This window comes from Desertivirga arenae (genome assembly GCF_017355785.1).
In the GTDB taxonomy this organism is placed as follows: Bacteria; Bacteroidota; Bacteroidia; order Sphingobacteriales; family Sphingobacteriaceae; genus Desertivirga; species Desertivirga arenae.
Map to the genome: position 1 here is coordinate 1 of NZ_JAFEWE010000003.1, position 57,671 is coordinate 57,671.

Sequence of the window (57,671 nt, forward strand, 5' to 3'; positions counted from 1 at the left end):
TTTCGCAATGGTTGTTTTATCGCATGAAAAAGCTACGGCAATTATTGCACGATTATAATGGTTTAATTTTCATAGTAGATGATCACTAATTACTTTAATACAGTAGACAGTAGTCTCAAAAAAGGATAAGATATAAATAACCATAGCCGGACTTGGAACAAGATGAAATCGCAGCTGCTAGTACTAACTGCCCTCCTTTTTATAATAGCTTCCTGCCAGAATGAACATAAGATTACAGCAGGGGGGAGTCAGTCTTTTAAGGAAATCAAGCGCGTTGTTTCTCCCGACAAAAAGGTGGAGGCTGTTGTGGCGGAAACCAACCGAGGAGCTACAGTAGCTACGGGAAATCTTGTGTTTATAGTGCTTCCAGGTAGAAGCATCTCTGATGAAGACAGAAAGTTCGCCATGTTTAACGCGGACTATTGTTCCGGCCTAAATATTAGGTGGAAGCAAGACCGTGTCCTTTCTATCGAGTATGAGAAGGCAAGAATATTCAACTTTACGAATTTTTGGCAATCGGACTCTTTAGAAAATTGGAACTATGTGGTAGAGATTGGGTTGAATTGCACTTCGCAAACAGGCCAGTTGAATTCAACAACCAGAACGCCTATGAGTAACTAGGATATAAACTCTGGAGCGACCCTTATATCAAAAAACGATTATTTATCTTTACAAAACAAACCCACCGAACAATTGAAATGGGCAATTTCCACGAAGAAAGAGTAAAATATTTCTATGATCATCCTGAATTGCTGGTAGACATAGAGTTTGCGAATCGAACTAACCACAAAAAGAAAGTATGGGTTGAGCCAAATTGTATTGAGTTTGAAATAGATGCACAAACCGAGTATAAGATATTGACGCATGACAAATTCTTTCGAATCGAATTTGATGAGGATCAATTAACATTCTATCTACAATATAGCTTTGGTTTCAAACTGTATAAAAGACCCGCCTCAAAAGAAATAAAAAATACTTTGGAATGGGAACTTGAATTTGATTCTTCTGACGTAAATTAGGAAAGTCTACGGGTAATTACCTAAAATGTAGGGCTGTTTGCGAGCATGCTCAAAGTTTTCTGCTTTTTAGCGGAATTGGTATTTTCAGCACACTCTTATCCTTACCCGTTAGCGAACATTCTGCTTTTTAATTACATTAGTGCAGCTCCACACACAGAAGTGCCCTTAAGGGGGCACGGCATATGATACATTCCACGTTACTGCAAGTAAAATAAAAATTAATGACCGATCTCATCCAAGAATACATAAGACTAGCATGTGAACATGGTGAATGCATTTTGAATGGTGATTCAAGAAAAGGGAACAAAATTCACAAAGGTTTGATGAAGTCAATTGACCAGATTAAAAAAGGTAACAGTGAAACCCGCGAAGCATTTTATCAACTACTTAATCATAACAATGACTCTGTCAAAATTTGGACTTCAGTGGCCTTATTAGGAACGTTAGAACGAGAAGCAGTTTTGACTTTAGAAACTATCGCTCAAAACAAAAAAGATATTTTTTCACTAACAGCAAGTACAACATTAGATTGTTGGAATAAGGGAATGCTGACAAATGTTCTCGATTGGCGAGAATCTTAAACAGCGGACTAAAGTGCCTGCCCTAGACCCCAAGTTTAAATTATGTACGTGTGATCTGGTTCTCGAAGAATCTGATCTCAAAAAACGATGGAAACTGCGAAGCGATATGTAGATATAAGGAGTAAGCAAAAATTGTATAGTAGATAGGTCCGTAATATGGCTTATATTGTAAATGCCATAAACAAAATCAACTTAGTTAGGACAACATGAAGGTAACCTTTTTATTAGCCCTTTTTATTGGTTTGACATCTTCCTTATTTTCTCAAAATAAGAGATTTTCCCTTAGCACAAACCTTCTTAACCTGGCTGTTTCTGGCCCATCGGCATCCTTAAGTTATCAGTATACACCTAAACTAGCCTTCCAGGTGTATGGCTCCACCGGCAATTTTAATAAGTACTTACCCAGCAGTGACTATCAATTTAAGACGGCTATTCTTGATGTAAAATACTCTCCGTTGGATCGGCTTTATGTCGGCCCCTATCTCCGATATATTGATAAGCGAGTGCAAAGGGAGGGCTACGTAGACCATACTGGTTTTATTTCTGTAAGTGAACGAGATTTTCATGGAAAGGGTATTTCTTCTGGTTTGTTGCTGGGCTTTAAAATTCCTGACACCCGCTTTGTAAATGTCGAGATATTCGGAGGAGGTGGGATTGGAACGTTCGTTAGGCAAAGGGACTACAGCGGACAAGAAAAGCAATCTGCATTTTTAGACGGTAGGGTGGGGATACTTGCAGGTCTGAAGTTTTAGTTTCAAAAAAGGATAACGTGAAGCGAGACATTTTCAATGAAAAGAGGCATAAAGATAAAACTAATAGTTTACTATGAATAGCTTATCCAAGTTATGAGAGATAAGGGCATCTGGGTAATATTTTTATCATACTTCTTAGCCTCCTGCAATGATAATTCCGTTAGGGTTAATGATCAATTTTCAATTGGATATTTGGAGATGTATAATTCAATATCCCTAAGCAACGATGATCAAGGCTTCGTTAGCAATGTGAGTGAAGCATACTGGAATAGTGATTCGCTAGTTTTACCTGGAGACGGTGGATGTTATTTATTAAAACTGAAAACCATAAAATATAATGACGAAATGATCAGGATTGAGTGTGGGAATTTATCTCTATTATTAAAAAAAGGTGAGATTAAACGCTTCATTAGACAATAGCGATCTTTTAAGCTCCACTCAGCAAGGAAACTTTTTAACGTCTCAAAAAACGATTACATCCTCGAACAGTAAGCCCTCGGACATCTGCTTCTTGGTTTACCAAAACAAGCTTTGATTTTATACTGACTTAGAACTTCGTTATATATAATTCGTATACCCAAATCTTATGCTAAATACAGCACTCATGAACCATGTACTATTTCTTATCTTTGCATTATTTGTCGTCTCATGCAGAAGTTTTGAAAAAATTAAAGAAGTGCGCGAGGAAAGTGCAAATCCTCCAACTGACACAGTACCTATTTTAAAACCTAGTATGAATGCTACAGACTTTATTTCAGCACTTACAGATTTAGGATACTTCGCATACGCCGAACCGGACAGGGTATTGCAGGTTAAGGATTCATTGGCTCATCAATTCAACACCAACGGTGATTTCATAACCGAATTCAGCAAAAAGCCTCCGTACGTTTCTTACGACCTTAGGTTTTATAGTTGTGGTGACGGAGAAGAATTGTTCGAAGAGGAGGGTGTGGTTTCCTTATTAAAGGAAATGAAGCCAATTTTTGAAAAACTAAAAGTTTCCATGCATTATAGTGATGACAATTATGCCGGAGGTTTACACTCTTTGAATATGAATGGCCGATATTACACTTTATTTTCAGGAGGAATCTTAATGCAAGGGGAGACTATTGCGAAGACCGCTGAAATGATTAACGCGGAACTAAGCCTGCAAAAAGCGAAAGAACGAATTTACCTATTATCTCTCGAGGGTGGTTATTACATGATTTTTCTCACAGAAGAACAGAATAGGTTAGTGTCAACATATTTTACAGGAACTAGAGGACCTGTAACTGTGGATCAATGGGTAATAAATACTACCGCCGAAATAAAAACTCTTTTTAATAGATAAACGGTGCGTAATTGAGTAGATAGCTCTGCCAGTTATAAATGACACCGCGGGCCTAATCTCAAAAAACGATGATATCCTCAACACTTGAACGTTAGAGAAAACTTAGTATATATGGGAAATAAACCCAATTGCGTAAAGCCAAATGTTAGGGCACATTTTAAAAGACCCGACAGATTGTAGTGACTGACTTAACGAGCATGAATAAATTGTCCAAGGAGAACTTGTTTGTCTGGAATAGGTTATTTCCAGGGTTCATTTGCTTTTGCCATTTATGGGTATTTGTAATAATCACAATAATGTCTGTTCAAAGTGGCTTTTATCCTTTAATGTTAATTTACTTGGCATTTTTCACAGCTCATTTTTATTCGGCGAAAGTTCACAAATTCTTTTTAGCCAAAGACATTTACTTAATCCCAGAACAAAATCGCATTAGGACCGTGGATGATGACAATAAAGAGGAATTTTTCGAACTTAAGGAGATAATAAAGGCTACGTATAAGTTTGGATTAGTCCAGGTCAAGCTGTCCGACCAACGAATGCTCTACTTTTTTATTAAGGAAAAAAGCAATTTGACTATTTTGACCGACCATTTACAAAGGACTCGATGATTGAATTTTATTTAGATCCAGCAGCGTGGAATGGAGAAGGAAAAGAACTGCTTTGGGACGGGATAAAAACTATATTAGAAAAATATTATAGAACTATTGGCGCATTAGTTTCAAAGTCCATTAATATTCTTATACCGTTTCATCAGCAGATCTTTGGCAATGAGTTTCGCGAGAAAAAAGGATATTTTACCTTCGAGAGCATCCAAGTATTAAGCCTGAAAGTTGGAATTCAGAAGGAAATCTATCAGTATCAAATTGAACTAGGATTTTCATTAAATTCAGAGATCGGATTTGTAATGGACGAGCTCTTATATTATACCACCTTTGATGAAAGAAACACACTTGTAGCTGTGCAGAGGTTTTAATCTCATAAACTTTCATCAGCTATCATCTGTCTCAAAAAAGGATGGAACTGAACTCATTAGTAAAGCAAACTGGAAAAATGAAAAGAAATTTACCCATCTTAATCCGGGGTGTATTACTAATAGCCGCAATTTGGTGGTTATTTAAATTGATGATCGGTGAGTACTGGGAAGCATTTGCATCGAAATACTTTGGGAAGTAATTTTAATTGCGCAATGAATAGAATATATTCAATTTCAATTATTATCCTTATTGGCCTTGCATCTTGCAATGGACTTGGTGCTGTTGACATAAATATTCAAACCAGGAACGTAGAAGTATCGACTAAAGACATCGTGGGAACTTGGAAAATGGATAAGTTTTCATATAAATATTTATCTAACTTTAAAAAAGATAGTATTAGAATCTGTTTTAAAGACGATTATACTTTCGAAATGAATAACTCAAACAAGCTGTTTAACAGAGAAATCGACAATGAACGAACGATGGGAACTTGGCAAATCGTTGGCCAAAATGATACCAAAACTGTTAGATTAAATTTCGGTAAAACAAACGGTCAAAAGACCTTAGATATCTATAGAAAAAAAAATGATTACCAACTATGGAACTTTTTATCTGACCCTGATACAGGTGAAAGAATTCGATTTTTAAAGTAACTACTACATTAAAACCCTTAAATAGCGCTATCAAAACTTTGAGACGGCTTCTCCTAATATTTGCAATATTTAATTTCTCTGGTTGCGGACTTGTTAGTACGTCAAAGAATGAAACAAAGGCAGTTCAAGCTGTAGCAAACTTCTACGGAGGATTTTGTGAGCCGACTATTGGGGTTTCCGCATCGACAGAGACTGGTAATAAAAAGTTTTTTGAGCTGAAAGTAACTGAAAGCAATGCATTAGAGCAGTTCAAAAACTCGCCCGAAATTGCGGCTTCAAATGTTGCCTATCTTTTTTACACTCACTTGAAAGAGGAGAAAAATCAATATTCAGAGATTAGAAGTCAGTTAGTTTTTAAAGACGCCGATGCGTACATAGCTTCCTATCCGTCCGCTGACCTAGCTTTGATTGAAAGCAAATTAAAATTAGTAGAGCAGCTTACCTATCTATTAAAATCAAATATGTTTCATGCTATAAGCCTGATGCTTAGTGATCAGTCCTTCGCTGAGGAGGAAAAAGCAAAGCTAATAAATAGCATTGCTGCTCTTGAACCACAGCTGGGAGTTTTGAAGGATTATACAATTCTTGGTTTTAAGAAAAGCTCGTACAACGACTTTAACGTTCTGGATGTCTTTGTAGTTGTTGATCGGGCTAAGGAGAAAACCCAATTGAATGTGAAGATAGACTTAAAGCCAAATGAGGATAAAATACACTTTTTAGACTACAAATTTGAACTTTAGAAATAACACTGGGATCAGCAATGATCACACTACAACCTATCTATGAAAAAAGCACTACTTATCACCTTGATATTATTCTCGATTTTAGAGATTAAGGCTCAGCAAAGAATTAATACTGTTTTGAAACAGGAGCTTGACAGTATTTATGTACTTGACCAAAAGTATCGGTACCTATTATCCCTGAGCAATGATAGTAAAAGAGCAGACTCTATTGCTAAAATATATAAGATTTCTAAAGAGGACCTGCAATCCCATCTTTGGAGCAAGCAAGAAAAGATAGACTCCACGAATTTGATCAGAATAGAAGAAATAATAAAGCAATACGGATATCCTGGGAAAACATTGGTGGGAGCTCCCACCAATGAAGCAGCATTTTTTGTAGTACAGCATTCGCCTAAAATTAGTCAATATATATCCTTTGTTAAACAAGCTGCCAAAGAAGGAGAACTGCCCTTCACAAAATATGCTACCATGCTGGATAGATTGTTGATGGAGGAGGAGAAAGAGCAACTGTATGGCACGCAAGTATATGGTATGCGCTACACCAATCCTCAGACAGAAAAAGAGGAGTGGAAGATGTTTGTATGGCCTATTAAAAATCCAGAGGTCGTTAATGACAAACGTAAGCAAGCAGGTTTTGAGCAAACAGTTGAAGAAAATGCAAGAAAGTTTAACTTAGAATATAAAGTAGTGACACTTGAAGAAGTTAAAAAAATGAGGAATAAATAATTCAAATGGCCACAAATGTGTCCGTATCACCAAGAGTTTTTCTGCGCCCATCTCGCATAAAACACTTCTAAATTCGCAAAGATTTCCTTCACGCATGGTACCTTTCAGCATATTTTGACGTCTTAGACCATAAACGAAATGAGAAAATTTACTTTTTTGACTATTCTTATTTTAACACTTTTCTTTCACCTGTTTGTACAGGCTCAGCAGACATTGAATATTAATAGACAGTACCAGGACATTAGGCTGATAAAGTCGGATACTCTTATTTACAAGCTGCCTTTAATAAAAGGTAACATCTATCAATTCTCTATACTGCAACAAGGCATTGCTGTGTATTACGAACTTGTTTCATCTACGGGTGAGAAGGTGCGTGAAAACATGGATATATATGATATAAATGGTTATGAAAAGTTTGAATATACTGCCACAAACACAGGAAACTTCTTACTTTCAATAAATCGTTTTAAACATGACCGAAACCCAGACTCCGGAAAAATAAGCATATCGGTAAAAAGCCTTTCAAAAAAAGAAATTGAAGTAAGAAAACAAATCAAAAAAGATTTAGAGCCAGAAAACGCAAAAAATGTAACCACCATTGATATTGACCATTTTTGGAATGCTTTTGATCACCTAAAAACTTGTAAAACTTATGCCGATAGTGTCTATATTTTCCAAAAGGATTATTTGGACAAAGCAACAAATGGAATGCATGACTTTATCCAGGCCAGAGATTGGACAGCTGAAAGATTTGTGGATGCTATTCTGAAGAATCCAGACTTGTATCAATCAGTTAGGCAAAACACGCTTGAAGCAAAAAAAGCAGTGCCGGTCATCGAAGAAGTATTTACAAAGTTTAAAGAAATTTACGCAGATTTTAAACCTTTCAAAGTTTGTTTCGCTATCGGAATAAATAATACGGGGGGGACAGTATCAGACCGATATGTTTTAATCGGAACTGAAGTTACTGTTTCAGGTTCTGTATCTAGTCAGGATATTATCCAAAAAATTAAGGGAATAGTGGCTCATGAATGTGTTCATACACAGCAACACTTGAATTCCGACAGTACTACAATACAATGCCCTCTTCTGTGGCAAAGTTTAAGAGAGGGTTCTTGTGATTTTATTGCCGAATTAATTACAGGACAGCCGAGAAATAATGAGTACGGCGAAAAAAACGAAAGCAAATTGTGGACTGCTTTTAAAAATGAATTATGCAATGAAAGTACTGATAATTGGTTATACAATGGGTACGCTGCAAAAGATAAACCGGGTGACCTGGGCTACTTTATTGGTTATCAGATAGTAAAAGAGTATTACAAGAACACATCGGACAAAAAGAAAGCCATCATCGACATTATCAATATGTCAGACCCCATTCACTTTTTGGAACTGAGCAAATATGATCAAAAACCAAAGAATTAATATAACAAGGCGACAGTGAAGAACTCTCGCCTTGTTACTTTTTATTAGTCCTTGTAATTAAGTGTCCTAGCCACTACTTGATCTGACAATAGTTTGAGGGCTGCATTCCCACAAGTGCTATATTTAATCGCTTGCTGCTGTCGTTAATTAAATGAATGCCTGAACTGCAGGGGCGAAACGTTTGTCTTTGTTTTAAAGAGTTTACTAAACGATTGGGAATGTTCGAAGCCCAATCTATAAGCAATTTCCGAAACAGAAAGATTTGTAGTTGAAAGTTTTTCTTTAGCTTTTTCTATGATAGCATTCTGAATGTATTGTTGTGTGTTTAGTCCTGTCAATGAACTTAACATATCACTTAAATAGCGTGGAGAAAGCTTTAATTCTGTACTGATATATTTTACCGATGGCAAGCCTTTTTCCAGACTTTTGTCTTCCTCGAAGTAGTTATTCAAAAGAGTATCCAGAGAAGTTACGATATCGTGATTGATGGCTTTCCGCGTAATAAACTGCCTGTTGTAAAAACGATTGCTGTAATTTAATAGCAGTTCTATTTGCGACACCAGAACATGCTGACTAAACTGGTCAATATTGTTATCTAATTCCTGAGCTATTGTGGCAAATAAGTTGGCTATAATTTCTTTCTCCTTTGCTGATAAAAACAAGGCTTCTGAAACATCATACGAGAAAAAGCCATAGTGATTTATTGTTTTTCCTAATGGATGATTTCGTATAAAGTCGGGATGAAAATATAGCGCGATACCTTCATAGCTTTCAATATTTTCTGGTGGAAAAACAATTTGTTTGGGCTTCAAAAATGCTAATCCGCCTTCTTCAAAATCATAATATCCTTGTCCGTACTTAATTTGTCCTTTAAAGCTAGTCTTGAAGGAGATCTTGTAAAAATCAAGACTTACTTTTTGCCCTTGGGGAAACATTTCGACCGGAACATTTTTGTAATCCACCAGTGCGATCAAGGGATGCGATGGTGCAGGAAATCCCAGGATACGCACTAGTTGCGATATACTTTGTATTTGTTTGATGTTAGACTGTTGCGGCATTTTGCGTATACAATTGTAATCAATTTTGTTTTGAAGGGCGAATTACAATATCGCCAATTTCAACATCCGCCGGCTGGCTTACTGCATAAATTACAGCATTTGCAATGGCCAGGGGATGGATGGCATATTGATCCATTCCTTGCTGAATGGCGGTTTTCATTTCCTCGTTTTTAATGTTGGTGGCAAAATCTGTTTTTACAACTCCTGGCGAAACCCCTGTTATCCGTACGGATCCGTCTGACTCCTGACGAAATGCTTCCGCAATAGTGCGAATGGCATTTTTAGTTCCTGCATAAATGCCTTGCATAGGCACAATCTTTATTCCTGAAGTTGAAATGATATTGACGATATGTCCGGACCGCTGGCGTTTAAAAACAGGAATTGCAGCTGCCATCCCGTACAAAACACCTTTAAGGTTAATGTCAATCATTTCTTCCCAACCGTCAATATCCAGGTCGTCAACCCGGCTTAGCTGACAGACACCTGCGTTGTTTACGATAACGTCTAATTTCCCGTACTGCTCAACTGCTGTATTTACCAGACCGACCAGATCTGCCTTGTTTTTTACGTCAACTTGAGCAAAGGTGGCTTCACCACCTTCGCTTTTAATTTCTTCAACAATTTGTTGTAATTGTTCTGTTCGCCGGGCACCCAAAACAACCTTTGCACCGTTCTTTGCTAATTCAATAGCAATGGCTTTACCTATACCACTGCTTGCTCCTGTAATGGCAACTACTTTTTCCTGAATATTCTGCATGGCTCTTAGTTCTTATCTATCGAGACTGCTCGGATCGTTTCGGGTCTACTATCTAAACCTGTTGTCGGTTTAGCGTCCTTACAACCAAATTTTGTTGCAATTACCACATCCTTACGCAACGGCTGTAATCCCTCGCCCACAAGTTCTTCATTAGTGTAAGGTCCATAGGCTTCTGCAGTATCAAAAAATGTAATACCCCTTTCAACTGCGTCGCGAAGTAGCTTTACAGCTTCTTTTTTCTCAAGTCCTTTGCCATCCAAAAAGTTTAAACTCATACAACCAAAACCTAATGCGGAGACTTCTAATCCGCTATTTCCTAATTTTCTTTTTTGCATAATCTTTTTTATTATTTCTTATACCTGAGGAATTCCGAATGCGAAATTCTTCATTGTCAGATTATAAAAAGTAGCCGGATTGGTAATTCTTGTAGTCCAATTTCAAAAGGTTTTGTAAACGCTATAAACAAGAAACCAAAACACAAAGAAATTTTCATAGCCCCATCTCATACAGGGTAATACCCGAATAACGACAAGTTCCTTTTGGATTTTTTAAGTGAAAATTGTGGCTAAATAACAGCGCAGATCATTCTAATAATCGTGAGTACGAAAGGAGGGATGCCCTAAAAGATTATTAGTTGAGTAACAGCAGATTTAAGGGTTAAATTAACCGTAATTAAAGCCTTTCTAAATCATTAATTTTCCTTATATTTAACGTAAATTAGAAAACCTTAAATAATTAAAATACAATCTATTATGAGTTTATAATATTCCGCAATTGTATAGTGATGTTTCCCTTCTTTTGCGATCTCCCGATCGGTTAAATTCAATTCATTTAAACCTGTTAAAACCCCATAAACTTTATGAAAAGAAAGAAGTTAAGACAGAGTCCTGCAATTAGCATCCGGACTAAAAAACGTATTGTCAAAGTTTGCAAAGCCTTAGAAGTCCTGGAAACCAATTCTACAGATCTGGTAGAAGGGCTGATGGCCATATTCAAAACCCTTAAAGTACAGAAAGAACAGTCTGAGCAGCTGGAAGGAGACGTACAAAGTGTTATGTTAAATAAGAAGAAGCAACAGGTCTTTCGGGAGAGCTGGCTGGATAGGCAGGAGGTAATGCAGCTGATGCCTATTAGTGATCGTAGTTTGTACGAGCTCACCAGGAATGGTGATCTGCCCTCGTATACCTTCAAGGGCAAGTTATTTTTCAAACTCTCCGATGTCGAGGCGCTGATGAAAAGGAGAGGTGGGGATGATGCGGGGGAAAGTAGAATTGCGGTTTGATTTAGAAATTTAAAGAAGCAACAAAAGGTCTGGGCGCTATGTCCGGACCTTCTGTTTTTTGTGCCCTTATCCAGGAGCATCTCCTTTTAGCTCCAGAGCTTCTTCTTTTTCTACGGCTGTGCTTGATACTGCTGTTGCTACCAGACCTGCCGTTACCAGGTACCCTGCTACAGTTGTAATAGCAGCCGGTAAGGCAATAGGTGCTGACAGGACTGCAGTGCCGATAGCTCCGAGAAGAATACCAAGGCTACGTACCTTTCGAAAGAAGGGTGGGGTCGGCGCTTTTATTCGGGTTTTGAGATTTCTTAAATGCTTCATACTACTGAGGGGTTAAGTGATCTGCAATGAATTAACTGTTTTCTGAACCACAACTCTATTTTTGGAGCGGACTCTCAGTTAAGTTCCTTCTCAACCCGATTCTGCTTCTACGCTCAAACTTGCCTTTTTCTTCCTCTTAATGCCTCCAGTGGACTGTTCTTCAAAATGCTTGAGTAGATAGACTTCCAATTGCTCCAGGCGCTTTTCGTGGAAGTTGATCCGTTCGAAGATCCTCACGCTTTCGGCGTTCATGTTGGCCTTGATCACCTCGGTGCTGGTAATGATCTCCGAAAGGTTTTGTTCAACCCTGCGAAAATCGCTATGCAGCTGCCGTACGAAGAAGGCGATGACCGAAAATAGCAGCGATAGTATCGCTCCCAAGATCAGGTTGCTGTTAAATATGCTTTCCATTTTTTTAGAATGAGTGAATGATAGAATGAGTGAATGATAGAATGAGTGAATGAGTGAATGAGTGAATGATCTTATACTCTGTTTTCTACCAATACTTCGTTTCTTCCTGCTTTGACCTCTTTTGCCAGTACCTCATACACCTGTTGATACGCGAAGCTGGACTGCATCACCTGATAATCTCCTTTCACCTGGTTCCAGTAATGCCCTGTTAACGGACAACCGGAGGTGTCTGAAGTATAATTACCGATATGAAGGAACACCAGCGAGAAATTGGGTATTCCCTGGATCTCCAGCATCCCTTTATGCATTGCGGGGTAGGAGAGTTTGTATCGGGAGTTCATTCCTGCTTTCTGGTTTAAACCGAGCTTATACTTACCTTCAGGGATACAGGTACTGCCGGCGATCTTCACTTCGCGGATGCTGTCTTCCAGCAAATAACAAAGAAAGAGGTCGTTTAAATAGAGGTGACTCAAGGTACTGTTCTTCCCCTTAGCCACGCGGATGATCTTAATTGCCATCAGCTATATTCATTAAACGAGATAAAGGAATGGGCTGCCTGCTTCCAGACAGCCCGGTTCCTTAGGCAATTATGGTTACTCTACCTCCGTAATAAGTACGGGTCACTTCTTTTCCGGTTACTGAAACCAGAAACAGATAGGTCTCCACGTCCTTGCCTTCCCACTCGGCAGGAAGCACCATACTCAGGGCACCAGCCTCACGACTAGCATCACCAAGAGTATATTCCGCCTCGTCTAACTCCGGACAGAAAGCCAGGGTAAACACCTTATCGGTCTTCAACGATTTTCCCTTGCCTGAGTTGTCGGTCCAGCTGAAATCTACTTTCAACCCAGCTGCTGCAGCCACTGCCAGATTAGTGGGCAGGGGCAATACGCCACTGCTCAAGATCACCTCCGGGAAGTCGACTACAAATTCAGGGTAAGCGCCGGCGATGGCGTTCTTGATGTTTTCAGACAACGCCACATTGTAAGCAGTTGCCCTGATGGCCTGGTTCTTATAACCCGCACTAAGTAGCGGGCGAAGAAGGTTCATAAACGCAGTCATCAAGGAGAAGCGTTGTTGCTGCTCTATCTGTAACTGACTCGGTATCCTGTTCTTGTTGATCTTTGGCAAGCTCTTCAGGTAATCAATACCGCGCCAGCTGCTTCCTACTACATTACCGATCTTTCCGTAAAAGTTTCCAAAAATTCCATTGCTAAATTTTCCCATGATGTTAAAAAATTAAAAGTTAAACAATCTGTTAATTGGCCTCAATTACCGGTAATCTTCGAAAGCCTGAGACAAAAGTAAGGCGGTTTTTTGGGCTTTTTAGCATGTTCAACGGCCATTGCGGCGTTTTGCGGCTATTTGCGGGCTTTTGCGGAGAATTGCGGAAGGAGGGGTACTTTCTTCGGAGATTGTTCGAGAAAAGGGGGTACCTTCTTCGGAAATTCTCGAAGCCTTCTCGAACCTGTCACGGCCCTGTCTCAGTCTTGGGTATACTTTGGTAGGTTCGGAACGGTCAGAAATAAATTCATTTTCTTAGGCATTTCAGCAGTGGGAAAATGAAGAAATTTATGGGTAAACCTTGATAACACCGCTCGATGCGCGGTTTCAAAACTAACAAATAATGATCAACTGCACCATGATCTTCCACAGCCGCAAATCGGTACTAGAGCAACAAGGTCCGTAACGAGGATCATTCTTCCATTTATCTTCAGAAGATATATTTGCCTTTGAATTAATAGTATTTATTAACTTAAACTAAATTACAATGCATCTTCTTTTTGCATCTTTAGAGACTAAGGTGAAGTCTTTTTGCGAACACTTCCCAAACTATCATGAAACCACAAATGCTGCATCTACACTCCTAAACGAGATTGATTATCAGAGAAACGAGCTTGAAAATGTACTGCATGGTGCTCTGTCGGAGGAAGACTTAAAAGAATTCACCAGAATTTATCATCTGGGCATACTAGAACTGATTGCCGAGCTACTAAAAAGAACTGGTAAGGAACCTTCCCGCAATAGGCGCCGGTTTGATCTTAAAAGTGCGCTAAAAACTGAAAACACAGGGAAGGTTTTAGATGGACTCCATCAACTTTTCACATTTATTCACTGTCACTTTGAAGGCTTTATTCCAAAGGAAAAGCCAATTCCTTCATCCTGCCATAGTCCTCTGATAATGGAGATCAAAGAGGGGCAAAGGTACATTGCCAGGCGGTTAAAAAACGTTGAAGCAGAACTCTCTGAAATGGTTATAAAGCCTTTTATCCAATTTGTGAAATTCCCCAAAAAACAAACCTGGCACAACTTCTATTATTGCAGCACTTTCGCCAATGAGTTCAGAATACTGGCAGCACATAGTAAGGAGATCACCGACACCGACCTTATTAAATTCTTGTTCTTTATCAATTTCAATTCAATGGATTTCTACACCTATTATCTTGAACAGCTTACGGAGAAGGGGCTCGTTCTGGCTGAACTGTATTTCTTAAAGAAGGAGCTTGCGCTGATGCCAGTGAAACCAAAGGTGGCCTTAAATCCCGAAATAAATGGAGTTGTAGATCAATTAAAAACATATGTTCAAGAAGAGATCTATTACCTCGAACACACTGGAAAAAGTGTGATGGACGATCCTGCAAAGAATAGGAATAATGCAGATGACGTACCTACTAGATTTGTATATAATATTTCCGTAGAAAGATTAGGTCTTAGGTATAGGGTAGATGTAGAGCTTAATGTGATAGATAGGGGGCAGCCAGAAAAGTTCTACATATTGATCGCTAACACCTCCAGCACCCCCGGCTCGACCTACCCATCAGTTAAAAATATTAAGAACGACTATTTCAAACCCACCGTTCCAACCATCCAAGCCGAGCTTAATTATCACCAAAAAGCTATAGAATTTTTAAAAAAAGAAAAAATAAAAGCCTGTAGATCAACGGGTGGCGGAGGTGGCAGCTAGTCTGCCATCTTTACAGGAATCAGAATTTTTCTTGTATTTGGGAATTCTAATCAACAGCATTATGAAAAAATACAAAACAGATCGTTTGATGAGAGTTTTCCCAGAACTGCAGCGTAAACCTCACAACCAAGGAAAGAAACAATTATCACTTAAACGGAACCTGTTCCTTATGGCACAAAGACTTAAAACCCTACGGCATTTATGAATTACATCTTACACCTGAACGGCTTTTACAGAAAAGCTAATGATGATGAAAATATGGGCCCCTGTCATCTCAGTTTATACTGGGCCATTTTTCAGATCTGGAATGCTTTCTACTTCCAGAACCCCTTCCCGGTGATTAGAAGCGAGTTGATGCGAAAGGCAAAGATCGGTTCTAAAAACACCTATTATCGTTGCTTGCATGAGCTTCATGAATGGGGGTACATCGACTACGCACCGTCCCATAACCGGGCTGTTCCTTGTCACATCACTTGTGTGCTTTTTGATAGTTCTGGTACCGGAAATGGTACTGGTTCTAGGCGCACTTATGATACCACAACTGGTCCCACTTTTTGCACTCCGCTCGTACCAGAATTGAACCCATTTATAAAACTTAATAAAACTTTTATAAACACACTCTCCCTAAAAAATATCAAAAAGTTTTTCGAGGAGAATTCTTCCAATGCCAAAGAAGCCACTAACTTCTACAATCACTACCAGGCCAACGGTTGGATGATGGGCCAGGTTCAAATGGTAGATTGGGAGGCAGCAGCACGCAAATGGATTGCCGGAGCAGGGCGTTTTGCAAAAAACAACACTCACAAAACTAACCGTTCCGCAAAGATCATTTCCATCCACAATTCAACCCCTAAAACCCTGAAAAGATATGACGAACCTTTGTAAATCAAACACCCCGGCAACTTACCTTGATTTTGATCAATTGATCGAATGGCTCAATAAGAAAGGTTCTGAGCTTTTTGGGAAAACTTATAAGATCGATGCAAAAGACTACGATACGGTCTACCAGATACTTGTATACGTTTACCGGGATAAGGAGCATGCTGCCAAACATGGAATTGATCTAGGCAAGGGTTTAATTGTAGCTGGACCAGTAGGATGTGGAAAAACCTCACTGATGCAATTATTGCTGCATCTGGATTTAGCGATCAAGCCCTATCAAATGGTTTCTGTTCGCAGCATCAGTTTACAATTTGCTGATCGGGGCATCCCATTAATAAAAGAATATGGGGGGCTTGGCCAAAAGCAACCATCCATTTTTTGCTTTGATGAACTAGGTGGCGAGCCAACCACCAGATTTTATGGCATAAAGGCAAATGTGATGCGTGAAATCTTGCTGTTAAGGTATGAGCTTTTTATGCAGAAGAGAGTTCCTACTTATGTTACAACAAACCTTTCGCCTGCTGAGATCGAATCAACGTATGGAACTCCTCTCAGATCACGGTTAAGAGAAATGTTCAACCTGGTAGCCTTTCCTGAAGATTCTTATGATAAAAGAAGGTAAAGGGCTGACAGGCCGAAGGCAGAGAGAGTACAAGATCATATTAACAACACATTTCCCAAATTAACACGATGACTACTACAATATCAAATTACCGTAAACAGCTGATAAAAATATACTTCTGTTTGGATTGCGCCATCTGCAATCTATTTTCCATGGGTTTTAGTATAGGCCTGAACGAAGAATGGCAGGATTTTAAACCAGCCTTTGACGCAGGAGTAGACGTTGAAATGGATTTCGCTTACCTCGAAGCTATTAAACATCCTGCAGTTCCTGATGTGATTAAGATCATCCACATCTTGCTGGAGGTGAGTGAAACCCTGGTTAATATGAATAAATTAACCGACGAGGAACTAGTCTTTCCGAAAGAATTAATTTCTGAAGAAGGGGATGATGATGATGAGGAGGACGATAATGAGGATGTTGACTACCTGGATAGGTGGTTGCAAGGCATTTTTACTGATCTGCTTAGTGTATACGAAGCAATTTGGATCCTGGCTCACGGAAATAATCCCCCTATGTCGGAATATGATGAATTTGGGGCCAAGTATTACGATGGAGGATTAAAAATTGATAGCGAGGACGAAAATGTTAAGGTACTTATGCAAGCGCTAAATAAGGTTCTGGCATTGAACGGAGCAATCAATTATTTCCCCTCAGAGTAAGGCGACTGCTTATAAATTATCCGCGTCCAAATAGACGCTCTCGTTAATGCTTGGGCTCCAAATTTCTGTTGAAGCCAGGAAGAAGGGGCCCTGCATTATATCAAACTTGTTTCTTTTCGTTAAACTCAAGCTTTAAAACAGTCTGCTAACAAACCTATTTTGACGCCTTTAAAATTTCGATCTTCTCTCTTTCACTTTGCAGTAGACGTTCATAGAGTTTTTTATTCTCTTCCACCAGTTCAAAAAGCTTATCAATTGTATTAAAGGTTGGTTGATAATTTAAAGAGCTTGCTATTAACGTTGATTGATCACTGCTAGTGTTATTGAAAGTGTTGGATATAATATTAAATACGCCGGACGAGTAAAAAAATGTTACTTAAAGGCTCTGTTGCGACTGTTGGTTTATTTGATTAGAAGTATTTTGCCGCTTCGATTACATAGTCAGGCTTCAAGCGATGTGTAATTAATGCCCCAACAACCTTAACGTCAGTCAATAGTGTCTTAAAATGGGATAACATTCTAGATCAGTTTGTTGGTGTTCTTTTGCGGAGATAATGGTTTTGGCTGCCAATACCTGGAATGAGCGTTAGTTACAGACCGGGAAATTATTAAATTTAGAGGTGGAGATCAGGGTACTGTTCCTGTCCGTAATATTTATCAATCTCTCGACCTATGATCTCTGCTTCTATAGGACTCAGGTTTCCCTCTGCCCAAAACCAGGCTCTTGGTAGTATTTGCATTTGAAGCCTGCCCATGAATTTATCTCCGATCGCGACCATGAAATCAGATTCCATCTTCTGGTGATCGTATGATGGCAGAATAGTTACCTTCCACTGCTCACCATGGATTTCTACCGTTACCTCAAATGGGTCTTCGAAAGCTATATTTTCGATGGAGCACATGTGGCAAAGATATGATGCTGAACTTGAACCTTGATTACAAATAAGACGGCCACTCTTACTAATTTTTAACTTGCTTCAAACGTAATTGAATGATACGCAGAAGGGAATAGGCAAAAATTGCCAGTAGCGAGATATATGCAATCAATTGAATAGTGTGGTTAAGGGTATTTAAAAATACAAAGGATAGAATCGCAAAAATTGAGATTAATAATAGCTCCGTTTTCTGCGCACCAAGATTTGTCTTTAAGAGAATTATTAAGACCTGAATGATTAAAATAGGATAAAATACTACAATAGGATAAAGTAGGTGCCATTTATCTGGCCGGTCCTGGTAGTTTGGCATAAATTTTATCTCGGAAGAGTAGATAATCAGAACTAATAGCATTACACCCAAGCTGAATAGTCTTGTCTGAAATGTTTGGGTTGGCCGATGCGTATGAAGAGTCATAAAACTTTGTAATTCTTATTATTCACGGGTTCCACAATAATCTCCCCACCACCAAACTGTTTATCTAAATACTTATGGGAGTATACATTATAAAGTCTTATCACTTTGTCTTTTTCCTTAAATCCTATTAACAAGCCCTTTGCACGTGAAAAAATTGTTAAGTCGTTCCTGTGTTTGTTGTATTTTACTGGTAACGCAAAATAGAAAGTATCGAACGTTTTTTGGTGAGGGTCTCCTTTAGATTTTTCAATTCGGTAAATCTGTTGATCTTCGCCTTCATGATCAATTGACTGATCTGCAATCAGATCTATTCTCACTAAATATGATGTCTTTTCTTCAATAACCCTCAATTTTTCTGATGACAATACAGTATTTTTCCTGGGGCCGCTTAGCTGCATATCCTCCTCTAAAGTTTTATCACTGCAAGCACAAGAGTCAACAACCTGTTTAGCTGGCTTTATTGAAGTTTTCTTGCCAGGAGCATCGGAGCACGATTGGAGGAGAAAGGTGACAAGAATAATGGAAATTACGGGGAATAGAGAGCATGATTCATTCTTTTTGGACATAACGTCCTTAAAATTGTAATTCATCATACTGGAATATAATAGGAGTAAGATTTTTCAGTTCACCGTTTAAAGTAGGTTAAATTTAATCAATCACAAAAAAATATTAAATAGATGGAGTGATGATTAATAATCATTGAACCATTCATAATCCTCAATCCTATGATATTCAATTGGAACATCTGCTATTATCGTTTTTGTGATCTCATCAGAAGAATGGCGGTATTTTTTAGTTTTAAAATAACGCCGACTAATCGTATCAGTACGATCCGGATAGATAAATTCGATCGTATCCACTTTTAGGCCCCTCCATTTACACTTGTACAATTCCACTTCCCCCGGATGACCATAGCCTACACCCCGAATGATCCCTTCCTTTGGGAAAAATGTAGGGTTGATGAACTCATAATCCTTAGTGAAGGTTCTATTGTCTGGACGAAGAAGATAGACATTGTAAACATTTCGTCGGCAACATCCGGAGGAGGGGTACCAATGCACCAGAAAATCTTTTAGTCCATCTCCGTTTACATCTCTGATAGTATCCCTTAGGTAGGACATGGATTCCTGTTCGCGGGAAAGCACAGATTCAAACTTGTCTGCCTTCAGAATGTATAGGTCCATGTAAGTCGATGAGGTGCTGCGTCTTCTTATCAATAAATGCTTTTTGTTCTTTGAGAATAAGCTTCCGAAACGAATCGTTATCTCGAAGTTTTGAGAGCTATCATCCGGGGTGACTTCATACTTCTTTATGAATTCATTTAAATGGATGTATCCTCCGGCAAGCGTTAAGGCACTGTCGAGCAGCTCCCTAAGCCTGATACTGTCAGCATAATTCTGTTGATCAAAATGACTTGGCTTTTGCGTAGTGTCCTGAATGCTTGCTGATCCAATAGAAAGTTTGCCTTGTGAACTTCTTAGAGGTTCCTTTTCGGTAACCTGACATGATGAAGAAAGGGCAAACAAAAGTATAAGGGGTAACCCAAGCAATGCTTTTTGTCTAATGATAGGATACTCCATATTTCTATCTTTCTGCCATGATTTTTTCTATCTCCCTCTCCACATGATCCAGCACCGTATATACTCCCACGCCTACACTTTCATACATCACCGTGTCCCTGGCTTTTCCTATCCGAGTTTCGATTAATCCCTGAGAGTTTTCTGTGAGGTAATAGTAATCCCCAGGGCTGCTCCGTTTTTTGAACAGGTAAGCCTTGAATTTAAAAGTTCCTTTTACTGGGATAACTTCCGCAACCTTGCCAGTCTCTATATCTGTTATTCGCTCTGCTGTATCGACGGGAACTAAAACTTCAACCAGATTAATTTCTCTAAGGTCCCCATCAATTTTCCTTACCCATCTCTTCCGCGTAGTATTTCCATGCTTTAGAATAGAAAACTTGAACGGTTTGAGGTCTAGGTTCTTGAATTGTTCAAACTGCTTCAATTGTTTTGCATTATGATGATTATGTTCTATACTCAGTTCCTTCTTGTCCTTCTCAAAAACTTGATTAAAGTTGTAGGATATCCCTCGGATCTTTTGAAGCTCCCTTTCTGTAGCTTGCAGGTGATCGTTCTCGCTGCGCTTTTTAATTACTTCCAGAATAGTTTCATTAAAGTCATTCAAAATAAAGTCGGCCCACCATTTGCTATAAATTCCCAGGTTTGTAGTTACCCTATATTTGCAACTAAGGGTAACTAAACATTTGTTTTCAGACAGATTCTTTAAGGCATAACCTCCTTCGACAACATCAAAATATCTTCCGCCTATCATCACATGATCGTCAAGTGTTTTTGGGGGAATTGAATTAGGATCGACGTTGATATCGTAAGTGAAGGAATTACCATTGCTCCAGCTTTTTATTACCTCCTGGAACTTTATTCCTTTTTCCCAGGTGATACTTCTAATCCCACCAAGGCCTTCTTTATTTAGTTCTCCATTCAATGGCTTGGGAATTCCAATCAGATGCACAAAATGCGTTGAGAGCTCCGCAGATTTAATGTTCCTTACATTCTTGATATTATTCCATACCTCGCTAGTGGAAGCATTCACTTCAATAATTGTTACTACCTTATAATACTGGTCCTTTGCTGGGAAATAAGATTCAACTGTAAGGATTAGGAGGGGCAATAGTAACGAAGAATATAAGGGTGTTTGCTTAGCATTACTCTTTAGCTTTATAATTCTAAAGATGAACGCCCCTAAGCTGCCCAGAACCAGGAAAGGCCCGATAATTATAACAAGGCATATTATACCTTCAAAACCACTAGCAAAAGATAGGAGAAATAGGGTCAACGTGACACCCCAGGGTAGAAGGAGATAAATCCTATACGTATCAAGCTGTTCCTTTGTGGATAATAGTACGGGAATAGCTCCCAGTGTGAGTGGCATTGCAAAAATAAATGTGATTGAAACGTTCTTATGCAACTCGGTAACGAGCGCCATTATTAGGAACGCATAGGCAAGTCCGGCCAACAATCCGAGAAGCAGGGTTTTAAATCTGGAGGGTTTCAATTGTTCAGGTCTTTTTTTAGATTGGCTTTTGAAAGTTCTAATTTAATCTAAAACTGTGAAATGCTATAGTCTATTTGTTGTTATCTTGTTTCTATACTTTAACTATCATCAACCATTGCCTGGCTAGTTCTTCAACATAATCCTGGAAAGCACCTGAACTTTTAAAAGTATCAAAAGTATAAGCGGGTTGATCTTTCATAACTTCGACGTTATAATAGCAATGCTTTGAAGGTTATTGTGCTAATAAGAAAATCAGGAAGAGCAACACTGTCGCTTTCAAAGGACTGAATTGTAGGTTTTTAGATATCGAAAATGCCGCATTTAGCAGAAATAATTAGCTCTATTATATTAAAAGGTAGAATTGTACCTTTTAAATAATCAGGTGAACAACTTATATTAGTGCAGTGAATATAACCTTATCATGGAAGAAGAATACGAATACAAGCCACAATCTAGCATAACAGATTTCCCTTCAAATAAATATCACATTGGAAGACGTAGAGTCTTAGCTACCCTACTAGATTCCATGATGCTTCTCGCCCCTTTAGTCGCTATTACAGCAAATGCGGCCCACTTTGAAAACTTCACTGTTTTTACAATTGTTGCGTTAATCTATCCTTGGTTTCAAATCTCATATTTTGTATTCTCACACTATAGATCTGGTCAAACATTTGCGAAGGCTACCTTGAATATTAGACTAGTAGACATTTCAGAATCAGGAGGAATCACACTTAAACAAGCGTTATTACGAGAATGTGTTTGGATTGCCATCGAAGTCTTTGCATTAATGGCTTATTTAATAAGGACAATAAACTCGGCTAGTGAATTGCCGTGGCTTGATATGATTGAAAGTGTAGGTTCTTCATTTGCAACTATTTGGTTTATACTCGAAGTAGTTACGGTTTTGACAAATAAGAACCGAAGATCAATCGGTGATTACATAGCAGGAACGATTGTGATTAGAACAGAATGATTCAAATTGCGACAATTGCAAGGAGGGGGTAGTAGATCGTTTACTACCTGTCGATATATTAAAAGGTAAAGTCTTAAGTAATCTTATATTTTCATCAATCACTCATTGTGGATATATATATTCTTCTGGGAATCTTTTTTTTTTTGGATTAGCCCTCCTCTCTATAGCCGCAATATTTATAATATGGACAATTGAAACTGTTAGAAAGAGAAAATTCCCTTTACTTGCTTTTCAGGTTTCAATAGTGGTAGCAATTGCAGGCACTTTCGTTTATGGCTCGTATTCCACCGAGCGAGAGATTACAATCTTGGAAAGCTCATTAGGGCTAAAGCTTCCAAGTACTTATGAAGTAATTAAGTCTAGAAATGAGGGTTTTGGACCTGATTTCATGATTGAACTTGAAATAAAACTAGAGGACTCTGGTAAAGAGGATGTAATTCACCAAATTAAAGGATGGAAGAACCTCCTCAGTAGCTCAGAAATAAATCAATACATGAAAAGTCCGATCCTAAGAGGTGATAGGGATACCATGGGTTACTGGATTTATGAAAAAGGAAAGTATATTTATAAGGAGCCGTTTCTCAATTCTGAACCAGTACAGTGTGAAATAAATGCAGATGGCCTTATCTCCTTTAGGTTTGTTCACTTATAAGCACAGATAAAAGGCTTGTTATTACTAGCCATCAAATGCTGCTGTAATTTTAGAAAAGCGGTAAATGTTTACCTTTTAATGAACCTGTAAAATTCGTTTTGTTATAACCTAAAGTAATCCAATATTAGTTTTGTAACATCAAAGAACAGTTGCATTTATTTTATTGGCAAATGAATTACTCCATAATTGAAGACTGGAAAAGGGAAGGAATAGTATTAAATGGGCCGGTAAACATCGATGAAATGGCGGATTGCGAACGGTTCCTTGACTTCAACTTTCCAAGGGACTTCAAGCAGTTTTACCTTCTTTGTAGTGGATTTGCTGAAGCAGTGATGGATTCGAAAATGCTGACCCTCTGGCCAATTATAAAAATCCAATGGGAGAACTGGGACCAGGCTTTTATTTCAGTAGCTGATTATAATGTAGGAAGTACGAATATAGGCTATATAAAAGGCAAGGAGGGTATTTATAGGGATTATGATGAAAAGAAGATTTGTGACAGTTTTGATGAGTTTTTAGAGCACTGGCAAAAAGAAACGTTCGTGTATATTTAAAATACCCGTACTGTTTGCAGGATGCGGTCAATCAAAGAACGTACGCCGTTTGTCGCGGAATTTTCTGCCGGTATCCTGCCTGTCCTGAATAAGAGAAAAGTTCCCTTGAAATCTCGCCTTTTATTCATTACAATTGTGTCATCACACATGAGGCCTGTCACAATAAGATACTGCACAACTATAAAAGATCCTTCTATAAGTAGAAGGCAGATCCTGGTAGGTATACAAGAGCTATTAGCAAGTAAAAAGCTTAAAATTGTTCATACAAGTGAAAGTGAGATAATCTACAAAGGAACCTCGCGCAGGTTTGTATCGAACCTTGACATATCGAGAAGCGTTGACAAAGGCGTATTTTATCTGGATGAAGCAGATTCAGGAGTGACTCTGGAATATCGAATATATATAAACAGCCTCATTTACTTCGGTATTATATCAGCGGTTTGGGCTGGGCTAGCAGCCTGGGCAGCAGGTCCTGCGCTACTGTTTCTCATCTTGGGTTTCGGACTAAATTTGGCAATAACTTATTCACTACATGAAGACTTATTTCAAGAGATACTCGAGAAATTCAAACTACCTAAAGACGAAATAAGCAACGTTAAGGAATTCGAAGCTGGTTCGAAAAGGGTTAAGCAGGAAGCGGCGAAAATAACGTTAGCAGCACTTTTTTTCCTCTTAGTTATAATAGGGGTAATCGTTCTACTGCCTTTTTAGTTACCCATTACCCTAGAATTAAACTCTATCTGCGAAATTAATTCCAAGTGATGCTTTTCTGGACCTTTACTTAATCATTGTTGCATCAAACCTTCGGTTGTTTTTTAGACACAATGCTTGCCTAAGAGGTAGAAGTCAAGAAAAAATATAAGCTCATATATTTTTTCTTGTTGCATTTATCCTTTCTCTCCTCTAAATTTGATCATGCCTTTTCGCAATACCTTACCTTCCCAGGCTCGCCCTAAAGCCTTCGAACAGTAAATCCAGATTAGGTTAGAGTTTAGATTTTTACAGAAACAGCTTTGGATTATGAAAGCAAGGTTATCCTATTTCTATAATCCACGAATTTGATTCTGTCATTAGTGGAAGACAATCGTAAATAATATGCAAGAGAATTCGGAGAGCGTAATTTTAGAAGAACAGCTACAGGAACAACATGAAGGTAAGCGAAGAAAGCCCTGGATTGCATTTCTGCTATCGCTGATTACGCCTGGATTGGGCCAGGTTTATAATGGGCAAATAAAGAAAGGTGCGCTATTTTTAGGATTACTGTTTATACCCCTTTTGCTTGCCTCAATGATTAACCTCGTCCATACTTTCAATGGTTTCGTTGTATTGGCTGTTATCGAACTGTCCTTGCGACTCTATATCATTGTTGACAGTATCAAAGTTGCAAAGCAGCAGGACGACTTTGTTCCTCGAAGTTATAACAGATGGTATTACCATCTTGTATTCGCTATAGCTGTTTTAACCATTTTGCAGCTATTTCCCGCACACTCCATCCTTCGAGTTCACAGTTTTAAAATATCCACGGACTCTAATATACCGGTTTTGGAAACAAATGATATGGCCGTGGCTGATATGACAGCCTACCGGAACCGAAAGCCAGAGTATGGTGAGCTTGTTGCTTTTAATTCGCCTCAGGGCGGAGTATGTACATTCCGGGTTGTTGGACTTCCGGGTGATAAGATATACTATGATGGCAGCTTCTTAAGTATCAATAATAAAAAATGTCGAGTTGAGGATCTGGGTGAAAGACTAGTTGAGGGATGGCCTCTGAAGCAATATATTGAAGAGCTACCTAACGGATTTAAGCATCAGATTTTCCTATATAATGGCGATGACAGAGGTAAAAGGGAAACGAGGAGTTTAACTGTTCCTCCACATTCATATTACTTAATGGGAGATAGCAGGGACAATGCTCTGGACAGCCGGTTCATTGGGCCAATTGCGGCTCCAGATATTTTAGGTCGGTTTTTATACACCTACTGGGGTAGAAGCTTTGACCGGATAAATGTTGATCTTACTAAGTGATCTTTTGTATTGAGTTTTTAAGACCATGGTTAGCCTTGCTCCATTTTAAATACAACTTGAAGGTGTAATAGAAGCATTACCGAGAGTGCAAGGAATTATTTTACAAACAATTACATAACAATACATTGAGTTACGACCTATACTTTTATAAGAAAAAAGGCGCAAGCCTCACTGAGTCTGATATTTCTGAATATCTAAACGAAAATCTCGTTTCTACAAGCGAAAGCGATACACAATGGTTTGTAGAAGATGAAGACACGGAAGTATATTTTTCTTTTGATCTAAATGAACCCTTCGCAGAAACTGAAGATATTGCATTCTTTGATAGCTTTCCAGAATTTAGCAATACGAACTTCACATTTAAGCTCAACTATCTTAGGCCAGATTTCTTCGGTAAACCTTCGTTTGAATTCGTCGAAAGGTTCGTGAAAGACCTTGACCTTTTTGTTTTAAATCCTCAATCTACTGAAGATGATGAACATCCGGCAAAGCCACGGGAAAACGAGTTATATGAAAATTGGTCAGCAATTAACGCAAGGAATTCGCTAGATTATTTCCAAGAATATGATTTGGAATATTATCCTTTGGAGAAGTCAAATGATTTTTACGATTACAATTATAATCGGTTTCGACTTCAGGAACAGTTGGGGGAGGCTTATTACGTTCCAAAGTTGTATCTTTTAAAGATGAAAACTGATGGCAAGATAATTACCGTTAGCTTTTGGTCAGAACATTTACCAGTTGTATTTCCACCCTCAGACTATTTTCTGATTACTAAAAAATACAGGCGATTATTTCGCGAGGTAGAAGAAAGCGGACTGATCAGTTCAGCGACATTTTACCAAAGGTTCGGAAGCTTTATCAGCGACTTTAATTTTAAGGGCTGCAAAATCCTACATCCGGATCAGGCGGAGAAAGCCAGCGACGTTTTTAATTCAACAAAAATTGAAATTCCAGCGGATGCTGTAGAAAGAGTTCAAATTGACAGATTAGTAAATATAAAGCCAGGTTTATAAAATGAGCTGAGATATCGTCAGAATCTTACTTCGGTAGCGGATCATAATATAAGAAGTACCAATATAGGGTATATAAAAGGCAAAGAGGGTATTTACAGGGACTATGATGAAAAGAAGATTTATGACAGCTTTGATAAGTTTTTAGAGCACTGGCAAAAGGAAACCCTCGTATATATCTAACTAAACGTTCGCTATTTAAATAGGGAATAGACACAGAAAGCAATAATCAATAAATGAGATTCTGGAATATGATCAAACGTAAGCAGCAGGAGGATCAATCACACCAATATTCAGTAACGAAAAAAGAGAGCGATTCTCCGTATAGTAACTCGTATGTAGACAATGGGATACCGGCACTGGAGGATGATATTATAGATCTTATTTATCAAAAGGACCTGAATAAAGATGTTGTTAATCAGTTCCTGCATTTCGGGGACGATTCAGATTGTGGTGGTTCTGGATGGTTTTTAAAGGAGGACTTAAATTTTCCTGGACCCTTTTATACAGCGGATTCGGATACTTGTGGTACAGGAATAATAGAAGCTCCGAACAACGTGATCTTTGACGAGCACTACAGGGAGTTTGTCATGATTCAACCAAGAAATAGACTTGAATTACTCCAGGTTTGGAATGCTGCTGCTGTTGAGGTTTTCGGCTCCTATTACTGTGACGGTAATAATTATTGGACGGTCGAATCTGTAAGAGAGTGGTGGTCAAATCGAGAAGATCTACTGGAGTTTTTAAAATATGATGATTTGATCAAGGCCAATTGCAACCAGGAAAAAAGGTATAAGTATTACCTGGAGCACTTCGCTGAAATTGATTTGAGGAAATACTGCTTCTTTTTAGAAAATGGATTCTATCCGAAGGATCAAAAACTTCCTCATTTATAGAGAATGATAATTTACAATATAAAGAAGATGAAGCGGACTGGGAATATTCTTGTGGTTGCCTTATCCGTTCTTTTCTCTGGCTGTAACCGGGTTAAGGTCACCAAAGAAATAATTCTGATACCACAAAATTTCCAGGGACATATCCTTGTTATCTACCACCAAAAAAATGGTGTGGAGGACAGCATAGTGAACAGGTCAATCATTTATAAAATCCCTGCCGACGGGGTATTGCTGGTAAAGGGGGAAATGTATTCCACCAATTTGATGTTGAATGAATATTATTATTACGACCTCAAAACGATGAAGAAAGAGCAACTGTGTAGTAATTTCAATACAAAAACGAAAAATTGTATTGCAAAAGTTTATAACCACGTAGCCGGACAATACCAGGAGAAGTTGGACTCCGAGCTTTTCGATTATTCTAACATAGTAGTTGGAACGGAAGTCGTAAAACAAGAGTTTGATCCGGAACGAATTCCTCTTCTTGTCAAAAGGAAGACATTGAAGTGAAGCAAGGAACAACTAACAGAAACTAACCTAAAGCACGAAGCAATATAGTCGGTACATTTTAAGGAATTCTCTCTATTCTGCGCCAATCCCAGAAAGGTGAGAAGTGAAAGGAGAAAGGTTAATTGAACGCATTTAGTGAACCCCTATAAGGTTTTACAGCGTTAAGGCAGTAATTTTTACAGTACTCATTTATCTTACTAATGCTCATATTTTTAGTATTACTAATACCTGAACTCTAAAAATCTTCGCAATTCATTTTAAAATACTAAAAATTTTAGCATACATTTGCTTTATCATTTAAGGGGCAGTCGCCGCCGGTATTGTATAAAGCAAAGAGTATGGAAAAAGTAAATAGATCAATAGTGCATTTCGACCTTGACACTTTTTTCGTTTCCGTTGAGGTTCTGAAAGATTCTGGGTTGAAAGGAAAACCTGTTGCCGTGGGTGGCGAGGGGGATCGGGGGGTGGTGGCTTCCTGTTCGTATGAAGCCAGGAAGTTTGGAGTGCGAAGTGGAATGTCTATGAAGCTGGCTCGTGCGCTTTGTCCTCAAATGATTACTCGTCGCGGAGATTTTGATTCTTATTCCCGCAAATCAGAGGAGATAACTGCCATCATCCGTGAGAAGGTTCCGGTGGTGGAAAAGGCTTCGATCGACGAGCATTACCTGGACCTCACGGGTTTCGACAAGTTCTTTGGCTGTTATAAATACACCATGGAGCTGCGGGACAGGATTCTCAAGGAGTCGGGACTGCCAATTTCCTTTGGTTTGTCGATCAATAAATTAGTAAGTAAAGTTGCCACCGGCGTGGGAAAACCCCTTGGAAAGATCCAGGTGGAAACCGGCATGGAGCGCAGTTTCTTCTCCCCCTTGCCTGTAAAAAAGATACCGGGAGTAGGACAGGAGACTTCCAAACAACTGGCTGTAATGGGTATCAGTCGCATCAAAGACGTATACCAGCTAAACCCTGAGCTTCTGCAAGCAACGTTTGGAAAGAACGGTCTGGTGCTCTGGAATAGGGCAAACGCAGTAGATGACAGTCCCGTTGTAGAATACAGCGAACAGAAATCGATGAGTCACGAGGAAACCTTTGGCGTTGATACCACCAGCATGGAAGACCTTCGAACCTCTATTCTTAATATGGTTACCAAGCTTGCATTTGATCTTCGCGATCAGGGGAAACTGACCACCTGTGTTACCGTTAAGATCCGATATTCGGATTTTGAGACCTTTACCAAGCAGGGAAGGATTAAGGCTACCGCAATAGATGATGAACTGGCGGAAAAAGCCTGGGAGCTTTTTACCGGTCTTTACGAGCGTAGGATGCTGGTTCGTCTTATTGGAGTTAAATTTAGTTACCTGGTTTCGGCAGGGTATCAGATCGATCTTTTTTCTGACAGCACTACCCAGATCGATCTTTATAATGCGATGGATACTATCCGTAAAAGATTTGGATCTGACTCGATTTTAAAGGCCCGAGCGTTACAGGCTCCGGTGCGTATTTTTGCTCGTTGAACAGGTAGGAGGGTCCGGGTATGCTGCTTAATGTTCATAGTAATTACAGTCTTCAATATGGCACTATTGGAATTGCTGAGCTGGTGAATCATCTTATTTTAAATGGGTATGAAAGTGCTGTTCTAACAGACATCAATAATACCAGCGCTGCGCTTGATTTTATTCGTGAGTGTCAGGCGAAGAACTTCCACGGCTTGGCCGGGGCGGAGTTCAGGAACGAGGATGAACTCCTCTTCATTGCCATCGCTAAGAACAATGCCGGTTTCCGGGAGATCAATGAATACCTTACCAAATACAACGTAGCAAAGGAAGCCTTTCCTGCGGTAGCGCCTGCCTGGGAGCATGTGTTTGTCGTATATCCTTTCAGAGTGGATGCCACGAACTTGCGGGAGAATGAATACATCGGGATAAGGCCCCGCGAGTTGAATAAACTTTACGCCAGAAGCCGGGCCTTTATCGACAGGCTGGTTATCCTTAGTCCCGTTACCTTTCTGAAGTCCGAGGATTTTGAGTTGCATTGCCAGTTGAGTGCTATCAGACATAATGCTTTACTTTCTCAGTTGAAGGATACTCAGAAGGCCAGACCTGAAGAATTACTTGAGCCCATTGATTCTATCATCACTCAATATAAGGCGTATCCAAAAATAATCATTAATACCTTTGGCTTACTGGAACGCTGCCGCTTCGACTTCGACTTCGAGAGCTGTAAGAACAAGAGGACCTTTACTCAGAGTCGTTATACGGATCGTTTACTGCTGGAGAAGTATGCTGTGGAAGGTTGTTACCAGCGCTATGGCAAGGGGAATAGGCAGGCGATAGACCGGGTAAGGAAGGAACTGGAGGTGATTGATAAACTTGGTTTCTCTGCCTACTTTCTGATCACCCATGATGTGGTGAGTTATTCGTTGCGCAGGGGCTTTTACCATGTGGGACGAGGCTCGGGTGCGAATAGTATTGTTGCCTATTGTTTGCGCATTACGGATGTTTGTCCCCTGGAACTCGACTTATACTTTGAGCGGTTCCTGAATCCGAAAAGAAAAGCTCCGCCCGACTTTGATCTCGACTTCTCCTGGAAGGAACGGGATGAGATCTTCGACTATATCTTCAAACGTTACGATCCCGCCCATACGGCTTTGATTGGTGCCATGACCACCTTTCAGGATCGCAGTATCATCCGCGAACTGGGTAAGGTATATGGATTGCCGAAACGGGAGATCGACCTGATGATTGAAGCACCTGCAACCATCTCCAACGATAATAGGATCGCTAGAAAGATCTTGAGCTCCTTTGAGCGTATCAGTGATTTCCCGCACAACCGTACGATACATGCGGGGGAATTCTCATATCTGAACTTCCTTTATCGGAATATACGGCGATGGATATGCCTCCGAAGGGATTGCTCACTACTCAGTTTGATATGTATACCGCAGAGGCTATCGGCTTTGAAAAGTTGGATGTGCTGTCGCAAAGGGGAATTGGTCATATCGGCGAAGCGGTAGAGATCATCAAACAGAATACAGGTCGTGTATTAGACATTCATAACATTCCGGCTATTAAGCAGGATTTGAAGGTGGCGCAGCAGCTAAAGAGTGGTGATAGCATTGGCTGCTTTTATATTGAGTCGCCGGCCATGCGCGGCATTCTCAAGAAACTGCAATGCAGCGACTACATTACGCTGGTTGCCGCCTCCAGTATTATTCGTCCTGGTGTAGGATCCAGCGGCATGATGGACGAGTATATCCGGCGCTTCCATAAGCCTGAGGACGTGCACTATGCGCATCCGGTGCTGAAGGAACAGTTGAGCGAGACCTTTGGCGTGATGATCTACCAGGAGGATGTGTTGAAGGTGGCTCACCATTATGCCGGTCTTGACCTTGCAGAGGCGGATGTGTTAAGGCGTTTAATGTCTGGGAAGAACCGTGGAGCGCATCACTTGAAAGACATTGAGAATAAGTTTTTCTCGAAGAGTAAGGAGCTTGGGCGACCGGAAGAGGTGACTAATGAATTATGGCGGCAGATTTCCAGCTTCGCCGGTTATTCTTTCTCTAAGGCCCATTCCGCAAGTTATGCGGTAGAGAGCTATCAGAGCCTTTACCTGAAAGCCTGCTATCCGAATGAATTTATGGTGGCGGTGCTAAATAATGAAGGAGGCTTCTACTCGCGCTGGCTCTATGTCGCTGAGGCCCGGAAATCGGGAGCAAGGGTGCATTTGCCTTGTGTGAATAACAGTCAGCTACTTACCTGCATAAAGGGTATGGATATTTACCTGGGCTTGAACATGATTCAGAAGCTGGAGAGTAAGGTGATCGATTTGCTCCTGACGAACCGCCAGGAGCAGGGACAATATGAAAGTCTGGACGACCTGGTTGAGCGTACGGGGCTGAGCCTGGAGCAGGTAGTTATACTTATCCGTTCTGGAGCCATGAAGTTTACTGGAAAGAATAAAAAGACCTTAATGTGGCTGGCGAATGTCCTTTTCGAAAAGCGGAACAGGCTTAAAAATAAGGTACAGCACGACCGGCCTCTGCTACGGCAGGCAAGCAAAGAGATTAGCATTCCAGCCTTTCCGGTCTTCGACGAAGAGGATTTCTTTGACGAAATGGAATTCCTGCATTTCTCTGTTTCTTTGTCGCCTTTCCATATGCTTAAAACATCCTACCGAGGAGATGTAGAAGCACGTGAGCTAATGAGGTATATTGGCCAAACAGTCAAGCTGGTAGGCCTGTATGTAACTATGAAACCTACAAGAACAAAAAAGGGCGAAACGATGGCCTTTGGAACTTTCCTGGATGCTCAGGGATCATTTTTTGACACCGTTCACTTTCCCAATTGTTTAAAGCAGTATCCCTTTGAGAAGTCGGGCTTGTACCTGATCCTGGGGAAGGTAACGGAGAGTTTCGGCTTTCCAACGATCACCGTAGAAAAGATGGCGAAGTTGCCGATACGGCCTGATCCTCGTTTTACGGATTAGGCTTGTAGGAACACAATAATTTTGATTAATTAGAAAGCTGAAATGAGCCTCTTATTCTATAATCCTTTTATGCCCGTTACTGAGGGATTATTGCAGCACATGTTGCGTGGAGGGAAGCATTACTGGGTAGTGCAACGTTTTTCCTGGCCTGGGCTTAAACCCGGAACCGCGTTTATGGCCAGTGAATATGCGGATAAGATGGAGGCTGAAAACCATGCGATACAATTGGATCGGGGCGAAGGCAAGTTAATGGATTTAAGTAACGAGGAAGCTCTTACAAAGCTTCTAGATCTCATCAAACCTGGATCTGGTTACAAGGTGTTTTATAACAGCACGATCGATAAGAAGAACGAGAAGAAGCTGCATAAGACTTACGTGAAAAAGGTAGGTCAATATATCCAGTCCATTGGCATGAAAAAGGATGAAGGTACAGGCTACGACGTATTTATACGCGTTGTTAATGGTAGGGTAATGGGAATCATTACCTCGGGCGAAAGGACTAATGAAGCACTGTTTTATAAAATGATTAGTTAGAATGTTATGTGTCGAGATATTTCCTTCCATTCAGAGATCCAGGTGATTACCGAGACCTTCCCTGAGATTAAGCTATCCGGGATCAGTCAGGCTTCGAAAGATGCGTGGGCTCATGTAAGCTGCGAGGCATTACCCGAGTATCCGATAGTGGCTCCGAAGAATGACGAGCTCTTTCTCACTCCTATGAGCTGGGGTGTAATTCCTGCTTATGAGAAAGATCCAAAGATGCGGGAGATCAGGAGGAGGAATATGGTGAACGCACAGAGCGAGCGGATTCTGGAGGATAAGAAATCGTACTGGTACCGCTTACGAAAGAACCGGTGTCTGATTCCGGCAACCGGTGTTTACGAGCACCGAAAAGCTGCAGGATTTAAAAATAAGATACCTTATCTGGTGAAACCGGAAGGCCGAAATGGGTTCTACCTTCCTGCGCTATATCAAGTAAGCGAAGAAGTTAATCAGAGCACGGGAGAAGTGTTTAATGTGGCTTCCTTTACCATGATCACCCGCAAAGCCAATGAGCTAATGGAGTGGATACACAACGACGGCGACAACAAGCACCGTATGCCTTTATTCCTAGCACCGGAACTAGAGAAAGCCTGGCTGGATCCTGCATTATCAGATGATGACATTCGTGCTATTTTCCAGTATCGTATCGCCTCTGATGAATTGTACCATCATCCTGTTTTTACTATCCGTGGACCTAAAGCCTTCCGGGAGGATAACAAGACTAAGGATGAGTTTTATGACTGGGGTGAGAAGCTGCCGATGTTTGGGAAAGAAAATGGCGGAGATGCCGGTGCCGGGCAGCAGGGGAGTTTGTTTTAGAAACTGAAGTAGTGTTTTTTACTATACATCTTCTTAAGGAATTTTTTTAATATGCAGCATAGATGATTGTCCGCGGATTGTTATTCGTTTATTCTTTCTTTAGTTTTATTGTAGCAATTGCTTACTTAGGGCAACTAGTAGCAAAGGTTTGGAATCCTCATATGAAGAACCTTAACGGAAAAGAATTTTTGACTGTCGGGTTCTTAGTCGCAATTTTCGTCGGTTTAAATGTTTTCCTACTTAAGAAGTTTTGGAATAGGGAATAGATACTCTCAGGTTGATGAAGTATTTTAAGACTAACGTCTTAGTTTGTAATCTTACTAAAAATATTTTCAAAATCGCCGGCTTCCAAAAGCTGATCCACACGATAGATATCAGGAAGTGTTGATTTAGAAGTTTCTTCATTTATCCGAATATAAGCAAGTTAAACTTTTCATCTGTACTTCTAACAAACTCATCTGGGTAGCACTCAATTCTTGTAGATTCTGCTAATTTTACTTATCTGTCCATTAAATTAATGATCGCACTTAGATGGAATTTGGAGTAGTACCAAACGAGCAACTGGAACAAATTGAATATAAGTACCCGGGAGGTTCTCTTGAATTTCTTTCGGGAGAGGAGAACTCCGCTTTCAAATTCTATCTTGGCACATCCCGCTGGGGTGCCAAAGACTGGTGCGGTATCCTTTATCCGGAGAAAACGAAGACAGCGGGCTTTCTTGATGAATATGTTAAACAATTTAGTTTCGTTGAGTTTAATTCCTCTTTTTATGGTACTCCTAAAATTGATCTAGTGAAGAACTGGGCTTCTAAAGCCGAAGGCAGGGATTTCAAGTTCAATCCGAAGTTCAGCAGGATCATCACGCATGTCAAACGCCTTCAGAACGCAGAAAATGAAACGGATTCTTTTATAAATGCTGTTTCTTATTTCGGCGAAAACCTTGGAACGTCCTTTATGCAGCTTCCAGAAAATTATAGTCCAACGCATAAGGATGCGCTAATCGAGTATCTGAAGAACTCTATTCCTAGGGATCTCAAAGTAGCCGTCGAGCTGAGACAAGCAGAGTGGTTTGCTGATCCGCTTCTTTGGAAGGATACTTTGCAAGCCTTTGCCGATCTTGGTGTTGGTGCTGTGATTTCGGATACTTCCGGTAGGAGAGATGCTTGTCACATGTCTCTTTCAACAAATGAAGCTCTTGTGCGTTTTAACTGCAATGCTGCTCATCCGACGGATCGATTAAGGATGGAGGCTTGGAGAGAAAGAATTATTAATTGGAAGGGACGAGGTATTAAAAAGGTGTACTTTGCTTTGCATCAGGATGAGAATTTTCCTGCAGTCTTAAAAATTGCCAAAGATGTATTTGCACAATTTTTATAACCGTTTGCTACAGGTGCTATCCATGCAATGTCAATTCAGGTGACGATGTTAGAAAATATAAAGGGAAAATCTGGTAGGCTAAAGTTTAAGAAAACAACATTCCTTATATCCTTCTTTACATTCTCTTTATCTGCCTCGGCATTGCAACAAATGGCAGATATAGAAATGAGAGCCAGTGTTTTGAAAAAAGGAATACGGGACAGTGTATTTATTTTCGACCGATCAACACGCGATTATCATGATGAGATTCAAATCAAGTATCTGGGTACTCTTCACTCAAGAGATGGCCGAATATTTAAAATAATGTCTTATTGCTGGATATGGGGGCTATCACAGAGGGCAACCAATAGACTATTGATTTATAATAGTAGAAACAAATATTTAGGAAACTATAAGCTGGGTATGAAAAATGAGCTGCCAACAAGAATTGAAAAGAATGTGCTTCTTTTTGATGTAAGCGAAAAGCCAGAGTCTCAACCTTTACGAACGCGAATAAGTTTTATGAACGGGCTTCCTGAAAAAATAATGATTAAAAACGGAGATTTATATCGATTTGAAGGAGAATAAAGGAATAGGAGTGAAGGATAAAAATCGGGAGGAGTTGCTGTGGTAAGATGATAATAGTAACAATGCAGAATGTACTGTTAAACATGGTGGAGTAACAGTCAGATTTTGACACAATGGTTAAGAGTTGGCTTGATTCTATTTTAAAATTACAGCAGGACGCGTGCATAACCTTTTGATCTGCTTCGGTCCGTAGTGTAAAAAATTAGGTTTAGAAGCAGAAACCTTTGACTAGCCTTATACCTATTGGCCAAGCTCAATATTGATCAGAAAAAAAGAGTGTTTAAACGGGTATGGGACGAATAAGTGTTCATAGAAATAGATATATTAGGACCTTCGTCTATAATAAATTGTACTAAGCTTAAACCATAACTAGATTTGAAATATATCATATTAACCATTTTACCGGTAGTTCTGCTTTTTACTTCCTGTTCAAGACCACCCGAACATGCGGTGACATCTAATTCAAAATTTGAAACCCTCCGTATGCCTTCAGATAGTACAACTTTATATTTCAGAACCAAATCGGAAACTGACGAAAAGACAAGTGATGCTTTAGATACGTTCAGGAATCAATGGTATTCAGAAATGCTTTTCTCCTTGAAAGAACCGGTGTTATATAACTATAAAGGCGACAAAGAAATATACCGTTTTACGTGGCTCCGCACCTTCCATCATCCAGTAGCTGTTAGATTAGAGAAGGAGGGAGAGGAGATCAAACTGTTTTTAAAAGTTTGCGATGGCGCTGGTGGCTATAAGCCTGGAACATTGTTAAATGATAAATGCTTGGCGATCACTGTTGATAGTTTTTCTAAATTAAAGAAAAAGATAGATAAAGCTGACTTTTGGAAACAACCGACACTAAGTGAAGAAAGGTTGGGTACTGACGGGTCGGAATGGATAATAGAAGGAATTAAAGACAATAATTACCACTTGGTAAGGCGATGGACCCCTGTTAAAGAGGAGGTAAGTGGCTTCAGAGCTATCGGAGAATATTTAATCGAACTTTCAGAGTTAGGTGAAAAAGAAACAGAAAAATTCTATTGAGATCTCATCAGTCTTAATACTATTATTGATGGCACTTCATTGGAACATCCAGAATCGACCCCATCGATCAACATTACAGAAAAATGGTAATTCCAAAAGATCATCGAAAGGGAACCACCGGAATTTATATGAGAGATTTACATCGCTCAGGAGAATCTGGAAATGGGTCTTTAGCCTTATCGATGGTCACAAGTAACTTATCAAAGCAACAACAGGAATTGGCCGTTGAAATATTTGAAACGAGCAGAATCAAAAACGTAAAAAAGTAATGGGCAAGTAGAACTCCCTATTAAAGTATTGTAAATTACAGTAAACAATGAGATGGAATTCCGTCCTAGTAATATTTGCCATTTTATTCCTTAACATCTGCGGCATTAACGCTTGTTCTGCCCAAGTGGGGCTTTTTGTTGATAAAGATTATCGAATAGCGGATTTCCAGGATAGTATTTTTAGATATCTTATCCTTCAGAAGCAATTTTCCGATAAAACGAAGGATATGACTTTGATGAATTATAAGGATAGATTCTTCATTCGAAAACGAATTGAAATTTACTTGGATGGAGCTCAGGGAAGCCTTTTGCTAATTAGGTTCGGTGCTAATGCTGATCACTCGGATCATTTTTGGGGACTGTTAGGGAAGGAGTGTAATTACTTCTTCTATAATTTCAGTGATCCTGGTTGGTTATTGTTTAGAAAAACATATCCCTCTACTATAATCGATCCGATTGAGTTTTACTGTAAAAATCAGGACCATTAGCTTTTGAAAAAAGTTTCAATGTATGATAGGTGAGAGCTTGTTATTTTAAGGCTTTTAGTTTGTAATCCTACTAAAAATGCTTTGAAAGTCTCCAGAGTGCAAAAGGTTATTTATAACCTTTTCAACGCTTTCCCGATCAAGGCTTTCAATTAAAATCATGTCACCTGCCCCAAAATATTTGCCACTCAAACACCCTCCACTCTCCTTGTTTTTTCTGATAAGTGGATGAGAATTTTCCCGCAGTCTTAAAAATTGCCAAAGAGGTATTCGCAGAGCTACTCTAACGCCCTTTTCCTATTTTTAGGGTGTGGAGGGGACTGAGCGATGAAAGGTGCGAAACGAATTATGAAAATAAAAGTGCAGGTAATCCTTGCAATTAACCCTGCACTAATTTGAGGTTCTGCGATCAGGAATTCAACAAGTTCAGTTCCATTTGGATATTTGCCCTGGCGTAAGGTGTTTCCCTTCCTACGACTTTTTTGAACCCTAATTTATGATAGAGGTTGATGGCTGGCTTTAGTATGGTGTTGCTCTCCAGGTACAATTTGGTTGCGCCTAATTCTTTAGCGGCATTGATCACTGCCTGACCTAATAACCAGCCTATTTTTTTGCCTTGAGCTGCAGGAGACACAGCCATTTTGGCGAGCTCGTAATCATAATCCGGGTCATTCATTTTCATCAAACTGCATACACCTACTGCCTGTCCATTGTAGAGCGCCACGAAGATCTTCCCACCATTATCCAAAATATACGATCTTGGGTTTTCTAAAGCTTTCCGGTCAGGCTCTTCGATCACGAAATACTTCTTTATCCATTCCTCATTTAATTCTTTAAATGCCACCTGATATTTATCCTCATAATCAACGATTTGAACCTCTTTACTTTCTCTCAGTTTTCGTTGTTCCTGAACCCGCTGAAACAGGTTCTTTTGGTCGAGCAGGTATTCCCATTCTGCAAGTGCTTCCCATAGATTGTGCCTCGCTTCTGATATGATATCCTCTACTGCGGCTTCTACATCTATCAATTGCTGATTCAGCTTTTTTGATATGGATTTCCCTTTAAAACTCAGGGAAACAACGGTCCGGCGCTTATCATCCGCATTCATGTTTTCCTTTACTAGCCCTGCCGCAATCATTTCTTTAATGATCTTACTCACAGATGGTTGAGAGTGTCCAATTTCATTAGCTATTTCACTGATGGGTTTCTCATTTCCTTCTGACAGCAGGAAGAATACAGGGAACCATTTCGGGGTAAAATCAATCTGATACGACTGATAAACTTTTGCGGCATCGTCTGTAATTCTTGCTGTGAACATTCTTAATCGGCTTCCTAATGCAACCTTTCCCGTTCTCTCAAATATCTCCATATCTATTCTTAATTATATAACCAGTTATGCAAATTTAATAAAGCATTTTTTAAATTGCAAGGAGAAACAAAACTAGCGGAATCACCTTTCTAAACTTCAACCTTGTAATGGTAGGAATTGCCTGCAAATTGTCGCAAGCTGCACCTAAGAAAATAAAAATGAGCTGGTACATTTGAAGAAAAACAGAACTAATGAAACCTAAAAAAATATGGGCAAACCTAACGGTTAAAGACCTTGACAGAACTACCGGCTTTTATACCAAACTGGGGTTTAAATCGAACGGAGCATCCAAGAAGTTAACAAGTTTCTTTTTCGGAGAGGATGCTTTTATAATTCATTTCTTTTTGGAGGAGATCTTGAAATCTAATGTGAAAGGAGAGGTAGCTGATCTAAAATACGGCAATGAGATCATCTTTACGCTATCGGCTGATAGTAAGGAGGAAGTGGATGAATGGGAAAGGGAAGTAAAAGATGCCGGAGGAACGATAATTTCAGAACCTGAAGAATTTGGACCTGGCTATTACGGTTTTGTTTTCACTGATCCGGATGGGCACAAGTTCAATGTATTCTATATGTAATAGTGAACACCGGAGATTGCGCCAGCAAATTCTCCGGTGTATTAACTTTGGTGGGAAAAGAACTGTTATAAGCTAAGTTTAACAAAGTAGAGGCGGTTACGGTCTACTGCATTTGTTAAGGGTAGCATCTTTTGTGCGAATCCGCTAGCTCCATTATCTACCACGCCGAAATCGTCGTCGTTCGAGATCACCAGGATGTTACCAGGTAAAATTGCAAGTCCTTCTGCTTTATCGTGAGGATATACAGAAGGAAGATCTTTCAACAGGTCTAAGACTAAGGTTTTAGTTACCGGGGTAATTCCTGCTGCTGTTAGCCCTGCTGCATTATTTAATTCTTCGACCGTTTTTCCGCCATAAAGCTTTCCGTTTGTTCCATTGGCTGGGTCGGAAATATCAGTAGCTGATGAGATATCAATTTTGAAGACCTTTTTGAAGGAAGCGGGATTGGTAGCTGCTCCTCCAAAGGCTCCGTCTCTTTCTAAGGTTAAAAATGTAGTACTGTTTACAGCTACTATTTCACTAACACCTGTCAGGCTGGTGTTCTCCATTAGATAAGCATATTGTTTAGTAGCTCCTGTAGCAATATCATAAGTCAGGATGCGGAGTACTACCGAGTTTGAAACAGCTGTTCTTGAAGGGTTGTACATCGGCGACTGCATTATTCCAACCAAGGTTTTGCCATCTGGAGTGATGGTCAAGCCTTCCATTCCTCGGTTTGCCCGTCGCGTAGCAAAAACGGCCGGAATGCGACGGCCGCCTTGTCCGGTACCAAATGGATTGATACGTTCCAAAGCTTTACCTGTAGCATCAAAATGGGCCAGGTGAGGACCATATTCATCGCTTACCCAAAAAGTGCCATCAGACATCCTTACCAGCCCTTCTGAATCTATTCCGTCTGCACTCGGGGTAAGTACGGTGCCATTCAGGTCGTAAGCTGTTTCTCCGGAGGCGCCCATTCCTGCAGGGTTTGGAAGTCCGTTCAACTTGCCTCCATTTGCGTTCTTTAATTCGATCACTTGTTCAAGCACCAACTTTCCATCCTTTAATCTGAACTTCCCAATCTGTGGTGCAAATTCGGGCTTCCCAATGATAATTGAATTAGCAGCCTGGCCAGCTACATTGGAACCTCTGTCGGTTAACATATAGAACACATCTGGAGTTGAGGGATCTACCGCTACAGCTGATCCATATCCTCCATTATATACTTTTACACCATTACTTGCCGTAAATAAAATTGCAGGGTCTGCTGCCTCTGCCATGGCAGGATACTCAATGGTCCTGGTTTCGTTATTGTCTTTTTTACAGGATGTAAAGGCTATGGTTAAAGCCGCAGTAAAACTTAGTACTTGTTTATTCATTTAGAACGATAAATTAAATCAGGGCAAAGCAAGTCAGCAGATTTGAAATTATCGTTAAATTAAAATGAAGCAATAGGTGGAATCGGGACAGCAACAAAAAAATTAATAACATTTGATATGATCGCTAAAAGCTCTATATTTGCTGAACAAATAATTGTGATAAGGTTTAGGTTAGTCTGCTGTCTCATACAGCAGGCTTTTTTATTTTAAGGGCTTCTGGGTATTTCAGCAGGCATAAATGCAGAAGGTCCCGCTTTTATTACCTGACCTTTGGAGCCGGGTAATTAGCAAGACCTTCTTTAATTTATTTAAAAGTTTTTAAACGCGTTCAGGCTTTAAAAATCCCATTCGTTTTTAGCTTTATCCTGGATCAGCGTGAAATCGATCTGCCGTTTAGCCAGATCTACTTTCCTGACCATGATCTTAACTTCGTCGCCCAGCTGATACTTCTTCTTTTTGCGCTGACCGATGATGCAGTAATTTTTCTCGTCTAATACATAGAAATCGTCACTGATATCCCTTAACCGGATCATTCCTTCACACTTATTCTCAATGATCTCGACATACATACCCCATTCGGTAACACCTGAAATAATACCATCGTATTCTCTTCCAATGTTCTCTTCGAGGTATTCTGCCTGTTTGTATTTCACCGATGCTCTTTCTGCATCGGCTGCTTTCTTCTCCATCTGAGAGGCATGCAGACATAGCTTCTCATAATGTTCGGCATTTACATTCTGACCACCGTCAAGATAGTGCTGCAAAAGACGATGAGCCATCACATCGGGATACCGTCTGATCGGAGAGGTGAAGTGCGTATAAAAATCAAAAGCCAAACCGTAGTGGCTTGTTTTTTTTGTCGTATAGATCGCTTTTGCCATGGAACGGATGGCAAGGGATGTTAGCACGTTCTGTTCTTTTTTCCCTTCAACATCTTCCATCAAGTGGTTTAACGAGCGTGCAATCTCCTTATCCGATTTGGTATTGATCTTATAACCGAATTTAGAGGCAAATGCAGCGAAACTAAGCAATGTTTGTTCGTTAGGCGCATCGTGGGTACGGTAAACATAGGTAAGCTTGTTTTTGCCTTTTCCTTTTTTGGCAATAAACTCTGCTACTTTTCTGTTAGCGAGGAGCATGAAATCCTCAATTAACTTATGAGCGTCTTTCCGCTCTTTAACGTACACCCCTAAAGGCTTGCCGTTTTCGTCGAGTTTGAACTTTACCTCTGAGGTTTCAAAGCTGATTGCACCATGCTTGAACTTGCGGTCCCTCATCTTGTAAGCCAGATCATTAAGGATCAGGATCTCTTCAGCATACTCTTTTGAGTTTCCTTCGATCACTTCCTGGGCTTCCTCGTAACTGAAACGCCTGTCTGAATGAATGATCGTTCTTCCGAACCATTCGGTTATGATATTAGCTTCCTTATCTAACTCAAATACAGCAGAGAAACATAGTTTATCTTCTTTAGGGCGTAAGGAACAAACACCGTTGGAAAGTCTCTCAGGTAGCATCGGGATCACCCGGTCTACCAGGTAAACCGAAGTGCCACGGTCAAACGCCTCTTTATCCAGAGGGGAGTCTGGCAGAACATAGTGCGAAACATCCGCGATATGCACCCCAACCTCGTAATTACCATTATCCAGATATTGAAAGGAGATGGCATCATCAAAATCCTTGGCATCTACAGGGTCAATAGTAAATGTTAAGACCTGACGAAAATCCTTTCTCTTAGCGATCTCTTCTTCTGTGATCTCATCTGGAATTTGATTTGCTTCATCCTCTACTTCATCAGGAAATTGCAGTGGGAATCCATACTCGGCCAGAATAGCGTTCATCTCGGTGTTATTCTCGCCTTGTACACCTAATACCCTGGTGATAGTACCTATAGGATTTTTCGCTTCTTCTGGCCAGTCGGTTATTTTTGCAATGGCTTTTTCGCCATGTTTAGCACCGTTTAATTGTTCTAAAGGAATAAAGATATCCCTTAGCATTTTCTTATCATCCGGAATGAAGAAGGCGAAATTTTCAGAAACCTTTACCAGTCCCGTAAATTCCATCTTTGCTCTTTCCAGAATTTCAACCACTTCGCCCTCTTTACGCTTTCCTTTATTCTTGGCAAATACGTAGATCTTAACCCTGTCGCCATTCAAGGCTGTTTTAACTTTGCGTGGAGCAATATAGATGTCCTTTTCGAATTCATCCTCAGGAATGATGAAGGCTGACCCGTCACTGGTCATTGATACGACTCCGGTAAGGAAGGTCTTCAATTCCTTCAGCTGGAATTTACCCATCTCTACTTCCTTGAACAAGCCATTCTTGGTTTCATCTTTTAAAACCTCCTTAATGATATCCCGTGATTCGGCATCCTGAAGGCTTAACTTTGCTGCTACCTGTTTGTAGTTTAAAGCTTTATTTCCGTTCTTCTCAAAGATATCACTGATAAGCTGAGAAAAAACCTGTATGATATGTGCTGTTTTCTTTTTAACCATTGTTTTTAATAGAGGCTTGCGCCCACTTTAATAATACTGATGATGTGAACCGAATTCACATTTGTGGAATAACAAGAATCTTTTAAAATCGTTCTCTTTTCCATTTTGATAAATCTGTTTTGGATCATCAGCTTTACACTATTACAATATTCTCGTCTGCCATCAGGGGCAGACTTTTAAACTTTAATAATAGCTGAGCTGTAGTGATCACGTCTTTTTGACAATATGTTTTGATACGCTCTACGTCTTTTTCTTTCCAGTAAACCCAGTGCACATCGCTGCCGTTGATATCATCCTTAGGGGTAGGGATATTAAAAACTGCGGCTAGCAGATTTAAGGAGGTGTAATTTTTATAATCTCCAAACTTCCATAGGTCCATGGTGTCCAGATGATTGATCTCCCATGGCTTTTTACCGCTGATCCTAAGCTGAGACGGAATACAAAGTTCGTTGATCAGTGTGCGCCGGCACAAATACGGAAAATCAAACTCTTTACCGTTATGGGCACAAAGGGTAAAATTAGGAGGCTGCTTATCTAACAGGGAGATAAATTCAGAAAGCAGATGGCACTCGTTGTCACCAGCAAATGATTTAACGCGTAAACCTACCTGTTCATTGTGTTTGGTAAAGATTCCTACTGATATGCAAACTATCTTACCAAATTCGGCCATGATACCCGCGCGGGGATAATACTCATCTGGTGTTTCACCCTCTTTCCGGGCCGAACGGGTTTTTAACTCCCATAGTTGTTTGAAAACGTCGGGCACCTCCTCGAACGAGCTATATTGAGGTACCGTTTCGATATCCAAAACCATTACTTGCTGAAGATCTAAGTTTTCGAGCATTGGGCAATATAGTAATTGTTTTAAAGTTCTTCCTTAGCCAGTACAGTAAATGTTTGTTGTACCCGCAGGCCTTCCTGGTCTACCAGTGTGATGACATGTTTTCCAGGAGGAGGTAGCAGCGCCATTTGATGCAGTTCTCGTGTAAGGCCAAGAAAGGTATTATCCAGATGCCAGTACACTTTCTCGCCAACCTTGCGATGGGCGGCATAAAATATCACCTGCTGTTGCTTCCCATCAATTCCTTTGGGAATATAGATCCTTGCATTATTTTTCGGATAGATCAATTCCATACTTGCTCCTTCGACTCCCTGGCAGCCCTCTCTGAACGGGGGAGGTGTGCGGTAGGAATAGTTCTTCGTTTTGTAATAATATTCCATAGCCGGAGGCAGAACGAACCAGGAACGATGGATCATGTTGGACGGCGACTCGCAATCGGAAGTTACCTGATATCGCCCGGTCCGGTCCAGATGCACCATTTGATGAAAGTTACATACCGGAGCATGTGCAGAAGCAGCAGGTAGTGGTATTGTTGTTGTGTTTGTGCACATGGTCGATGCCTTGAATCCACTCTCCTGGCAAACCTTTACTGGCTTCATCTCTCGAACAGGAGGACTGAACCAATTATTTCCAGACGATGGCGGCAGGAGTCTGAATATATCGAACAGTACCGGTCCGGCGGCATCAATTCCAGTCAGCCCAGGTCGTCCTTCACCATCGGTGTTGCCCGCCCAAACACATACTACATAACGCGGCGTTACACCCAAGGCCCAGGCATCCCTGAACCCAAAGCTGGTGCCTGTTTTCCACGCTATTTGCTGAGAACCGGTGAACTGTTTCCATAATAGCTCTTCGCCCGGGCGCATCACTTCATTCATTGCCTGGAAGGTATAATAGATGGATGCCGCACTTAACAGATCACTTTTGTCGCTCTGCTGGTTTGCTTTTATTTCATGATATGATGGAGAATGCCAATCGATCTTATTATAATTCCCATCGCGGTTATAATGATTAAGTGAGCGGGCCATACTGGCATATATTCCGCTTAGTTGCCACATCGTAACCTCACAACCACCCAGAATAAGTGAAAGCCCGTAAAAATCAGGAGGCTGATGAAGCGAGCTAACTCCAATCTTTTTTAAGAATTCATGAAAACGTTCATAGCGGTATTGCTGCAACATTCGTACAGCTGGAACATTTAAGGAACGGGCGAGGGCTTTCGAGGCCGGAACAGCACCATCATAACCGAGGTCATAATTATTAGGTTGGTAACCCGCAATCTGGGTAGGTATATCAGGTACGAGACTATGAGGTAGCGTCATCCCTTCATTCAGCATGGCCGCATACAGCAATGGCTTGAGTGTACTTCCCGGACTCCTGGGAGCCTGAATTACATCGACGTGGCTTTCGATCTCCTTATTTTCAGGTTGATAAATATTCCCGGCGTAGGCTAATACAGCCCCGCTTTCTACATCAAGTACAAGGGCTGCACAATTACTTACCTGGTTGGCCATCAAGCGCTGATGGTGAACATTTAGGATGTTTGTTACCTGCTTCTGCAAGGTACTTTTCACCGTGGTCCTGATTCTGGTACTGCTTAGCTTCCCTTGCTTGTAATCGTTCCTGACGAGGTTTAGCAAATGAGGACTTAGCTCGGGTAGCGCAAAAGGCTTACCGGGTAGAGGTTCGGACTTAGCGAGCTTAGCTTCAACTTCAGTAAGGACCTGTTCTGCTTGAAGAATATCAATTAAACGGTTCCTTTTACGAAGAAGCCGGGTTCTGTTCTTGCCCGGGTGTACCAGCGAAGGAGCATTGGGAAGTACCGCCAGAGTAGCCGTTTCTCCCCAGGACAACTTGGATGGTTCTCTTCCGAAATACCGCCATGAGGCTGCTTCCAAACCTACTACATTTGAACCAAAGGGCGCATTAGCAGCATAAAGACTTAGGATTTCGTCCTTGGTATACCGGATATTTAATCGCACTGCCTTTATACCTTCAAGAAGCTTATTGAAATAACTCCGCTTATTTCTGGCTGAAAGCCTTATGAGTTGCATATCCAGCGTACTGGCTCCGCTAATTATCCTCCTTTTACCAAAATTTTGTTTTAAAGCACGTGCTATAGACAAAGGATTAACGCCAATATGATGGTAGAAGCTTCTATCTTCAAAAGCAAGGATGCATCTTCTAAATTTTTCGGGAACTGCATTAGAAGCTGGAAATCTCCATTGACCATCTTCTGCTATTGCCGAAGTAAGTAATTCACCCTCCGCACTTTCAACTACAAAAGAGGTTGGTGTATTAAAAAGAGGTTCTGGAACTGAAAACCAGAAAAGCAGGAATGCAGCAAACAGAAGCATGGTGAGTAAGAACTTCCCGGAGAATGATTTTCTTAAAGTGAGATATCGATTGCGGAGAATGCTGCCAGACATGTTCAGGTAACGAAATGCAAGGGATAAATATACTATTCTTCTGAAATTGAAGATACTGATTTAATCAGTTATAAAGGTCATAGTTTTTTAAGCAAAACGGGGGGTTGGTCAAGGTTAGTAGTGATAATAGTCCATTTTGTACTGATATGGGTCATGTTTAAAAAACTGATGGCCATCTAATTTAGCCGGCAAATAAAACTGGCTGAATGAATATAAAACGTTTACTTAAATCTAAAAGGTTAATGGCAAGCTGCATGATCCTGACGGCCCTGGCAGCAAAAGGCCAATCTGAATTTAAAGTACACGAGTCAGGAGAAAAGGGAGCACATCGCTTTACGTTTTCTCTGGCCCAGGTATACTTCCAGGAAGGTAAAAGCGATGAAATACGCAATACCTTTGTTCCTGCCTATACTTTCAATTACGATTACATGATCACGTCGCGCTGGTCTTTAGGGATGCATAATGATATTCCGATGCAGGATATAGAAAAAGAGGAGGAGTTGCACGATTTTAGATTGTCATCGTCAGAAAGGCCGGTAGCAACGAAGATCATAGGGGCCTACCATACCCATAAGAATATTGGTTTATTATTTGGGATCGGTGACGAGATCTCTCATCATGAGAACTTTTTTATTACTTCTGCAGGAGCCGAGTATGAATTTCATTTGAAATCCTCCTGGCAGCTAGGAGCAGAGCTGGTTTATGATTACAAGGTACATACAGCAGATACCTGGATGATGGGCATCGGGATATCTAAAGTATTGACAAGACATCGGCATAAAGGATAAAAGGCGGGCTAAACTGAACCAGTCTCTAGAAGAAAGAAAGCCCTTTGAAGCAAGGGCTTTCGGAAGGAATAGGTGGAACCTATTCCTTTTTTATTATTACTGATTATTGGTCACCTGAACCCATTGACCAGGGTGTGCTGCCGAAATGGATGAATTATACATGGCTTCGCAATAGGTGGCGGGTAAATAGAACTTGCCGATATAAGAAGCGTTAAGCAGTACAAAGAAGGTGGCTTCTTTACGCTCTTGCAAACTGAAGTAAGTATTTACACGATCATCGCGAACATCCTTGTAATCGTAATTTGTTGCTTGAATACTTTCTTCACTATTCAGCAGACGGGTATTTATGATCTCCCAACCAGAGGGGAACAATTGCGTTAAAGCCAGATTATCATACCGCCCCAGTTTACCCGGATTAGTAATGTTTACCTGGGCCATAAAATCTGTTCCCTGAGGGAGGGTAGCGGGGTCTAATAATTGACCTCCCATAGTGAAATAATTTACCCGCATCGACAAAACATCATCGTTGTTCTCGGCAAAGTGCTCCTGGCCAACGGCTGGCTTACCCTGCTGGATGATTCGAATAAATAGCCGGCTTTTTCCTTTATTGGTAAATAATGCCTTATTTGCTGCATTCACTGCTGAAGGCTGAGACCAGACATAGGAGCTTTCGTTCACACTGCCTTTTGTTCCATTCAGGGAATAAGCGAATTGTAATTTACTTCCTGCAGCGGTTGCTCCACAATAACGGGCAAGTGCAATCAGGGCATAAGCCGTTGATTGCGTACTGTACCATTCTTGCTGTGATAAGCGGAATGCAAGGCCCTTCGCCAGAGAATATGCCTCCTTATTACGTCCTAAAAGCACCAGTGTTTCTAATATCATGGCCTGATCCCTGATGTCGGAGCCGAAGGTGCCAATGGATTGCCTGTAAGGTTTTACAGACATCGGTAATCCGCGCGTAAGTTGAACAGCGACCTCGGTCTGTCCGGCCAGGCGGTAGGCGGCGGCCAATTGCCATTTTGCCGGAATTGACAGGTATTTAAACTCTTTCAGCCTGTTCATTGCTCCAAGCTCCGCAGATTTTGAAAGGGCAAGAAGGTAGAGACGATAAGCCTGTAAAAGATCGCCACCATAGAAGTTGAGGGTGGAAGGTGTCCAGGATACCGCTTTGTTTTTTTGGAACTTTTTCCACTGCGCCATAAACCCTGAAGGCAGGGTATAGCCATTGGCCTCTGCCTCAAGGAGAAAATGTCCTGCATAATTGGTACACCACTCATCCGGATCCTGCAAGCCTGGCCAGTAGGCAATACCTCCATCGGAAGTTTGATATCCATTTAATCTTCCTATTGCTGCTTTTATATTGTACTCGGTCTGGGCTTTCTTTTTATCCGACAACTTTAACAACTTCGATAAATGTAACTGAGGAAAGGCTGCTGAAGTAACCTGCTCTGCACAGCCGTGTGGATACTGTATCAGATAACTTAATCGCTTGTCTAAATTCATCGGGGCGATAGAGGAAACCTCTATTGTGGCCTTATTAGTACCTGCAGTACCATAGGGAGCAAATGGAATACTTAAAGAACTTCCTGGTTCCAGTGTTTTTTCTATTACCCTTGTAATGACAGGGTTTGGATTTCGCACATCCAGTTCTACATCATAGGATGCCGTTTCTTTTCCACTGCGTGCCAGCACCTTGATCTTTGCTATTCCCGCTACATTCTTTGTTGCCAGGTCGAGATAAAGTAATTGGTCCCCTTGCTTTTGAAAATCAACTGTCCTTTTGTTTCCCGTGATGAAATTAAAGGCATTTGATTGCACCTCTATGGACACCTGTTTAATGGAATTGCTCATGGAGAATACAGTAACGGGAAGTTTAAATTGCTCGCCTGGAGACAGTACCCGTGGAAGGGTGGCAAGCACCATTAATGGCTTCTTCACCTTCACCGCCTTTTCGGCAAAGCCATACGCTCCATTTTGTCCCGCAATGACCATCACCCTTACCGATCCTACATATTGTGGTAATTTAAAGGAGTGGGTTTTAGAACTGCCATCAGATTTGAAAGGCCCGAGAAACTTAACAACAGGTTTAAATCGATTAGCCGTAGGATTTTTACCTCCCTTGCCCGATTGCCGGTCGCCACCGATACTAAGGATACGCTGAAGTTCGCCGCCATAGGCACCAATGACGTAATCGAAGAGGTCCCATGTTTTAACCCCTAAACCTTCCCTGGCGTAAAAACTTGCATGAGGGTCGGGGGTAGGAAAGTTAGTGATATCTAAGAGACCTTCATCCACTATGGCTATGGTGTACGTCATTGCTTTGCCGGAAGCTTCTGAAACAGTGAGGGATGCATTAGACTCGGGTCGTATCTCCTCAGGCATTTTAATTAGAGGCTTCAGAATAGTTTCCGGATCTTCAACTTCAATAGGTATTACTCCATACATCCTTATAGGAAGGTCGTTGATCGTTTGTGAATGAGGTTGAAGCAGGGTAATGTTTACAAAAACATTGGGTGTCATGCTCGCATCGGCCCTAAACCGGACTTGGGTTTGTCCTTTTTTAGCCTCAAACCAGAAACGTCTGATCACTCTGCTTCCGTTTTCAATGCTTACCAATCCTCTTCCTGCGTTCCCAGAAGGAATGGTAAGTGTAACTTGTTCTCCTGCCCGGTATTTCGATTTGTCGGACGTGAAAGATAACATGGAAGCTTCTGTTGGATTTTCACTCTGCATCCTTTCGGCCCAATTTGGCCAGTCGATGTAAACAATCTTGCCGGAAGTATGCCCTGTCCGAGGATCTCTCACCCTTACCAGGAACCTTCCCCAGTCTGGCTGATTGATTCTAAGGTTCCAGCTTCCCTTACCATTATTCAGCGTTACTGTACTGGTTGAAATCAATTTATTGTACTCATCCTGGGTGAAGTTACTGACGGAGCTTTCGTCCTCGTCCCACCACCAGGCCCATTTCATCTTATAAAGTTCTACTTCAACTTCCTGAGAACCCGACAGCGGTCGTCCTTCGGTATTAACATTAACGATCTCAACGAGGTGATCTTTGTCGGTGCTGAGCATACCATTGAAGCCAGAACCTTCAGGCATTTTAAGTCCTACATACCCGCTGTAAACATTGTAGGGCATGGTTAGCTGATTGATGCTGAAATTACCACCCGGTTCAAATACTTTTACCAGGAAATTAGCATTAAGCCTTCCAGGAGCTTGCTCTTCTATATTTATATCTGCCTTTACTTGTGCCAGGCCGTTTTCATCCAATTTGCCTTCAAAGACCGGTTGAATCTGAGAACTGAACGTTCTGACCGGATCATCGAATACAAATCCATCGAAGCCGTTAAACAGGGTTGGAGCTGCTGAAACAAAAGCATCGATCTTCGCATTGAGATTGCGACCTGCTCCTCCAAATAGCCATTCTGCCTTTAAGTTTCCTTGAACGTCTTGCCCTTTAGTTAAGGAAGTTTTCTGACCAAAGGAAAGGTTGATCTTGAGACGATTAGGCATAATGGTTTCTATCCTCAGGCGTTTTTCGAACAAGGCCCCGCCAGCTTTCACTTTAGCTGTCCAGTTTCCGGTAGGAGAGGAAGGTTCTGTAGAAGTTTTGAAGCTGTAGAATCCGTTAAGCGACTTATTCTGGCTTTGCTTTTTATACAATTGTCCTTGTGGGGTGTAAAGCTCCAGCTCAACCGGATAGCTGGGAGGTAGCTTGTTCTCTTTGTCATCGAGAATGAACGTAAGATAGAGTGAATCTCCAGGCCGCCAAACGCCACGCTCGCCGTACAGGAATCCTTTCAAGCCTTTCTGCACCTGCTCGCCACCGATATTGAAGCGACTCAAGGGTAGGGAACTGCCATCATCTAGTTTCAGATAGGCACGCTCTTCTCCCTTTTTCGCTACCAGCAGATAGGGTTTTCTTTTTAATTGTATATCTACCAGACCATCATCGCCTGAAGTAGCCTTGCCGATAACCTGGTGCTGGTAGTCCATCAACTCAAGTTCTACATTAGCCATTGGCTCTGCTGAAAGGATGTCTGTTACTGCAATGGATATTCTATTATTGGTTCCCTGTTTGGCTATCAGACCGATATTGGAAGCAAGCACGTTCCTCGAAGCCCAACGCTCTTTATTATAATACGATTTGTTACATGGATTATTCCTTTCATCCCAATTGTACCCATAAGGATAATAATTATCATACCTGCTCCAGAACTCATCATCCTCATCAATCCCCTGACCATTTGCGGAATACTCTTCATCTTCGCCATATTCTTCGTCATCTGATTCTTCCCCGCTCGATTGATCGCTACCCGCTTTACAGGAGTAAATGCTGTATTCAGGACGGTAACCGATCATAATACGGTAAATGGCGCCGGGTTCTGTCCTTACTAACTTATCGATGTCAAGCATGAACCTGGTTTTCTTATGAAGGTTAATGCTTTTATCCTCGTCTAAATGAATAGTAGTTTGTTTGACAGGCTTGGCTACCTGGCGTAACAGACTCTCACCATTGAAATCATTATTCTGCAAATACTGCGGAATGTTATTGCCATAGATCTTTATAATGGTTACGTCTACAGCCTTGAGATTAACCGCTTCAAATGGCATCATTAATTTCCCGGAATGTGGAAGGATAACTCCTTTTCCTGGTATTGTTACCGAAGGCTCAAGGTTTTCAACCACTATATTTCCGGTAAATGCACGTGGAAGCTTTTTTCCCTGAAAGTTTTCGATCCCCTCATTAACAAAAACAGTGTAATTGCCGTCGAGCTTATCGGCGGGATAAAGCTTTACTTCATTGCCGTTAATGGTGTAGGCAGGCATAGCCATATCACTTAGTCCAAGTAAGCCGGTAAGCTCCTGCCCAATGCGAATAGGATCTGAAAAAAGAACGGAGATGTATTGTTCTTTATCCTGGATAGTCTTAACACTAAGAACCTTAAAATCGTTATAAGCGGGCACAGCAACCTCTTCTGAGCCTTTACCCTCAACCTGGATTGCTTCTCCATTATAATTGATACTTAGAAGTTTCTCTGATCTATAGCGTTTAAGGTTGTTAATCGTAAAGGTATGGAGCTTGCTTTCCTGGTTATGCTCCCACGCGATACTGATATCTTTATCGTAGCTTACCTGCACCATTTTTTCTACCAGAGCGCTTTCTTCCACATCAGCCGTAGTAATAGTTCCCTTTAGTTTCATCTTTTCAGAAGAACTAGCAGAGGCGGAGCGCAAACCCTCCACTTCTATGGCAAAGTCGGGCTTGATGGTCTGGAAATCAAAATTGAACTTTCCAACTTTATCAGGCACTTCCATAATAGTTGAAAGTTTAAAAGAGGCAGAATACTCCCGGTCGGGTTCCAGAGCTTGTTCTGGTCTGAATTCCACAGTTCTGGCATCTTTCCAATAAGCCTTGCCTTTAATCTCGGGTGAGAAGTGGAAGAGCTCTTCGTTAATCTGCTCATTTCGTGCATGGAAGGTCTGCACATCTGAAGCGAGGTGGATGGTAATCGGACTCTGTCTGGAGATAATGCCGGTGGTATAACTGTCTACATATCCTGTGAACAGTTCATAATTACTTTCATTAACCCTTTTGGAGTGTCTCTGATGCCTAAGAATAGCCAATGCTGCCAGGACGAACAGTAAAAGGATAACGTAGTTCTTCCTGTTTCTGAAAAATGAGGTATTTCCGGGAACCATTTGTTAAGGTTTATCTGCGGAAAGTAGTAATTATTTAAGGAACAATACTACACCAGAGCTAAATATTTTTTCTCTGTTTCTTAGCCGATCATGACCCCTGGTTTGTTCACCACAGGAATGCGTATAAGATTTGACTCGACTATACTTTCGGGAAGGAAGATGAACTTCTTGTCGTAGATATGGCCATTTATGTAGAAACTTAGCCAGTACTCGTTCGTTAAGCCAAAAACCTGCTCATCGATGGCCTCGATCTTCGCGAAGTCCTGCCCGGCCACGGTACCGATGGAGTGACGTAAAATAGAGGTTTTAACTTCCTCGCCATCTTTGAGACCATACCCCTTAGAGCTTACCAGAACCGTTTCGATCGGCTCGTTCTTAAGATTAACCAGGTAGACATTCCATACCTTTGCCTCAGGAGTTTCTCTTTCAAGTACTACCGCTATCGCTACATCTTCTACAATCTTAACAGGAATGTCTTTCTTCATTGCAATTTTATTTAAGCCGGAAAGATGAGGCAAATCCATCTTCCCGGCTCTGTTCTGTCTATTTTTTCTTTGCAGGGAACTTTTTCCCGCCTTTTTTAGGCTCTTTCTCTGCAGCTTCTGCCAGAGCCTTCACCTCAGCAAAGGTAAGGTCTTTCGGTTCTTTACCTTTCGGGATCTTTACGTTCTGTTTGCCAAACTCGATGTAAGGCCCCCATCTTCCATTTAATATTTTCACTTCCGGATCCTCGTCAAAAACCTTAATTAGTTTCTCTGAGTCCTTTTTGCGTTTTTCTTCGATGATTTGGATAGCCTGTTCTTCGGTAACATCATGAGGATCCAGCCCTTTAGGTAACGAATAGAAAGCACTATTATGACGGATGTAAGGACCGAATCTGCCAATTGCCACCGTCATATCCTTTTCTTCATAAGCCCCAACTTTTTTAGGAAGTTTAAATAATTCAAGGGCTTCTTCGATGCTGATGGTCTCAATCATTTGGCCAGACCTAAGACTGGCAAACCTTGGTTTCTCGTCGCCCTCATTCTCAGGCGTTTCTCCAATTTGAACAAAAGGACCGAAGCGGCCAATACGCACTGAGACTCTTTTGCCTGTTTCGGGATCAATCCCAAGTTCGCGTTCACCGCGTGCTTTTTCTGCTGTCTGGATAGTTGTTTCAACTTCCTGATGGAAGGGACTGTAAAAAGACTTGAGCATCTCCGTCCACTCTTTCATTCCCTGTGCGATTTCATCAAACTGCTTCTCAACAGAGGCTGTGAAATGAAAATCTACAATACCTTTAAAATATTGAACAAGGAAATCATTCACAACAGCACCTATATCAGTGGGAAAGAGCTTATTTTTCTCGGCTCCAGTGTTCTCCGTCTTTACTTCTTTCTTTACTTCTCCGTTCTGCAAAGTAAGCTGATTAAACTGCCTTTGCTTTCCTTCGCGCTCCTCTTTAACAACATACCCGCGGTTTTGAACGGTGGAAATAGTTGGAGCATAAGTTGACGGACGACCAATGCCTAATTCCTCTAACTTCTTTACCAGACTTGCTTCAGTGTACCTGGCGGGTGGACGAGAAAAGCGTTCAGTTGCTTTAATCTCCTGTGCTATTAAAGTTTGTCCCTGCTGCAGGGGAGGAAGGATAGCATTTGCATTATCCTCGTCAAGATTTGTTTCCGTTTCCTCGTCTGTTGACTCCATATATACTTTCAGGAATCCGTCAAACTTCATCACTTCTCCATTAGCAACGAAGTTTTCGCTGCGGCCAGAAATAGTAATTTTTGCGGTTGTTTTCTCAAACTGGGCTTCGCTCATTTGAGAAGCAATAGCACGTTTCCAAATCAGGTCGTATAAACGCTTTTCAGATGCATCACCTTCGATGCTATGCTGTTCGAAATATGTGGGACGAATAGCTTCGTGAGCTTCCTGTGCTCCGGCTGCCTTTGTCTTAAACTTTCTTTGTTGGTGATATTGGCTGCCGTAAGCTGAATTAATCTCAGCAGCGGCACCATTTAGCGCTGTATCAGATAAATTAACAGAGTCTGTACGCATATAGGTAATATACCCATGTTCGTACAGCTTCTGAGCAATAGACATTGTCCTGGATACTGAATACCCAAGCTTTCTGCTGGCTTCCTGTTGCAATGTTGAAGTTGTAAATGGAGGGGCCGGGCTTCGCTTTGTTGGTCTGGTATCCAAACTCGCAATCTGGTAAACAGCTTTCTTGCAGTCCTCAAGGAATTTGGTGGCTGTGGCTTCTTCCTCAAAACGCTCAGGAAGTTCAGCTCTGAATAGCTCCTTTTGTTTCCCGGTAGAGAAAATAGCCGTAACCTTATAAGCTGCAGTAGCTTTAAACTTATTGATCTCGCGTTCTCTTTCAACAATAAGTCTTACTGCAACAGACTGGACTCTTCCTGCTGACAATGAAGGCTTTACCTTTTTCCACAGTACGGGAGAAAGTTCGAAACCAACTAACCTGTCTAACACACGACGAGCCTGCTGAGCATTAACCAGGTTATAATTTATCTGACGAGGGTTCTCTATAGCCTTTAGAATGGCTGGCTTAGTGATCTCATGGAAAACAATACGCTTGGTCTTGTCTTCCTTAAGGCCAAGGGTCTCGAATAAATGCCAGGAAATAGCTTCTCCTTCGCGGTCCTCATCGGACGCGAGCCACACAATTTCTGCTTCCTTTGCCAGTTTCTTAAGTTCGTTAACCACTGCCTTTTTATCCGCAGGCACCTCGTACTTCTGAATGAAGTTGTTGTTAACGTCTATGGCATCATCCGTTTTGACCAGATCTCGTATGTGGCCATAACTTGACTTTACAAGGAAATCACTTCCAAGATATCCCTCTATTGTCTTTGCCTTAGCGGGAGACTCAACTATTAGTAGATTTTTAGCCATTAAGAACCCTTCATTTTTCTGCAAATAAAGTCATTAATAGAACTAATGCAAAATTGAATTGCTTTAAAAAAGTTCAGAATACAGGAAATGCAGCAGTAAAGGGCTTGATTAGTTGAAAGATAAGATTTGCATGGTATAGATATAGCCGTGAGTGGTTTTCTGCGTATAGAAGTCCTTTTCTATGTTTTTCACATACTTTTTAATCATTCCCCGGTTCCTGGAATAATGTTCTTCCGCGTATTGTTCGTTCAGTAAATTTTTCTCGTCGGCCTGGATCACAACAGCAACTGAATCGAAAGTCAGGGCATTAAGGGTGTCCTTTTGATCGAGGGTTTTATAGAAATAATCCTGCTTTTCAAGGTTATTATAGGTGTTTCCGTTCCACACAACATTTTTGACTGGGGGAAACACCATTTTTACAAACCTTTGGTTATCGATAAATTCCTCTGCTCTTAAGTCGGTTATGTTTCTGGAGATAACCTTTTGGAATGCCCACTTTCCTCCGGCATTTTCTCTTTTATATCTTTCAATATAAACCGTCTGCGTCCTTTCTCCTGATTCAATACGGGTTAATACAGTATCCTTAATTTGGAAGGAGAATTTAATTTCAGAGTTATCAAACTTATTATAGGCAATGGAATCCACCTGATAGGTAATGCTGTGTCCGGGAACAAGGGGATAGTAGTCTTTTTTGAGATCAGGGAAATCGGCATTCTCAGTTTTAGAACAGGCGATCAGGAACAAGAAAAAACCGGCCAAACAAGCCTTAAAAAACGAATTCCGGATGCTGTTCATATTAGTTTGTTTTAAAACTACCAATTATAGTAGAAAGCCGCCGCCCAGAAGATCATTCCCTTCGTAGAAAACAGCTGATTGGCCAGGGGCTATCCCTGCAACTTCGTGATGGAAATCCACCTTCATCACATCACCTTCTTGCACAATAGAACTTAGGGTACCTGAGTCTTTATAACGAATCTTTGTTACAGCTTCCAGAGGCTCTGTAATACTCTCATATTTAATGAGATTAACATCTCTTACTAAAGCTGTTGTTTGCTTCAGTTCATCCTGTGTTCCAAGCATCACTGTATTACTTTCCGGCATTATACGCGTAACGAACATAGGCTGTCCTAGTGCTATCCCCAGGCCTTTCCGTTGCCCGATAGTATAGTAAGGATATCCCTGATGCTCACCAACAACAGAACCATCTGCCAATATGAAGTTCCCTTTCCCTATTTTCATATCGAGATCGGGCACCTGATGACGAAGGAAGGAACGATAATCGTTATCAGGAACAAAGCAGATCTCGTAGCTTTCACCTTTCTTGGCTAACTCTTCCTGGCCCATGTCTAAAGCCATCTGCCGGATTTCTGCTTTCGTAAAACTACCCAGAGGAAATTTGGTACGCGCCAGGTTTTTCTGGG

General features: G+C 40.8%; 58 protein-coding genes (1 of these 58 running past the window's edge). 36 read left to right on the plus strand and 22 right to left on the minus strand.

Annotated features, from left to right (window positions below; all coding sequences use genetic code 11):
• Positions 1-162 precede the first annotated feature (162 nt).
• The 12 genes from J4N24_RS06925 to J4N24_RS06975 all read left to right on the plus strand — a co-directional run bounded on the left by J4N24_RS06925 (position 163) and on the right by J4N24_RS06975 (position 8,203).
• A complete protein-coding gene (locus J4N24_RS06925; protein ID WP_207532947.1) occupies positions 163-621 on the plus strand; it encodes a hypothetical protein in 459 nt (152 codons plus the stop codon).
• A 77-nt stretch (positions 622-698) separates the two neighbouring features.
• Positions 699-1,019, plus strand: a complete 321-nt coding sequence (locus J4N24_RS06930) for a hypothetical protein (RefSeq protein WP_207532948.1) — start codon at positions 699-701, stop codon at positions 1,017-1,019.
• Between the two features lie 221 nt (positions 1,020-1,240).
• On the plus strand, positions 1,241-1,600 hold the full coding sequence (locus tag J4N24_RS06935; RefSeq protein WP_207532949.1) for a DUF2019 domain-containing protein: 360 nt from the start codon (positions 1,241-1,243) through the stop codon (positions 1,598-1,600).
• A gap of 206 nt (positions 1,601-1,806) precedes the next feature.
• Positions 1,807-2,352, plus strand: coding sequence for a DUF3575 domain-containing protein (locus J4N24_RS06940; protein WP_207532950.1), 546 nt, complete (start codon positions 1,807-1,809; stop codon positions 2,350-2,352).
• A 93-nt stretch (positions 2,353-2,445) separates the two neighbouring features.
• The gene (locus J4N24_RS06945) at positions 2,446-2,772 is read left to right on the plus strand and encodes a hypothetical protein (RefSeq protein WP_207532951.1); all 327 of its coding nucleotides are present in this window, start codon (positions 2,446-2,448) and stop codon (positions 2,770-2,772) included.
• A 166-nt stretch (positions 2,773-2,938) separates the two neighbouring features.
• Positions 2,939-3,682 carry a hypothetical protein gene (locus J4N24_RS06950; RefSeq protein WP_207532952.1) on the plus strand — a complete coding sequence of 248 codons (744 nt, stop codon included), beginning with the start codon at positions 2,939-2,941 and terminating at the stop codon, positions 3,680-3,682.
• Positions 3,683-4,286: 604 nt separating this feature from the next.
• Positions 4,287-4,655 (plus strand): hypothetical protein, encoded by a 369-nt coding sequence (locus J4N24_RS06955; protein WP_207532953.1) that lies wholly within the window; start codon positions 4,287-4,289, stop codon positions 4,653-4,655.
• 77 nt (positions 4,656-4,732) lie between these two features.
• A complete protein-coding gene (locus J4N24_RS25690) occupies positions 4,733-4,855 on the plus strand; it encodes a hypothetical protein (protein WP_256439359.1) in 123 nt (40 codons plus the stop codon).
• Positions 4,856-4,868: 13 nt separating this feature from the next.
• Positions 4,869-5,309, plus strand: a complete 441-nt coding sequence (locus J4N24_RS06960; protein WP_207532954.1) for a lipocalin family protein — start codon at positions 4,869-4,871, stop codon at positions 5,307-5,309.
• 38 nt (positions 5,310-5,347) lie between these two features.
• On the plus strand, positions 5,348-6,049 hold the full coding sequence (locus J4N24_RS06965; RefSeq protein WP_207532955.1) for a hypothetical protein: 702 nt from the start codon (positions 5,348-5,350) through the stop codon (positions 6,047-6,049).
• Between the two features lie 42 nt (positions 6,050-6,091).
• The gene (locus tag J4N24_RS06970) at positions 6,092-6,778 is read left to right on the plus strand and encodes a DUF6624 domain-containing protein (RefSeq protein ID WP_207532956.1); all 687 of its coding nucleotides are present in this window, start codon (positions 6,092-6,094) and stop codon (positions 6,776-6,778) included.
• Positions 6,779-7,111: 333 nt separating this feature from the next.
• Complete coding sequence (locus J4N24_RS06975) at positions 7,112-8,203, plus strand: gliding motility protein GldB-related protein (RefSeq protein ID WP_207532957.1); 1,092 nt, start codon at positions 7,112-7,114, stop codon at positions 8,201-8,203.
• 143 nt (positions 8,204-8,346) lie between these two features.
• On the opposite strand, the gene J4N24_RS06980 is transcribed toward J4N24_RS06975, so the two are convergent.
• The 3 genes from J4N24_RS06980 to J4N24_RS06990 are packed head-to-tail and all read right to left on the minus strand — an operon-like array spanning position 8,347 to position 10,353.
• Entirely contained in the window at positions 8,347-9,261 is a 915-nt protein-coding gene (locus J4N24_RS06980) for a helix-turn-helix domain-containing protein (protein ID WP_207532958.1), read from the minus strand.
• 19 nt (positions 9,262-9,280) lie between these two features.
• On the minus strand, positions 9,281-10,018 hold the full coding sequence (locus J4N24_RS06985; RefSeq protein WP_207532959.1) for an SDR family oxidoreductase: 738 nt from the start codon (positions 10,016-10,018) through the stop codon (positions 9,281-9,283).
• A gap of 5 nt (positions 10,019-10,023) precedes the next feature.
• On the minus strand, positions 10,024-10,353 hold the full coding sequence (locus J4N24_RS06990) for an aldo/keto reductase (RefSeq protein WP_242691549.1): 330 nt from the start codon (positions 10,351-10,353) through the stop codon (positions 10,024-10,026).
• Between the two features lie 524 nt (positions 10,354-10,877).
• Here J4N24_RS06990 and J4N24_RS06995 point away from each other — a divergent pair.
• The gene (locus J4N24_RS06995) at positions 10,878-11,300 is read left to right on the plus strand and encodes a helix-turn-helix domain-containing protein (RefSeq protein WP_207532960.1); all 423 of its coding nucleotides are present in this window, start codon (positions 10,878-10,880) and stop codon (positions 11,298-11,300) included.
• Between the two features lie 66 nt (positions 11,301-11,366).
• Here J4N24_RS06995 and J4N24_RS07000 read toward each other — a convergent pair whose 3' ends face one another.
• The 4 genes from J4N24_RS07000 to J4N24_RS07015 all read right to left on the minus strand — a co-directional run bounded on the left by J4N24_RS07000 (position 11,367) and on the right by J4N24_RS07015 (position 13,256).
• Entirely contained in the window at positions 11,367-11,618 is a 252-nt protein-coding gene (locus J4N24_RS07000) for a hypothetical protein (RefSeq protein ID WP_207532961.1), read from the minus strand.
• Between the two features lie 90 nt (positions 11,619-11,708).
• The gene (locus tag J4N24_RS07005) at positions 11,709-12,029 is read right to left on the minus strand and encodes a hypothetical protein (RefSeq protein ID WP_207532962.1); all 321 of its coding nucleotides are present in this window, start codon (positions 12,027-12,029) and stop codon (positions 11,709-11,711) included.
• 71 nt (positions 12,030-12,100) lie between these two features.
• Positions 12,101-12,547 (minus strand): DUF5675 family protein, encoded by a 447-nt coding sequence (locus J4N24_RS07010; RefSeq protein WP_207532963.1) that lies wholly within the window; start codon positions 12,545-12,547, stop codon positions 12,101-12,103.
• Positions 12,548-12,608: 61 nt separating this feature from the next.
• The gene (locus tag J4N24_RS07015) at positions 12,609-13,256 is read right to left on the minus strand and encodes a DUF6266 family protein (protein ID WP_207532964.1); all 648 of its coding nucleotides are present in this window, start codon (positions 13,254-13,256) and stop codon (positions 12,609-12,611) included.
• A gap of 544 nt (positions 13,257-13,800) precedes the next feature.
• Between J4N24_RS07015 and J4N24_RS07020 the strand changes: the two genes are divergently transcribed.
• The 4 genes from J4N24_RS07020 (at position 13,801) to J4N24_RS07035 (ending at position 17,160) form a co-directional block, all read left to right on the plus strand.
• On the plus strand, positions 13,801-14,994 hold the full coding sequence (locus tag J4N24_RS07020; protein ID WP_207532965.1) for a hypothetical protein: 1,194 nt from the start codon (positions 13,801-13,803) through the stop codon (positions 14,992-14,994).
• A gap of 201 nt (positions 14,995-15,195) precedes the next feature.
• The gene (locus J4N24_RS07025; RefSeq protein ID WP_207532966.1) at positions 15,196-15,879 is read left to right on the plus strand and encodes a hypothetical protein; all 684 of its coding nucleotides are present in this window, start codon (positions 15,196-15,198) and stop codon (positions 15,877-15,879) included.
• Positions 15,863-16,498: a P-loop NTPase family protein gene (locus J4N24_RS07030; protein ID WP_207532967.1), complete on the plus strand. Its 636-nt coding sequence runs from the start codon at positions 15,863-15,865 to the stop codon at positions 16,496-16,498. The genes J4N24_RS07025 and J4N24_RS07030 overlap by 17 nt, the downstream gene beginning before the upstream one ends.
• A 68-nt stretch (positions 16,499-16,566) precedes the next feature.
• Positions 16,567-17,160, plus strand: coding sequence for a hypothetical protein (locus tag J4N24_RS07035; RefSeq protein ID WP_207532968.1), 594 nt, complete (start codon positions 16,567-16,569; stop codon positions 17,158-17,160).
• 614 nt (positions 17,161-17,774) lie between these two features.
• Here J4N24_RS07035 and J4N24_RS07040 read toward each other — a convergent pair.
• The 4 genes from J4N24_RS07040 to J4N24_RS07055 all read right to left on the minus strand — a co-directional run bounded on the left by J4N24_RS07040 (position 17,775) and on the right by J4N24_RS07055 (position 21,582).
• Positions 17,775-18,062, minus strand: a complete 288-nt coding sequence (locus tag J4N24_RS07040; RefSeq protein WP_207532969.1) for a hypothetical protein — start codon at positions 18,060-18,062, stop codon at positions 17,775-17,777.
• Positions 18,063-18,506: 444 nt separating this feature from the next.
• Positions 18,507-19,103 (minus strand): hypothetical protein, encoded by a 597-nt coding sequence (locus J4N24_RS07045; RefSeq protein WP_207532970.1) that lies wholly within the window; start codon positions 19,101-19,103, stop codon positions 18,507-18,509.
• A 96-nt stretch (positions 19,104-19,199) separates the two neighbouring features.
• Positions 19,200-20,090 carry a hypothetical protein gene (locus tag J4N24_RS07050; protein WP_207532971.1) on the minus strand — a complete coding sequence of 297 codons (891 nt, stop codon included), beginning with the start codon at positions 20,088-20,090 and terminating at the stop codon, positions 19,200-19,202.
• Between the two features lie 4 nt (positions 20,091-20,094).
• Positions 20,095-21,582 carry a hypothetical protein gene (locus J4N24_RS07055; RefSeq protein WP_207532972.1) on the minus strand — a complete coding sequence of 496 codons (1,488 nt, stop codon included), beginning with the start codon at positions 21,580-21,582 and terminating at the stop codon, positions 20,095-20,097.
• A 421-nt stretch (positions 21,583-22,003) separates the two neighbouring features.
• On the opposite strand from J4N24_RS07055, the gene J4N24_RS07060 reads away from it, so the two are divergent.
• The 3 genes from J4N24_RS07060 (at position 22,004) to J4N24_RS07070 (ending at position 23,761) form a co-directional block, all read left to right on the plus strand.
• Positions 22,004-22,555, plus strand: a complete 552-nt coding sequence (locus tag J4N24_RS07060) for an RDD family protein (protein WP_207532973.1) — start codon at positions 22,004-22,006, stop codon at positions 22,553-22,555.
• A 307-nt stretch (positions 22,556-22,862) separates the two neighbouring features.
• Entirely contained in the window at positions 22,863-23,207 is a 345-nt protein-coding gene (locus J4N24_RS07065; protein ID WP_207532974.1) for a hypothetical protein, read from the plus strand.
• 170 nt (positions 23,208-23,377) lie between these two features.
• Complete coding sequence (locus tag J4N24_RS07070; RefSeq protein WP_207532975.1) at positions 23,378-23,761, plus strand: SMI1/KNR4 family protein; 384 nt, start codon at positions 23,378-23,380, stop codon at positions 23,759-23,761.
• Here the strand turns inward: J4N24_RS07070 and J4N24_RS25695 are convergent.
• Positions 23,758-23,889 (minus strand): hypothetical protein, encoded by a 132-nt coding sequence (locus J4N24_RS25695; RefSeq protein ID WP_256439360.1) that lies wholly within the window; start codon positions 23,887-23,889, stop codon positions 23,758-23,760. The two genes, J4N24_RS07070 and J4N24_RS25695, sit on opposite strands and share 4 nt — an antisense overlap.
• 19 nt (positions 23,890-23,908) lie before the next feature.
• Between J4N24_RS25695 and J4N24_RS07075 the strand changes: the two genes are divergently transcribed.
• The 14 genes from J4N24_RS07075 to J4N24_RS07135 all read left to right on the plus strand — a co-directional run bounded on the left by J4N24_RS07075 (position 23,909) and on the right by J4N24_RS07135 (position 37,797).
• The gene (locus J4N24_RS07075) at positions 23,909-24,472 is read left to right on the plus strand and encodes a hypothetical protein (RefSeq protein WP_207532976.1); all 564 of its coding nucleotides are present in this window, start codon (positions 23,909-23,911) and stop codon (positions 24,470-24,472) included.
• A 384-nt stretch (positions 24,473-24,856) separates the two neighbouring features.
• Complete coding sequence (gene lepB, locus J4N24_RS07080; protein ID WP_207532977.1) at positions 24,857-25,786, plus strand: signal peptidase I; 930 nt, start codon at positions 24,857-24,859, stop codon at positions 25,784-25,786.
• Positions 25,787-25,911: 125 nt separating this feature from the next.
• The gene (locus J4N24_RS07085) at positions 25,912-26,802 is read left to right on the plus strand and encodes a hypothetical protein (RefSeq protein ID WP_207532978.1); all 891 of its coding nucleotides are present in this window, start codon (positions 25,912-25,914) and stop codon (positions 26,800-26,802) included.
• 233 nt (positions 26,803-27,035) lie between these two features.
• Entirely contained in the window at positions 27,036-27,695 is a 660-nt protein-coding gene (locus J4N24_RS07090; RefSeq protein WP_207532979.1) for a hypothetical protein, read from the plus strand.
• Between the two features lie 27 nt (positions 27,696-27,722).
• Positions 27,723-28,205 carry a DUF6843 domain-containing protein gene (locus J4N24_RS07095; protein WP_207532980.1) on the plus strand — a complete coding sequence of 161 codons (483 nt, stop codon included), beginning with the start codon at positions 27,723-27,725 and terminating at the stop codon, positions 28,203-28,205.
• Positions 28,206-28,543: 338 nt separating this feature from the next.
• The gene (gene dinB / locus J4N24_RS07100) at positions 28,544-29,719 is read left to right on the plus strand and encodes a DNA polymerase IV (RefSeq protein ID WP_207532981.1); all 1,176 of its coding nucleotides are present in this window, start codon (positions 28,544-28,546) and stop codon (positions 29,717-29,719) included.
• Positions 29,720-29,739: 20 nt separating this feature from the next.
• Positions 29,740-31,218, plus strand: a complete 1,479-nt coding sequence (locus J4N24_RS25520) for a PHP domain-containing protein (protein ID WP_242691550.1) — start codon at positions 29,740-29,742, stop codon at positions 31,216-31,218.
• Positions 31,101-32,690 (plus strand): helix-hairpin-helix domain-containing protein, encoded by a 1,590-nt coding sequence (locus tag J4N24_RS25525; RefSeq protein WP_242691551.1) that lies wholly within the window; start codon positions 31,101-31,103, stop codon positions 32,688-32,690. Before J4N24_RS25520 ends, J4N24_RS25525 begins: the two co-directional genes overlap by 118 nt.
• A 42-nt stretch (positions 32,691-32,732) precedes the next feature.
• Complete coding sequence (locus tag J4N24_RS07110) at positions 32,733-33,224, plus strand: hypothetical protein (protein ID WP_207532982.1); 492 nt, start codon at positions 32,733-32,735, stop codon at positions 33,222-33,224.
• A 6-nt stretch (positions 33,225-33,230) separates the two neighbouring features.
• On the plus strand, positions 33,231-34,052 hold the full coding sequence (locus tag J4N24_RS07115) for an SOS response-associated peptidase (protein ID WP_207532983.1): 822 nt from the start codon (positions 33,231-33,233) through the stop codon (positions 34,050-34,052).
• A 531-nt stretch (positions 34,053-34,583) separates the two neighbouring features.
• Positions 34,584-35,429, plus strand: coding sequence for a DUF72 domain-containing protein (locus tag J4N24_RS07120; RefSeq protein ID WP_207532984.1), 846 nt, complete (start codon positions 34,584-34,586; stop codon positions 35,427-35,429).
• A 150-nt stretch (positions 35,430-35,579) separates the two neighbouring features.
• Complete coding sequence (locus tag J4N24_RS07125; RefSeq protein ID WP_207532985.1) at positions 35,580-35,996, plus strand: hypothetical protein; 417 nt, start codon at positions 35,580-35,582, stop codon at positions 35,994-35,996.
• Positions 35,997-36,371: 375 nt separating this feature from the next.
• Complete coding sequence (locus J4N24_RS07130; RefSeq protein WP_207532986.1) at positions 36,372-37,040, plus strand: hypothetical protein; 669 nt, start codon at positions 36,372-36,374, stop codon at positions 37,038-37,040.
• Between the two features lie 316 nt (positions 37,041-37,356).
• Positions 37,357-37,797, plus strand: coding sequence for a hypothetical protein (locus J4N24_RS07135; RefSeq protein ID WP_207532987.1), 441 nt, complete (start codon positions 37,357-37,359; stop codon positions 37,795-37,797).
• A 406-nt stretch (positions 37,798-38,203) separates the two neighbouring features.
• On the opposite strand, the gene J4N24_RS07140 is transcribed toward J4N24_RS07135, so the two are convergent.
• Positions 38,204-39,163 (minus strand): bifunctional helix-turn-helix transcriptional regulator/GNAT family N-acetyltransferase, encoded by a 960-nt coding sequence (locus J4N24_RS07140; RefSeq protein ID WP_207532988.1) that lies wholly within the window; start codon positions 39,161-39,163, stop codon positions 38,204-38,206.
• A 191-nt stretch (positions 39,164-39,354) separates the two neighbouring features.
• Between J4N24_RS07140 and J4N24_RS07145 the strand changes: the two genes are divergently transcribed.
• On the plus strand, positions 39,355-39,741 hold the full coding sequence (locus tag J4N24_RS07145) for a VOC family protein (protein WP_207532989.1): 387 nt from the start codon (positions 39,355-39,357) through the stop codon (positions 39,739-39,741).
• A 65-nt stretch (positions 39,742-39,806) separates the two neighbouring features.
• On the opposite strand, the gene J4N24_RS07150 is transcribed toward J4N24_RS07145, so the two are convergent.
• The 4 genes from J4N24_RS07150 to pbpC all read right to left on the minus strand — a co-directional run bounded on the left by J4N24_RS07150 (position 39,807) and on the right by pbpC (position 46,861).
• Entirely contained in the window at positions 39,807-41,099 is a 1,293-nt protein-coding gene (locus J4N24_RS07150; protein WP_207532990.1) for an esterase-like activity of phytase family protein, read from the minus strand.
• 335 nt (positions 41,100-41,434) lie between these two features.
• Positions 41,435-43,591: a ribonuclease R gene (gene rnr, locus J4N24_RS07155; protein ID WP_207532991.1), complete on the minus strand. Its 2,157-nt coding sequence runs from the start codon at positions 43,589-43,591 to the stop codon at positions 41,435-41,437.
• Positions 43,592-43,724: 133 nt separating this feature from the next.
• On the minus strand, positions 43,725-44,435 hold the full coding sequence (locus J4N24_RS07160) for a 3'-5' exonuclease (protein WP_207532992.1): 711 nt from the start codon (positions 44,433-44,435) through the stop codon (positions 43,725-43,727).
• 20 nt (positions 44,436-44,455) lie between these two features.
• Positions 44,456-46,861: a penicillin-binding protein 1C gene (gene pbpC, locus J4N24_RS07165; protein ID WP_242691552.1), complete on the minus strand. Its 2,406-nt coding sequence runs from the start codon at positions 46,859-46,861 to the stop codon at positions 44,456-44,458.
• 206 nt (positions 46,862-47,067) lie between these two features.
• On the opposite strand from pbpC, the gene J4N24_RS07170 reads away from it, so the two are divergent.
• Positions 47,068-47,649 carry a hypothetical protein gene (locus J4N24_RS07170; protein WP_207532993.1) on the plus strand — a complete coding sequence of 194 codons (582 nt, stop codon included), beginning with the start codon at positions 47,068-47,070 and terminating at the stop codon, positions 47,647-47,649.
• Positions 47,650-47,745: 96 nt separating this feature from the next.
• Here J4N24_RS07170 and J4N24_RS07175 read toward each other — a convergent pair whose 3' ends face one another.
• The 5 genes from J4N24_RS07175 to mnmA form a co-directional block, all read right to left on the minus strand.
• Entirely contained in the window at positions 47,746-53,355 is a 5,610-nt protein-coding gene (locus tag J4N24_RS07175) for an alpha-2-macroglobulin family protein (RefSeq protein WP_207532994.1), read from the minus strand.
• 80 nt (positions 53,356-53,435) lie between these two features.
• Positions 53,436-53,840 carry a hypothetical protein gene (locus tag J4N24_RS07180; RefSeq protein ID WP_207532995.1) on the minus strand — a complete coding sequence of 135 codons (405 nt, stop codon included), beginning with the start codon at positions 53,838-53,840 and terminating at the stop codon, positions 53,436-53,438.
• Between the two features lie 58 nt (positions 53,841-53,898).
• A complete protein-coding gene (gene topA / locus J4N24_RS07185; protein WP_207532996.1) occupies positions 53,899-56,250 on the minus strand; it encodes a type I DNA topoisomerase in 2,352 nt (783 codons plus the stop codon).
• Between the two features lie 108 nt (positions 56,251-56,358).
• Positions 56,359-57,045, minus strand: coding sequence for a hypothetical protein (locus J4N24_RS07190; RefSeq protein ID WP_207532997.1), 687 nt, complete (start codon positions 57,043-57,045; stop codon positions 56,359-56,361).
• Positions 57,046-57,069: 24 nt separating this feature from the next.
• Positions 57,070-57,671, minus strand: partial view of a tRNA 2-thiouridine(34) synthase MnmA gene (gene mnmA / locus J4N24_RS07195; RefSeq protein ID WP_207532998.1) — the 3' portion only. 487 nt of this gene lie beyond the right edge of the window; 602 of the gene's 1,089 nt are visible here — the last part of the coding sequence; its start codon lies off the right edge, out of view — the gene reads right to left on this strand; its stop codon occupies positions 57,070-57,072.

Excerpts from the sequence above, each read along its gene's own strand:
- J4N24_RS07050 (WP_207532971.1), bottom strand. The coding sequence starts at position 20,090 with ATGGAGTATCCTATCATTAGACAAAAAGCATTGCTTGGGTTACCCCTT.
- J4N24_RS07030 (WP_207532967.1), top strand. The coding sequence starts at position 15,863 with ATGACGAACCTTTGTAAATCAAACACCCCGGCAACTTACCTTGATTTT.
- J4N24_RS06950 (WP_207532952.1), top strand. The coding sequence starts at position 2,939 with ATGCTAAATACAGCACTCATGAACCATGTACTATTTCTTATCTTTGCA.
- J4N24_RS07190 (WP_207532997.1), bottom strand. The coding sequence starts at position 57,045 with ATGAACAGCATCCGGAATTCGTTTTTTAAGGCTTGTTTGGCCGGTTTT.
- J4N24_RS07160 (WP_207532992.1), bottom strand. The coding sequence starts at position 44,435 with ATGCTCGAAAACTTAGATCTTCAGCAAGTAATGGTTTTGGATATCGAA.
- J4N24_RS07150 (WP_207532990.1), bottom strand. The coding sequence starts at position 41,099 with ATGAATAAACAAGTACTAAGTTTTACTGCGGCTTTAACCATAGCCTTT.
- J4N24_RS06955 (WP_207532953.1), top strand. The coding sequence starts at position 4,287 with ATGATTGAATTTTATTTAGATCCAGCAGCGTGGAATGGAGAAGGAAAA.
- J4N24_RS06945 (WP_207532951.1), top strand. The coding sequence starts at position 2,446 with ATGAGAGATAAGGGCATCTGGGTAATATTTTTATCATACTTCTTAGCC.
- J4N24_RS06970 (WP_207532956.1), top strand. The coding sequence starts at position 6,092 with ATGAAAAAAGCACTACTTATCACCTTGATATTATTCTCGATTTTAGAG.
- J4N24_RS06960 (WP_207532954.1), top strand. The coding sequence starts at position 4,869 with ATGAATAGAATATATTCAATTTCAATTATTATCCTTATTGGCCTTGCA.
- J4N24_RS07020 (WP_207532965.1), top strand. The coding sequence starts at position 13,801 with ATGCATCTTCTTTTTGCATCTTTAGAGACTAAGGTGAAGTCTTTTTGC.
- J4N24_RS07060 (WP_207532973.1), top strand. The coding sequence starts at position 22,004 with ATGGAAGAAGAATACGAATACAAGCCACAATCTAGCATAACAGATTTC.
- rnr (WP_207532991.1), bottom strand. The coding sequence starts at position 43,591 with ATGGTTAAAAAGAAAACAGCACATATCATACAGGTTTTTTCTCAGCTT.
- J4N24_RS07090 (WP_207532979.1), top strand. The coding sequence starts at position 27,036 with ATGAGATTCTGGAATATGATCAAACGTAAGCAGCAGGAGGATCAATCA.
- pbpC (WP_242691552.1), bottom strand. The coding sequence starts at position 46,861 with ATGTCTGGCAGCATTCTCCGCAATCGATATCTCACTTTAAGAAAATCA.
- J4N24_RS07170 (WP_207532993.1), top strand. The coding sequence starts at position 47,068 with ATGAATATAAAACGTTTACTTAAATCTAAAAGGTTAATGGCAAGCTGC.
- J4N24_RS07120 (WP_207532984.1), top strand. The coding sequence starts at position 34,584 with ATGGAATTTGGAGTAGTACCAAACGAGCAACTGGAACAAATTGAATAT.
- J4N24_RS06990 (WP_242691549.1), bottom strand. The coding sequence starts at position 10,353 with ATGCAAAAAAGAAAATTAGGAAATAGCGGATTAGAAGTCTCCGCATTA.
- J4N24_RS25525 (WP_242691551.1), top strand. The coding sequence starts at position 31,101 with ATGCCTCCGAAGGGATTGCTCACTACTCAGTTTGATATGTATACCGCA.
- J4N24_RS07040 (WP_207532969.1), bottom strand. The coding sequence starts at position 18,062 with ATGTGCTCCATCGAAAATATAGCTTTCGAAGACCCATTTGAGGTAACG.
- J4N24_RS07000 (WP_207532961.1), bottom strand. The coding sequence starts at position 11,618 with ATGAAGCATTTAAGAAATCTCAAAACCCGAATAAAAGCGCCGACCCCA.
- J4N24_RS07075 (WP_207532976.1), top strand. The coding sequence starts at position 23,909 with ATGAGGCCTGTCACAATAAGATACTGCACAACTATAAAAGATCCTTCT.
- J4N24_RS07025 (WP_207532966.1), top strand. The coding sequence starts at position 15,196 with ATGAATTACATCTTACACCTGAACGGCTTTTACAGAAAAGCTAATGAT.
- J4N24_RS07110 (WP_207532982.1), top strand. The coding sequence starts at position 32,733 with ATGAGCCTCTTATTCTATAATCCTTTTATGCCCGTTACTGAGGGATTA.
- J4N24_RS07005 (WP_207532962.1), bottom strand. The coding sequence starts at position 12,029 with ATGGAAAGCATATTTAACAGCAACCTGATCTTGGGAGCGATACTATCG.
- J4N24_RS07010 (WP_207532963.1), bottom strand. The coding sequence starts at position 12,547 with ATGGCAATTAAGATCATCCGCGTGGCTAAGGGGAAGAACAGTACCTTG.
- J4N24_RS07145 (WP_207532989.1), top strand. The coding sequence starts at position 39,355 with ATGAAACCTAAAAAAATATGGGCAAACCTAACGGTTAAAGACCTTGAC.
- J4N24_RS25690 (WP_256439359.1), top strand. The coding sequence starts at position 4,733 with ATGAAAAGAAATTTACCCATCTTAATCCGGGGTGTATTACTAATAGCC.
- J4N24_RS06935 (WP_207532949.1), top strand. The coding sequence starts at position 1,241 with ATGACCGATCTCATCCAAGAATACATAAGACTAGCATGTGAACATGGT.
- J4N24_RS07140 (WP_207532988.1), bottom strand. The coding sequence starts at position 39,163 with ATGGAGATATTTGAGAGAACGGGAAAGGTTGCATTAGGAAGCCGATTA.
- J4N24_RS07095 (WP_207532980.1), top strand. The coding sequence starts at position 27,723 with ATGAAGCGGACTGGGAATATTCTTGTGGTTGCCTTATCCGTTCTTTTC.
- J4N24_RS06925 (WP_207532947.1), top strand. The coding sequence starts at position 163 with ATGAAATCGCAGCTGCTAGTACTAACTGCCCTCCTTTTTATAATAGCT.
- dinB (WP_207532981.1), top strand. The coding sequence starts at position 28,544 with ATGGAAAAAGTAAATAGATCAATAGTGCATTTCGACCTTGACACTTTT.
- J4N24_RS07045 (WP_207532970.1), bottom strand. The coding sequence starts at position 19,103 with ATGATGAATTACAATTTTAAGGACGTTATGTCCAAAAAGAATGAATCA.
- J4N24_RS07035 (WP_207532968.1), top strand. The coding sequence starts at position 16,567 with ATGACTACTACAATATCAAATTACCGTAAACAGCTGATAAAAATATAC.
- J4N24_RS06930 (WP_207532948.1), top strand. The coding sequence starts at position 699 with ATGGGCAATTTCCACGAAGAAAGAGTAAAATATTTCTATGATCATCCT.
- J4N24_RS07070 (WP_207532975.1), top strand. The coding sequence starts at position 23,378 with ATGAATTACTCCATAATTGAAGACTGGAAAAGGGAAGGAATAGTATTA.
- topA (WP_207532996.1), bottom strand. The coding sequence starts at position 56,250 with ATGGCTAAAAATCTACTAATAGTTGAGTCTCCCGCTAAGGCAAAGACA.
- J4N24_RS07180 (WP_207532995.1), bottom strand. The coding sequence starts at position 53,840 with ATGAAGAAAGACATTCCTGTTAAGATTGTAGAAGATGTAGCGATAGCG.
- J4N24_RS06980 (WP_207532958.1), bottom strand. The coding sequence starts at position 9,261 with ATGCCGCAACAGTCTAACATCAAACAAATACAAAGTATATCGCAACTA.
- J4N24_RS25520 (WP_242691550.1), top strand. The coding sequence starts at position 29,740 with ATGCTGCTTAATGTTCATAGTAATTACAGTCTTCAATATGGCACTATT.
- J4N24_RS07125 (WP_207532985.1), top strand. The coding sequence starts at position 35,580 with ATGGCAGATATAGAAATGAGAGCCAGTGTTTTGAAAAAAGGAATACGG.
- J4N24_RS07015 (WP_207532964.1), bottom strand. The coding sequence starts at position 13,256 with ATGGGAAAATTTAGCAATGGAATTTTTGGAAACTTTTACGGAAAGATC.
- J4N24_RS25695 (WP_256439360.1), bottom strand. The coding sequence starts at position 23,889 with ATGAATAAAAGGCGAGATTTCAAGGGAACTTTTCTCTTATTCAGGACA.
- lepB (WP_207532977.1), top strand. The coding sequence starts at position 24,857 with ATGCAAGAGAATTCGGAGAGCGTAATTTTAGAAGAACAGCTACAGGAA.
- J4N24_RS06985 (WP_207532959.1), bottom strand. The coding sequence starts at position 10,018 with ATGCAGAATATTCAGGAAAAAGTAGTTGCCATTACAGGAGCAAGCAGT.
- J4N24_RS06995 (WP_207532960.1), top strand. The coding sequence starts at position 10,878 with ATGAAAAGAAAGAAGTTAAGACAGAGTCCTGCAATTAGCATCCGGACT.
- J4N24_RS07135 (WP_207532987.1), top strand. The coding sequence starts at position 37,357 with ATGAGATGGAATTCCGTCCTAGTAATATTTGCCATTTTATTCCTTAAC.
- J4N24_RS07115 (WP_207532983.1), top strand. The coding sequence starts at position 33,231 with ATGTGTCGAGATATTTCCTTCCATTCAGAGATCCAGGTGATTACCGAG.
- J4N24_RS07175 (WP_207532994.1), bottom strand. The coding sequence starts at position 53,355 with ATGGTTCCCGGAAATACCTCATTTTTCAGAAACAGGAAGAACTACGTT.
- J4N24_RS06940 (WP_207532950.1), top strand. The coding sequence starts at position 1,807 with ATGAAGGTAACCTTTTTATTAGCCCTTTTTATTGGTTTGACATCTTCC.